The 57671-nt window shown below is 74.2% G+C and carries 47 protein-coding genes, 1 pseudogene and 1 riboswitch (1 of these 49 running past the window's edge); of the genes and pseudogenes, 17 read left to right on the plus strand and 31 right to left on the minus strand.

Annotation, left to right across the window (positions count from 1 at the left end; translation table 11 throughout):
* The first annotated feature begins 265 nt into the window (after window positions 1-265).
* Window positions 266-1528, plus strand: a complete 1263-nt coding sequence (locus C5N14_RS17445) for a nucleotide sugar dehydrogenase (RefSeq protein WP_117669167.1) — start codon at window positions 266-268, stop codon at window positions 1526-1528.
* Window positions 1529-1576: 48 nt separating this feature from the next.
* Here C5N14_RS17445 and C5N14_RS17450 read toward each other — a convergent pair whose 3' ends face one another.
* The 4 genes from C5N14_RS17450 to C5N14_RS17465 all read right to left on the minus strand — a co-directional run bounded on the left by C5N14_RS17450 (window position 1577) and on the right by C5N14_RS17465 (window position 6899).
* Window positions 1577-4060 (minus strand): ABC transporter permease, encoded by a 2484-nt coding sequence (locus tag C5N14_RS17450; RefSeq protein ID WP_117669168.1) that lies wholly within the window; start codon window positions 4058-4060, stop codon window positions 1577-1579.
* Window positions 4057-4845: an ABC transporter ATP-binding protein gene (locus C5N14_RS17455; RefSeq protein ID WP_117669169.1), complete on the minus strand. Its 789-nt coding sequence runs from the start codon at window positions 4843-4845 to the stop codon at window positions 4057-4059. The genes C5N14_RS17450 and C5N14_RS17455 overlap by 4 nt, the downstream gene beginning before the upstream one ends.
* Before the next feature lie 147 nt (window positions 4846-4992).
* Window positions 4993-5655: a response regulator transcription factor gene (locus C5N14_RS17460; RefSeq protein WP_117669170.1), complete on the minus strand. Its 663-nt coding sequence runs from the start codon at window positions 5653-5655 to the stop codon at window positions 4993-4995.
* Window positions 5652-6899: a sensor histidine kinase gene (locus tag C5N14_RS17465; RefSeq protein WP_117669171.1), complete on the minus strand. Its 1248-nt coding sequence runs from the start codon at window positions 6897-6899 to the stop codon at window positions 5652-5654. The genes C5N14_RS17460 and C5N14_RS17465 overlap by 4 nt, the downstream gene beginning before the upstream one ends.
* A gap of 302 nt (window positions 6900-7201) precedes the next feature.
* Here C5N14_RS17465 and C5N14_RS17470 point away from each other — a divergent pair, with 302 nt between their 5' ends.
* Window positions 7202-8233 carry a hypothetical protein gene (locus C5N14_RS17470; RefSeq protein WP_128763598.1) on the plus strand — a complete coding sequence of 344 codons (1032 nt, stop codon included), beginning with the start codon at window positions 7202-7204 and terminating at the stop codon, window positions 8231-8233.
* Window positions 8234-8373: 140 nt separating this feature from the next.
* Here C5N14_RS17470 and C5N14_RS17475 read toward each other — a convergent pair whose 3' ends face one another.
* From C5N14_RS17475 to C5N14_RS17485, 3 genes are all read right to left on the minus strand, one after another.
* Window positions 8374-9384 (minus strand): linear amide C-N hydrolase, encoded by a 1011-nt coding sequence (locus tag C5N14_RS17475; protein WP_117669173.1) that lies wholly within the window; start codon window positions 9382-9384, stop codon window positions 8374-8376.
* A gap of 184 nt (window positions 9385-9568) precedes the next feature.
* The gene (locus C5N14_RS17480; protein ID WP_117669174.1) at window positions 9569-11170 is read right to left on the minus strand and encodes an asparagine synthetase B; all 1602 of its coding nucleotides are present in this window, start codon (window positions 11168-11170) and stop codon (window positions 9569-9571) included.
* Window positions 11171-11173: 3 nt separating this feature from the next.
* Window positions 11174-12142 (minus strand): hypothetical protein, encoded by a 969-nt coding sequence (locus C5N14_RS17485; RefSeq protein WP_117669175.1) that lies wholly within the window; start codon window positions 12140-12142, stop codon window positions 11174-11176.
* A gap of 665 nt (window positions 12143-12807) precedes the next feature.
* Between C5N14_RS17485 and C5N14_RS17490 the strand changes: the two genes are divergently transcribed.
* Entirely contained in the window at window positions 12808-14517 is a 1710-nt protein-coding gene (locus tag C5N14_RS17490; protein WP_117669176.1) for a DEAD/DEAH box helicase, read from the plus strand.
* A gap of 139 nt (window positions 14518-14656) precedes the next feature.
* Here C5N14_RS17490 and lon read toward each other — a convergent pair whose 3' ends face one another.
* Window positions 14657-16987 carry an endopeptidase La gene (gene lon, locus C5N14_RS17495; RefSeq protein ID WP_117669177.1) on the minus strand — a complete coding sequence of 777 codons (2331 nt, stop codon included), beginning with the start codon at window positions 16985-16987 and terminating at the stop codon, window positions 14657-14659.
* 366 nt (window positions 16988-17353) lie between these two features.
* On the opposite strand from lon, the gene C5N14_RS17500 reads away from it, so the two are divergent.
* Entirely contained in the window at window positions 17354-17701 is a 348-nt protein-coding gene (locus C5N14_RS17500) for an Lsr2 family protein (RefSeq protein WP_117669178.1), read from the plus strand.
* A gap of 808 nt (window positions 17702-18509) precedes the next feature.
* Here the strand turns inward: C5N14_RS17500 and C5N14_RS17505 are convergent.
* Window positions 18510-19403, minus strand: coding sequence for a DUF2726 domain-containing protein (locus tag C5N14_RS17505; RefSeq protein WP_117669304.1), 894 nt, complete (start codon window positions 19401-19403; stop codon window positions 18510-18512).
* A gap of 105 nt (window positions 19404-19508) precedes the next feature.
* Here C5N14_RS17505 and C5N14_RS17510 point away from each other — a divergent pair, with 105 nt between their 5' ends.
* Window positions 19509-20651 carry a DICT sensory domain-containing protein gene (locus tag C5N14_RS17510; RefSeq protein ID WP_117669179.1) on the plus strand — a complete coding sequence of 381 codons (1143 nt, stop codon included), beginning with the start codon at window positions 19509-19511 and terminating at the stop codon, window positions 20649-20651.
* 51 nt (window positions 20652-20702) lie between these two features.
* Here the strand turns inward: C5N14_RS17510 and C5N14_RS17515 are convergent, their stop codons facing one another.
* The gene (locus C5N14_RS17515) at window positions 20703-21341 is read right to left on the minus strand and encodes a nitroreductase family protein (protein WP_117669180.1); all 639 of its coding nucleotides are present in this window, start codon (window positions 21339-21341) and stop codon (window positions 20703-20705) included.
* 145 nt (window positions 21342-21486) lie between these two features.
* Here C5N14_RS17515 and C5N14_RS17520 point away from each other — a divergent pair, with 145 nt between their 5' ends.
* From C5N14_RS17520 to C5N14_RS17530, 3 genes are all read left to right on the plus strand, one after another.
* Window positions 21487-22212, plus strand: coding sequence for a helical backbone metal receptor (locus C5N14_RS17520; RefSeq protein ID WP_117669181.1), 726 nt, complete (start codon window positions 21487-21489; stop codon window positions 22210-22212).
* Between the two features lie 156 nt (window positions 22213-22368).
* A complete protein-coding gene (locus C5N14_RS17525; protein WP_243639709.1) occupies window positions 22369-22944 on the plus strand; it encodes a DoxX family membrane protein in 576 nt (191 codons plus the stop codon).
* Between the two features lie 156 nt (window positions 22945-23100).
* Entirely contained in the window at window positions 23101-23469 is a 369-nt protein-coding gene (locus C5N14_RS17530; RefSeq protein WP_117669182.1) for an FKBP-type peptidyl-prolyl cis-trans isomerase, read from the plus strand.
* A gap of 462 nt (window positions 23470-23931) precedes the next feature.
* On the opposite strand, the pseudogene C5N14_RS34215 reads toward C5N14_RS17530, so the two are convergent.
* Window positions 23932-24291: pseudogene (locus C5N14_RS34215) on the minus strand (STAS domain-containing protein); the annotation flags it as partial.
* A gap of 270 nt (window positions 24292-24561) precedes the next feature.
* Here C5N14_RS34215 and C5N14_RS17540 point away from each other — a divergent pair.
* The gene (locus C5N14_RS17540; protein WP_117669306.1) at window positions 24562-25581 is read left to right on the plus strand and encodes an SMP-30/gluconolactonase/LRE family protein; all 1020 of its coding nucleotides are present in this window, start codon (window positions 24562-24564) and stop codon (window positions 25579-25581) included.
* Between the two features lie 232 nt (window positions 25582-25813).
* On the opposite strand, the gene C5N14_RS17545 is transcribed toward C5N14_RS17540, so the two are convergent.
* From C5N14_RS17545 to pdhA, 5 genes are all read right to left on the minus strand, one after another.
* Window positions 25814-27076 carry an Ig-like domain-containing protein gene (locus tag C5N14_RS17545; protein WP_117669184.1) on the minus strand — a complete coding sequence of 421 codons (1263 nt, stop codon included), beginning with the start codon at window positions 27074-27076 and terminating at the stop codon, window positions 25814-25816.
* Window positions 27077-27303: 227 nt separating this feature from the next.
* A complete protein-coding gene (locus C5N14_RS17550) occupies window positions 27304-28986 on the minus strand; it encodes a right-handed parallel beta-helix repeat-containing protein (protein ID WP_117669185.1) in 1683 nt (560 codons plus the stop codon).
* Between the two features lie 458 nt (window positions 28987-29444).
* On the minus strand, window positions 29445-30857 hold the full coding sequence (locus C5N14_RS17555) for a dihydrolipoamide acetyltransferase family protein (protein ID WP_117669186.1): 1413 nt from the start codon (window positions 30855-30857) through the stop codon (window positions 29445-29447).
* Window positions 30854-31870, minus strand: a complete 1017-nt coding sequence (locus C5N14_RS17560) for an alpha-ketoacid dehydrogenase subunit beta (RefSeq protein ID WP_117669187.1) — start codon at window positions 31868-31870, stop codon at window positions 30854-30856. Before C5N14_RS17560 ends, C5N14_RS17555 begins: the two co-directional genes overlap by 4 nt.
* Window positions 31870-33105: a pyruvate dehydrogenase (acetyl-transferring) E1 component subunit alpha gene (pdhA, locus tag C5N14_RS17565; protein WP_117669307.1), complete on the minus strand. Its 1236-nt coding sequence runs from the start codon at window positions 33103-33105 to the stop codon at window positions 31870-31872. The genes C5N14_RS17560 and pdhA overlap by 1 nt, the downstream gene beginning before the upstream one ends.
* A 72-nt stretch (window positions 33106-33177) precedes the next feature.
* Between pdhA and C5N14_RS17570 the strand changes: the two genes are divergently transcribed.
* The gene (locus C5N14_RS17570; protein WP_117669188.1) at window positions 33178-33684 is read left to right on the plus strand and encodes an Lrp/AsnC family transcriptional regulator; all 507 of its coding nucleotides are present in this window, start codon (window positions 33178-33180) and stop codon (window positions 33682-33684) included.
* A gap of 78 nt (window positions 33685-33762) precedes the next feature.
* Here the strand turns inward: C5N14_RS17570 and C5N14_RS17575 are convergent, their stop codons facing one another.
* The 3 genes from C5N14_RS17575 to C5N14_RS17585 form a co-directional block, all read right to left on the minus strand.
* Entirely contained in the window at window positions 33763-34734 is a 972-nt protein-coding gene (locus tag C5N14_RS17575) for a DNA polymerase domain-containing protein (protein WP_117669189.1), read from the minus strand.
* Window positions 34735-34810: 76 nt separating this feature from the next.
* The gene (locus C5N14_RS17580; RefSeq protein ID WP_117669190.1) at window positions 34811-35632 is read right to left on the minus strand and encodes an SAM-dependent methyltransferase; all 822 of its coding nucleotides are present in this window, start codon (window positions 35630-35632) and stop codon (window positions 34811-34813) included.
* A gap of 204 nt (window positions 35633-35836) precedes the next feature.
* On the minus strand, window positions 35837-36163 hold the full coding sequence (locus C5N14_RS17585) for a hypothetical protein (RefSeq protein ID WP_117669191.1): 327 nt from the start codon (window positions 36161-36163) through the stop codon (window positions 35837-35839).
* A gap of 332 nt (window positions 36164-36495) precedes the next feature.
* Here C5N14_RS17585 and C5N14_RS17590 point away from each other — a divergent pair, with 332 nt between their 5' ends.
* Window positions 36496-37986 carry a S8 family serine peptidase gene (locus C5N14_RS17590; RefSeq protein ID WP_117669192.1) on the plus strand — a complete coding sequence of 497 codons (1491 nt, stop codon included), beginning with the start codon at window positions 36496-36498 and terminating at the stop codon, window positions 37984-37986.
* A gap of 62 nt (window positions 37987-38048) precedes the next feature.
* Here the strand turns inward: C5N14_RS17590 and C5N14_RS17595 are convergent, their stop codons facing one another.
* The 3 genes from C5N14_RS17595 to C5N14_RS17600 all read right to left on the minus strand — a co-directional run bounded on the left by C5N14_RS17595 (window position 38049) and on the right by C5N14_RS17600 (window position 40852).
* On the minus strand, window positions 38049-39185 hold the full coding sequence (locus tag C5N14_RS17595) for a helix-turn-helix domain-containing protein (protein WP_243639736.1): 1137 nt from the start codon (window positions 39183-39185) through the stop codon (window positions 38049-38051).
* 46 nt (window positions 39186-39231) lie between these two features.
* Window positions 39232-39402: a hypothetical protein gene (locus tag C5N14_RS32240; RefSeq protein ID WP_165878145.1), complete on the minus strand. Its 171-nt coding sequence runs from the start codon at window positions 39400-39402 to the stop codon at window positions 39232-39234.
* 217 nt (window positions 39403-39619) lie between these two features.
* Complete coding sequence (locus tag C5N14_RS17600; protein WP_117669194.1) at window positions 39620-40852, minus strand: helix-turn-helix domain-containing protein; 1233 nt, start codon at window positions 40850-40852, stop codon at window positions 39620-39622.
* Window positions 40853-41107: 255 nt separating this feature from the next.
* On the opposite strand from C5N14_RS17600, the gene C5N14_RS17605 reads away from it, so the two are divergent.
* Both C5N14_RS17605 and C5N14_RS17610 read left to right on the plus strand, forming a co-directional pair.
* Window positions 41108-41593, plus strand: a complete 486-nt coding sequence (locus C5N14_RS17605; RefSeq protein WP_117669195.1) for a GNAT family N-acetyltransferase — start codon at window positions 41108-41110, stop codon at window positions 41591-41593.
* Window positions 41594-41674: 81 nt separating this feature from the next.
* On the plus strand, window positions 41675-42442 hold the full coding sequence (locus C5N14_RS17610; RefSeq protein WP_117669196.1) for an HAD family hydrolase: 768 nt from the start codon (window positions 41675-41677) through the stop codon (window positions 42440-42442).
* Between the two features lie 48 nt (window positions 42443-42490).
* On the opposite strand, the gene C5N14_RS17615 is transcribed toward C5N14_RS17610, so the two are convergent.
* The gene (locus C5N14_RS17615) at window positions 42491-43339 is read right to left on the minus strand and encodes a metallophosphoesterase (RefSeq protein ID WP_117669197.1); all 849 of its coding nucleotides are present in this window, start codon (window positions 43337-43339) and stop codon (window positions 42491-42493) included.
* A 117-nt stretch (window positions 43340-43456) separates the two neighbouring features.
* Window positions 43457-43546: riboswitch (ZMP/ZTP riboswitch) on the plus strand.
* A gap of 18 nt (window positions 43547-43564) precedes the next feature.
* Here C5N14_RS17615 and C5N14_RS17620 point away from each other — a divergent pair.
* Entirely contained in the window at window positions 43565-45004 is a 1440-nt protein-coding gene (locus C5N14_RS17620; protein WP_117669198.1) for a glycine hydroxymethyltransferase, read from the plus strand.
* A 105-nt stretch (window positions 45005-45109) separates the two neighbouring features.
* Here C5N14_RS17620 and C5N14_RS17625 read toward each other — a convergent pair whose 3' ends face one another.
* The 6 genes from C5N14_RS17625 to C5N14_RS17650 form a co-directional block, all read right to left on the minus strand.
* The gene (locus C5N14_RS17625) at window positions 45110-45370 is read right to left on the minus strand and encodes a hypothetical protein (RefSeq protein ID WP_117669199.1); all 261 of its coding nucleotides are present in this window, start codon (window positions 45368-45370) and stop codon (window positions 45110-45112) included.
* A 61-nt stretch (window positions 45371-45431) separates the two neighbouring features.
* Window positions 45432-46790, minus strand: coding sequence for a PLP-dependent aminotransferase family protein (locus C5N14_RS17630; protein WP_117669308.1), 1359 nt, complete (start codon window positions 46788-46790; stop codon window positions 45432-45434).
* Window positions 46787-47941: an alpha-hydroxy acid oxidase gene (locus tag C5N14_RS17635; RefSeq protein ID WP_243639711.1), complete on the minus strand. Its 1155-nt coding sequence runs from the start codon at window positions 47939-47941 to the stop codon at window positions 46787-46789. The genes C5N14_RS17630 and C5N14_RS17635 overlap by 4 nt, the downstream gene beginning before the upstream one ends.
* The gene (locus C5N14_RS17640; RefSeq protein ID WP_117669200.1) at window positions 47934-48905 is read right to left on the minus strand and encodes an alpha/beta hydrolase; all 972 of its coding nucleotides are present in this window, start codon (window positions 48903-48905) and stop codon (window positions 47934-47936) included. Before C5N14_RS17640 ends, C5N14_RS17635 begins: the two co-directional genes overlap by 8 nt.
* Before the next feature lie 9 nt (window positions 48906-48914).
* Window positions 48915-50132, minus strand: coding sequence for a cytochrome P450 (locus C5N14_RS17645; RefSeq protein ID WP_117669201.1), 1218 nt, complete (start codon window positions 50130-50132; stop codon window positions 48915-48917).
* Between the two features lie 70 nt (window positions 50133-50202).
* Window positions 50203-51474, minus strand: coding sequence for an SGNH/GDSL hydrolase family protein (locus tag C5N14_RS17650; protein ID WP_117669310.1), 1272 nt, complete (start codon window positions 51472-51474; stop codon window positions 50203-50205).
* A gap of 378 nt (window positions 51475-51852) precedes the next feature.
* Between C5N14_RS17650 and C5N14_RS17655 the strand changes: the two genes are divergently transcribed.
* The 3 genes from C5N14_RS17655 to C5N14_RS17665 all read left to right on the plus strand — a co-directional run bounded on the left by C5N14_RS17655 (window position 51853) and on the right by C5N14_RS17665 (window position 55560).
* The gene (locus C5N14_RS17655; protein WP_117669202.1) at window positions 51853-53427 is read left to right on the plus strand and encodes an AMP-binding protein; all 1575 of its coding nucleotides are present in this window, start codon (window positions 51853-51855) and stop codon (window positions 53425-53427) included.
* Window positions 53428-53537: 110 nt separating this feature from the next.
* Window positions 53538-54761, plus strand: a complete 1224-nt coding sequence (locus C5N14_RS17660) for an MFS transporter (protein WP_117669311.1) — start codon at window positions 53538-53540, stop codon at window positions 54759-54761.
* 109 nt (window positions 54762-54870) lie between these two features.
* Window positions 54871-55560, plus strand: a complete 690-nt coding sequence (locus tag C5N14_RS17665) for an SGNH/GDSL hydrolase family protein (protein WP_117669312.1) — start codon at window positions 54871-54873, stop codon at window positions 55558-55560.
* Between the two features lie 88 nt (window positions 55561-55648).
* On the opposite strand, the gene C5N14_RS17670 is transcribed toward C5N14_RS17665, so the two are convergent.
* Window positions 55649-57007, minus strand: a complete 1359-nt coding sequence (locus tag C5N14_RS17670) for a hypothetical protein (protein ID WP_165878146.1) — start codon at window positions 57005-57007, stop codon at window positions 55649-55651.
* A protein-coding gene (locus C5N14_RS17675; protein ID WP_117669203.1) for an alpha-ketoacid dehydrogenase subunit beta crosses the window boundary here: on the minus strand, window positions 57007-57671 show its 3' portion. 307 nt of this gene lie beyond the right edge of the window; 665 of the gene's 972 nt are visible here — the last part of the coding sequence; the start codon falls outside the window, past its right edge; it ends in the stop codon at window positions 57007-57009. The genes C5N14_RS17670 and C5N14_RS17675 overlap by 1 nt, the downstream gene beginning before the upstream one ends.

Genomic DNA, 57671 nt, shown 5'->3' on the forward strand with positions numbered 1-57671 from the left:
ACGGCGAGCACGCCGACCGGCCCACCGCCGACCACGGCGAACACGCCGACCGACCCACCGCCGACCACGGCGAGCACGCCGGCGGAGCCGCCCGCCGGGAACGGGAACGGCTGACCCCACGCACCGACCGACCCCGGTCCGGATCGCCCGATCCGGCCGGGGTCGCGGCTTTCCCACTGGCCCCGTCATCCCCAAATCGGACTTTAAACGCAGATGCTCCCTTACGCTGACGAGGAGGCACGTTCCGTCGTCTACGGGAGCACGGGTGAGCGTTGAGAAGTTGGTCGTCATCGGCCAGGGGTACGTCGGCCTGCCGCTGGCCGTGCGGGCGGTCGAGGCGGGGCTGGACGTCGTCGGCCTCGACGTCGACGCCGACCGGGTCAAGCGGCTCGCCGCCGGCGAGTCCTTCGTCGAGGACATCCCGACGGACCGGCTCGGCCGGGCGCTGGGCAGCGGCCGGTACCGGCCGAGCACGGAGTACACCGAGGCCGAGGGCTTCGACGTCTGCGTGATCACCGTGCCCACCCCGCTGCGCGACGGCGTCCCCGACCTGAGCTTCGTCGAGCAGGCCGGGGTCGGCATCGGCCCGTACGTGCGGCCGGGCTGCGTGGTGGTCCTGGAGTCGACCACCTACCCGGGCACCACGGAGGAGCTGCTCCGGCCGCTGCTGGAGTCGGCCAGCGGGCTGACCAGCCCCGGCGACTTCCACCTCGGCTACAGCCCCGAGCGGATCGACCCCGGCAACCCCACCTGGAAGCTGGAGAACACCCCGAAGGTGGTCTCCGGGGTGGACGCGGCGTCCCGCGACCGGGTCGACGCGTTCTACCAGCGGCTGGTCGAGCGGACCGTGCCGGTGGACTCCACCCGGGTCGCCGAGCTGACCAAGCTGATCGAGAACACCTTCCGCCAGGTGAACATCGCGCTGATCAACGAGCTGACGATGCTCAGCCACCACCTCGACATCGACGTCTGGCAGGCGATCGAGGCGGCCGAGACCAAACCGTTCGGGTTCATGCCGTTCCGCCCCGGGCCGGGGGTCGGCGGGCACTGCCTGCCGATCGACCCGTGCTACCTGTCCTGGCAGGTCAAGCGGCGGCTGGGGCGGCAGTTCCGGTTCATCGAGCTGGCCAACGACGTCAACCACGAGATGCCCGAACACGTCACCCAACGGATCATGGGCGGGCTGAACCGGGCCGGCCGGGCGGTCAGCGGGGCCCGGCTGCTGCTGCTCGGGCTGGCGTACAAGCCGAACACCGGGGACATGCGGGACTCCCCCGCCGTCGACGTCGCGCGCCGCCTCCAGGCCCTCGGCGCCGACGTGCGCGCCGTCGAGCCGTACGCCGAGCCGCACCACGTCCCCGCCGGGGTGACCGTGGTCGGGCTGACCGAGCACGAGCTCCGCGCGGCCGACGCGGTGGTCGTGGTCACCGACCACGACTGCCTCGACTACGACCTGGTGGTGCGGCACGCCCGGTACGTCTTCGACACCCGCAACCGGTGCCACGGCCCGACCGTCGAGCGGCTCTGAGCAACGGACCGCGAGTGGTCCCCGCCCGCAGGCGGGGACCACTCGTCGTCACTCCGCGCCGAGGGACTCCACGACCGGGCGGGCCAGGGCCCGGCGGGCCGGCAGCACGGACGCGGCCAGCGCGGCGAGCACCGCCACCGCGAGGATCAACCCGAGCTGCCCCCACGGCAGCACCAGGGTGAAGTCGCCGCCGACGCGGGCGAACACCGCCATCGCCCCGGCGCTGACCCCGGTGCCGAGGAGCACCCCGAGCACCGCGCCGACCAGCGCCATCAGCACCGCCTCGACGGCGAGCATGGCCCGCATCCGACCCCGGGTCAGCCCGACCGCGCGCAGCACGGCGTTCTCCCGGGTCCGCTCCACCACCGACAGGCTCAGCGTGTTCGCGACCCCGACCAGCGCGATCACCACGGCCAGGCCGAGCAGCGCCGTGACGAACGCCAGCAGCATGTCGATCGTTCCGGTGAGCATCTTCTTGTACGCCGCCTGGTCCATCAGGTTGACCGTCGGGTAGCGGGTCACCACCGACTCGACGGCCTCCCGAGCCCGCTCGGCGGACACCCCGGAGGCCGGTTCGATCTCGACGAGGTAGCCGCGCTCGGCCGGGAACAGCCGGGCGAAGTCGGCGTCGGCCACGTCGACCACGTGGCCGACCGGGACCGGGCTGCCGGCCAGCGCCGGCCCGTCGGCGTCGACGACGGCGGCCACGGTGAACGGCCGCCCGGCCAGGGTGACGGTGTCGCCGACCGCCCAGCCCTTTGCCCGGGCCAGCTCCCGGTGCACCAGCACCCGGCCCGGCCCGAGCCGGCCCACGTCGCCGGCGTCGACCGCGCTCAGGGTGCGCCCGACCAGCGCCGGGTGGGCGGCGCGCAGCTCGATGCCGCCGGTGACCCGGCTGCGCTGCTCGTGCACGACGCCCAGCTCGGAGCGGGCGGCCAGCTCGCCGGCCAGCGTCGATGGCAGGTCCCCGCCGATGCCGGTGACCAGGAAGTCCACCCCGATCTGCTGGTCCACGGCCCGCTCGATCCCGGTCTTGACGCTGCGCGCGCCGACCACGAACGCGGACACCAGGCCGATGCCGATGACCAGGGCGGTGGCGGTGGCGGCGATCCGGCGCGGGTTGCGCACGGCGTTCGCCACCGCCAGCCCGGCGGTCGCCCCGAGCAGCAGGCGCGCCGGCACGCCGAGCACCCGCACCAGCGCCGGGACCAGCACCGGGCCGAACAGCACGATGCCGAAGAAGGTGAACACCCCGCCGGCCGCGACCAGCGGCACCTGGCCGACCATCCCGGCCGCCACCAGCGCCGCCACCCCCGCGCCGAAGACGAGGGCGCCGGCGGCCAGCCGGACCCGGCCGGCCCGGCGGGTGGTCTGCACCGCCGCGTCGGTGAGCGCGGCCACCGGGGCGACCCGGGTACCCTGCCAGGCCGGCACGGCGGCGGCCCCGACGGTGAGCGCCGTGCCGAGCAGCAGGCAGGTCAGCACGGCCTGCGCGGTGACCGCGAGCCCGCCACCGGAGACGGGCACGTCGAACGCGGACATCAACGCGTCCATCCCGACGGCGAGGCCGGTGCCGGCCGCCACCCCGAGGGCCGAGGCGGCCACCCCGGTCACCGCCGCCTCCAGCAGCGTCGCCCGGAACACCTGCCCCCGGGTCGCGCCGACCAGCCGCAGCAGGGCGGTGCGCCGGGTGCGCTGGGCGAGCACGATGGCGAAGGTGTTGGCGATGACGAACCCCGCCACCACCACGGCCACCGCGGCGAAGGTGAGCAGGCCCAGGTTGAACTGCTCCAGGTCGTGCACGGCGTCGTCGACGGCGACGTCGAGGATCTCCTGCCGGTCCCGCACGGTCACGCCGGGACCGGTCACCGCCGCCACCCGGTCGACCAGCTCCGCAGCCGGCACGCCGGGCTCGGCGGCCACCATGATCCGCCCGTAGCCCTGCATCGCCGTGACGGCGAGGGCGTCGGAACCGGCGAGGCCGATGAACGGCCCGCCGACGTCCCGGGAGGTGCCGGCCACGTCGACCGTGCCGACCAGGGTGTACGGGCGGGCCGAGCCCCCGCTGCCGCCCACGCCGACCGGCCCGCCGAGGGTGAATCCCTCCTCGGCCACCGTCGGCGCGTCGAGGACCAGCTCGCCGGGTCGCTGCGGCAGCCGCCCGGCCACCACGTCGTACGACTGGAGGGCCGCCTCGGCGGGGATCGCGGCGAGGACGGCGAAGCCGAGCACGGGCCGGCCGTCCGAGCCGACCACTCCGGCGGTGCCGGTCAGCTCCCCGGCGGCGGCGCGCACCCCGTCGACCGCGCGCACCTTCTCCACCAGGGCGGGCGGGATCGGGTCCCGGTCGGCGTACACGGCGAGGTCGGTGTGCCGGTCGAAGACGCCGGCCCGGTCGTACGCGCCCTGCTTCATCCCGTCGGTGAAGATCAGGGTGCCGGCGACGAACGCGACGCCGAGCACCACGGCCAGCGCGGAGAGCAGCAGCCGCAGGGCGTCGGCGCGCATGGTGCGCAGGGTCAGCCGGATCACCGCCGCCCCACCGCCCCGGCGCCGGCCGGGGCCGGGTCGAGGTGGGCAAGGGCGTCGAGGACCGCCTCGGCGGTCGGCGCGGCCAGCTCGCGGACCAGCCGGCCGTCGGCGAGGAACACCACCCGGTCGGCGTGGCTGGCCGCGACGGGGTCGTGGGTCACCATCACCACGGTCTGGCCGAGGGTGTCCACGGCCTCGCGGAGCAGCCGCAGCACCTCCGCGCCCGAGCGGGAGTCGAGGTTGCCGGTGGGCTCGTCGGCGAAGACCACCCACGGCTTGGTGATCAGGGCGCGGGCGACGGCGACGCGCTGCTGCTGGCCGCCGGACAGCTCGGCGGGCCGGTGCCGCAGCCGGTCGGTCAGCCCGACGGCGGCGACCACCTGGCGCAGCCAGCCCGGGTCGGGGCGGCGGCCGGCGATGGCCAGCGGCAGCACGATGTTCTCCTCGGCCGTCAGGGCGGGCAGCAGGTTGAACTTCTGGAACACGAAGCCGATCCGGTCCCGACGCAGCAGGGTGAGCCGCTTGTCGTCGAGCCGGCCGGTGTCGGCGTCGCCGATGCGCACCGTCCCCGCGCTGGGCCGGTCGAGGCCGGCGAGGCAGTGCATCAGGGTGGACTTTCCGGAGCCGGACGGGCCCATGATGGCGGTGAACCGGCCGGCGGCGAAGTCGACGTCGACGCCGTCGAGGGCGACGACCCGGGCCTGGCCGGAGCCATACTCCTTGCGCAGGCCCCGGGCGGTGACCGCGACGCCGGCGGCGGCGAAGGCGGGAGGTGGTACGGACACGTGATGCTCCCCGTGCGGACGGTGGCTGGGACGCCTCCGACGCTATGGGCGGCGGGCACCCGCCCGCGTCCACCCGCGCGCTCGACCTGCGTGCCCCCGGAGGTGCCCGAAGTCCGGTGGCCCGTACGACCTGGGTCGTACCCGCTGTCAGCCGCCGGGGGTGACCAGGCCGCTCTCGTAGGCCAGGACCACGGCCTGCACCCGGTCGCGGAGCTGGAGCTTGGCCAGGATCCGCCCGACGTGGGTCTTCACGGTCGCCTCGGCGACGTGCACCCGGCCGGCGATCTCCGCGTTGGACAGGCCCTGTGCGACCAGCAGCAGGATCTCCCGCTCCCGCTCGGTGAGCTGGGCCAGCCGGGGGTCCCCGGCCGGGCCGGGCCCGAGCTGGCCGGCGAACCGGTCCAGCAGCCGACGGGTGATCGACGGGGCGACGACCGAGTCGCCCTCGGCCACCACCCGGATCGCGGCCAGCAGTTCCTCCGGCGGGACGTTCTTCAGCAGGAAGCCGCTGGCCCCGGCCTGGAGGGCGGCGAACGCGTCGGCCTCGGTGTCGAAGGTGGTCAGCACCAGCACCCGGGGGCCGCCGGGGCGGCCGGCGCAGATCCGCCGGGTGGCCTCCACGCCGTCCATGGTCGGCATCCGGATGTCCATCACCACCACGTCGGCCTCGACCCGGCCGAGCACCCGCAGCGCGTCGGCGCCGTCGATCGCCTCGCCGACCACGGTCAGGTCGGGCTGGGAGTCCAGCACCATCCGGAACCCCGCCCGCACCAGGGCCTGGTCGTCCACGACCACCACGCGTACCGTCATGCCGCCACCTCCGTCCCGGTGCTCGACGGTAGCGGCAGCCGAACCTCGACCTGCCACCCCCCGGCCAGCCTCGGCCCGGCGGTGAGGCTGCCGTCGTACACCGTCACCCGCTCGCGCATGCCGACCAGGCCGTGGCCGCCGGAGGGCGCGGGCCGGACCGGCGGACGGCCGCGCCCGTCGTCGACGGCCCGGACCGCGACGGCGTCGGGGGTGTGGTCGAGGCTCAGCGCGACCGTCGCGCCGACCCCGGCGTGCTTGAGGGCGTTGGTCAGGGCCTCCTGCACCACCCGGTACACGGTCAGCTCCAGGCCGGGCGGCAGCGCCGGGGGCTCGCCGGTGACCCGCCAGTCGATGCGCAGCCCGGCGGCCCGGAACCGGTCCAGCAGTTCGGGCAGCTCCACCAGCGCCGGCCGCCGGTGGGTCGGCTCCCCCGACAGGCCCGAGGCCCCGACGCCGTCCGGCCCGGCCGCCACGGCGGGAGCCGCCGCCGGCTCGGGCGCGCTCGTCTCCCGCAGTACGCCCACCAGGCGCCGCATCTCCTCCAGCGCCTGCCGGCCGGTGTCGGCGACCACCCGGACCGCCTCCCGGGCGGTCTCCGGGTCCCGGTCGAACATGTACCGCGCCCCGTCGGCCTGCACGATCATCACGGCCATGCTGTGCGCCACCACGTCGTGCAGCTCGCGGGCGATCCTGGTGCGCTCCTCGGCCACCGCGGCCCGCGCCTCGGCCTCCCGCTCGCGTTCCAGGGTGGTGGCCCGCTCCTCCAGGCTGACCACGTAGAGCCGGCGGGTACGCACGTTCAGCCCCATCAGCCAGACCGCGCCGGTGACCAGGGCGAACCAGATCGCCGTGGCCCACCAGGCGACGGTGCCCTCGATCTGGAGGGCGCCCAGCACCACCCCGACGGCGGCGACGATCCCGGCGACGATGCCGTCGCGCAGCTTCTCCGCGTACTTGACCACGCTGTAGAGGGCGATCAGCACGGCGACGTCGAAGGCCAGCGGCCCCCAGCCGGCGACCACCTGGACCAGGGCGAGCACCGCGACCACCGCCGTCACCGCCGACGGGTGGGTACGCCGGAACAGCAGCACCACGGCCATCGCCGCGCCGACTCCGGTGGCCCACCAGCCGCCCCGCTGGTTGACCGCGCCGGCGAGACCGAAGAGCACCACGAAGCCGGAGACCGCCACGTCGAAGGCCACGCTGCGCAGCGGCCGGCCGAACAGTGTCCGTTTCACGGTCACCCAGCGTACGGGCCGGCGCGGGGTCGGCCGGGCCCGACCGGCCGGGGCGCGGTGGGCGCAGACGTGTGGGTGTACAGGAGCCGCGTCCGCCGCCGTTGATACGAACCCGCGCATGATTCTTCGATTCGTGTTCCCCCGTATCCGGGAATTACCACCTCCCCGGCAAATGCGGACGCCTTTTGAGCAATCGACATTCTTGAGTGTTCCGCTGTTTGTGGCCGCTGCCCTACAGTAATCGAGCGGGGCAGCCGGGAACATCAGGAACTGCCCGGACCCCACCGACCCGTCGAAAGGGAATCAGCATGAAGATCGCACGCACACGTCCGCGTCCGCGCGTGGCGCGGGTGCTGTTCGGCGCCGTACTGACCGCCATCATGGCGTTCTCCGTGGGCGGGACCGCTGCGGGCGCCGTGGAGCGCAGCGGAGACTTCGGCACTATGGCCCGCACCGACGTCTACATGAAGGACATCGCGAGCGACACCGGATACGAGCCGCACGGTGCCATCTACTCGTCGTTCTTCAACAGCCCCGACATCAAGCTCTGCCCCTACGGGATCGAGTGCGCGGCGCACACCAATCCGGTCGTCGGGTCGACCAGTTACATTTTCGTGAACCTGCGGAACAACGGCCCGTACGGTTCCGGAATCAGCAACGGCACGCTGCGCGCGTACTACACCACCTCTGGCGGCGGCGCGAACTGGCCGGCCCACTGGACGCCGATCGGCTCGAAGACCCTGCCGGTCGCCCCGGGGGTCACCACGACGTCGATCGCGTGGGACAACGTGCCCTCCCTCGGGCACTTCTGCCTCCTGCTGCGCTGGGAGTCGGCGACCGACCCGATGCTGTTCGAGGGCACCTCGTCGTCCATCAACACGCAGTACAACAACAACATCGCCTGGAAGAACGCCAACACCGTCCCGGCGTTCAGCCCCGGCTCGGTCTCGGTCCGGCCGTACGCCCTGGCGAACGCCCTGGCCGTGCCGGCCAAGTACGACCTCGCGTTCCGGCCGCTGGGCGAGCCGGTGCCGGGTGCCAAGATCGTGGCCGACCTCGGTCCCGAAATGTTCGCGCGGTGGCGGGCGGCGGGTGCGCCCGGTGAGGGCATCCAGGTGGTCGGCAACACCTCGGTACAGATCGTCGACCCGTACAAGGCGCAGATCAGGGACCTGCTGATTAACCCGAACGAGCGGCCGGTGCTGTCGCTGAGCTTCTCGACGGGCCAGACGCTGCAGAAGCCCTACACCCTCCAGGTCGTCCAGGTCGGGCCGGCCCAGGAGATCGGTGAGAAGTACGACGTCGGCGGGGTGGACTACACCTTCGATCCCAAGCGCTGACGAGAGAGACGATGGGCCGGGCGCCGGGAATCGCATCCCACGGCACCCGGCCCACCGGCATGCCGGCGTCGGTGGGCCCCAGCCCCGACTCCGCCGGTGCGCCGGAGACCCAGGGCGCGCGGGCCGAGATCCTCCAGGGTCTACGGCAGGGTGACCGGGAGGCGGTACTGGCGCTCCGTTCCCATGGCCGTGCGCAGGTGGACCTCACCGGTGCGCAGGCCGTAGGTGACCGACCAGCGGGTGTGACCCTGCCGGACGTCGTTGAGCAGTTCCAGCGCCGCCCGGGCGTCGACCACCCCGCCGGCCTTGGTCAGCCCGGCGGCGAGCACCCCGTAGCGGTGGTCGGTGCGCCGGCGCTCCTCGGGTACGCCGACCACCGGCACGTTGGTCAGCACCTGCCAGTTCCCCTGCCCCTTGCCGACCCGCATCGCGCCGTCGACGAACTCGACCACGGCGGAGGCCCCGGTGGCGTCGGCGAGCAGGTAGTGCAACGGCGGCCCGCCCTCGAAGTCGAGGTTGTGCCGCTTGAAGACGGCGACGGCCTCGTCGACCGTGGCGGCCTGGTCGAGCACCAGCCGCAGGATGCGTACCGAGCCGACGGTGGACCTGCCCGCCGCTGGCCGGGCGGTGGCGGCGTCGTCGGCGGCCAGCCCGACGGCGAGCCCGCGCTCGTTCATCCCGTCGAAGGGCAGCAGGGGCGCGTCGAGCAGCCGGCGGTCCCCCGTCGGGTCGGCGCCGACGCCGAGGTAGGACATGTCGACCAGGGAGACCGTGGCGTACCCGTCCGGTGGGTCGGTGCGCAGCACCAGGGCCGGGTTGGCGGTCCAGTCGAAGTTGCGGGCGAACAGCGGCCGGCTCCGGTCGCCCCAGGCGGCGAAGAGCGAGCAGCCGAACGGGCTGGGCGGCGCGGCGTCGGTGCCCACGGTCGGGTCGTAGTCGCCGACGAAGGTCATCTCCCACATCGGCAGGTCGTCGACCTTGCGCAGGCTGGCCAGGGTCTGCTCGGCCTCGGCCGCGCTCTGCCGGGACCCGGACGGTGGGCCGGTCGACGGGCCGGCGGGCGTCGGCCCGGCGGCGGTGGGCTCGGGGCCGGAGCAGGCGGTGACGGCGAGCAGCAGGGCCAGGCTGGCGCCGAAGAAGGTCCTACGCATGATGCCTGAACGCTAGGTCAGCCATCGACCGTTGTCCACCATGCCGGCGGGAGCCCGCCGGACGGCGGCGGAAGTGCCTGGTCACAGGGCTGCGCCGAGCCGCCGGCGGGGCGCTGTGCGAGGATCGGCCGCCGTGGACCCTGCGGCGGGGTACGGGGCGGGCCCGGCGGGCGACCAGCAGCGGTCAGCCGACCGGCGTGTGGCGCGTGGCGCGCGGGCCGACCAACCGGCGGACCACCGGCGCGGCGTTCCACTTCGCCGCCCCGACCAGGTCCCGGGCGTGCTCCAGCATCGTGTAGTCCGGCCTGGCCAGCCCAGCGGCGACGGCCCGGTCCAGGTCGTTGCCGCACCTGCTGAGCACGCTGTCGAAGTCCCGCCGGACGGGTTCGAGCAGGTGGTAGCCGAACGAGCGGTGCAGCCGGGCGAACAGCGGCTTGTAGAGCCGGGCCCGCTCGTGCAGGCCCGACGAGTACGACATCGGGTTCTTCGGTCGACGCAGCACGTAGTCGGGCAGCACGTCGGCGAACGCCCGCCGCACGATCCACTTCTCCCGCCCCTCGCGCAGCTTCAGCTCCAGCGGCAGCCGCATCGCCAGCTCCACCACGCGCAGGTCGAGGAACGGCACCCGCGCCTCCACCCCGTGGCCCATGCTGGCCCGGTCCACCCGCTGCAACTCCGTACGGCAGAGGTTGCGGATCCGGTGCAGGAAGAGCCGGCGGGCCCGCTCGGGGCCGACCTGGTGGTACATCGGGTAGCCGCCGAACAGCTCGTCGGAGCCGTCCCCGGTGAGCACCACCTTCACCCCGAGGTCGCGGAGCCGACGGAAGATCGGCACCGAGACCACCGCGTTGATGATGTCCCCGTACTCGGTCAGCTCCGAGATCCGGATGGCCTCCCGCACCTCGGCGAGCCGGACGTCGCGGGGGCGCAGCTCGACCACCTCGTGCGGCACCCCAAGGTCGGCGGCGAGCCGCCGGGCGTACGCCACGTCCGGGCTCTCCGGAACGCCGATGGTGACCGCCACGCAGTCCGGGTGCATCTGGTGGGCGTGCACCAGGGCCAGGGAGCTGTCCAGCCCGCCGGAGAGCACCACGCCGAGGGGCAGGTCGGTGTCCACCCGCATCCGGATGCTGTCGGTGAGGGCGGCCCGGACGAGCAGGGCGGCCTCGTCCGGGTCGTCCACCACCGGCAGCCCCTCGCCCAGGGTCAGCAGGTCCACGTACGGGCGCAGCCGGACGTCGTCGCCCGGTTCGACCCAGCCGTGGTGCCCGGGGGGCACCTCGCCCACCGGCGCGCCGTGCCCCACGAGGGCCTTGACCTCGCTGGCCAGGTGCAGGCAGCCGGGCACCCGGGACCAGTACAGCGGCTTGACCCCGAGCGGGTCACGGGCCAGGTAGGCCCGCCCGGTGGCCCGCTCGACGACGACGAACGCGTACTCGCCGCGCAGCCGCCGCACCGCCTCCTCACCCCAGGCCAGGAACGCGGCGAGCAGCACCTCGGTGTCGCTCTCGGTGTCCATCGGGTGGCCGAGTCGCGTCAGCTCCGCCCGCAACTCGTGGTGGTTGAAGACCTCGCCGTTGTAGCAGAGCAGGAACCGCCCGTCGGCGGAGAGCCGGGGCTGCACGGCCCGGTCCCGGTCGACGATCCGCAGCCGGCGGGTGCCGGCGAGCAGTCCGGCCTCCCGGTGGGTCTCGGTCACCTCGCCGCGCGGGGCGAGGACGGCCAGCATCCGGCGGAAGGTGGCCGGGTCGGCCTGCGGGCCGATGCTCAACGCGATGCCGCACACGGCTCAGACCCCCATCTCGGCCTCGTACACCCGGCGGAACCGCAGCCGGGCGGCGGGCGCGAGGCACAGGTGCCAGGCCTGTCCCTCGTCGACCACGTTGAGCTCGCCGGCCTGTTGCCGGGCGAGCAGCAGGCCGGCGAGTGCGTCCCGGGCGCCGAACCGCTCGAACCAGGCCAGCTCCACGTCGGCGGCGTAGCCGAGGCAGTGCCCGCTGGGCACCATCGCGGCGTAGCCGAGGCGGCGTAGCTGGTGCTGGTGCGCGGCGCTGCGGACCAGGCTGGTCACCCACAGCGGCGGGGTGCCGGGCGGGGCGGTTCGGGCGAACTCGCGGCCGATGTCGTTGAGCAGGCCGACCACCTCGCGCCGGGCCCGGCGGAACTTCAGCCCGGCGGTGCGCGGCCGGGCGTCCGGCAGCAGCCGCCGGCACACCGCCCGCACGCCCCGGCCGACGACGGTGGCGGGCTGCTCCTGGTACCGGAAGCGGAGCAGGTCGCGGCGGCGCAGCCACTCCAGGTCGACCAGGTCGGCGCTGGCGTTCACCTCCGCGTCGGTCATGAAGGTGGGCGCGTCGCGCCACCACAGCACGTCGATGCGGGAGAGCAGGTAGATCCGGACCAGGGTGGTCAGGTCGGTGGCGGAGCTGCGCCGGTTGGGCTGGTAGCGGGCCATCTCCAGCAGCAGCGTCTCCCGGGCGCCGATGAGACCCTGCGGGGTGGCGTCGAGCACCGCGGCGATCGCCGGCTCGCGCAGGCGCTCGTCGAGCAGCACCTGTCGGGCCCCCGCCGACTCGGGTTCGGCCAGGGCACCGACCTCGATCAGCAGCTCCGCCACGGCCGCCCGGTAGGCGGCGAGGTCGGGGGCGGTGGGCGGGGCCGGCCGGCGAGCCACCCCCCGGGGCACCCGCCGGGCCGGCGTGGCGGACGCGACGGGCGGGCCGGGCTGGGGGCCGGGGCTTCGGCTGGGCACTCGCATGGTCGGGTCCTCTCTCCCGGCACGACACCGTGTCAGTTGACCTAAAAACACCGTAATCGTGAAAACTAGGGTAGGCCCGAACAATCCTCTTATATCCCCCCGAAGGGCGAGGATCGCCACCTAACGGCGAGCACGGCTTACGGGCCGGCTCCAGCCGGGACAGGGGAACCGGTCCTGCGGGCGGCGAGGGTGGACGCTCCCGCCCGCGGCTGCCGCGCGACCAGCCCGGCCGCCACCCCCCGGATCGGGCTGGTGGCGCAGGGTCCGCGCCGCACCGCCCCACCATCGCCGAGTTCGACCACCTGCGCGGCTACCGCTGACCGGGTGGAGCAGGACGGCCGGGGTGGGTGCGGCACCCCGGCCGTCCGCCCGGGCCTCGATTCCCAGCGGAAGAGGCCCTTGTCCCAGTTTCGCCGAACGCAGCCGTTCGCGCAGCCCCCTCCGGGGACTACAGAGCCGAACGGTTACGGATCGTTGCCCGGTAGGCAGGCGTCGACGGCGAGACCGAGCGCCGCGCGCCAACCAGCACCGCGCCCCCTCCGGCGCTCTCCCCGTCGCCGGCGAGCCGGTGGCGGCGACCGGACGGACCGCCTCGCGGGGTGGTGCGACCGACGGTTGTGCCGGTCGCCGGAGCGGGCCGCGAGGGGTGATGAAAAGCTTGTGGCATGACCGCCGCACCGACACCGATCGACCCCACCACCCCCGGCAGCACCGACGAGGCGAACGCCTTCGCGGATCTCGGGTTGCGCGCCGAACTGCTCGGCGCCCTCTCCGCGCTCGGCTACGAGGAGCCGACGCCGATCCAGCGGGAGGCCATCCCTCCCCTGCTGGCCGGCCAGGATCTGCTGGGCCAGGCGGCCACCGGCACAGGCAAGACCGCCGCCTTCGCCCTGCCGCTGTTGCAGCGCATGCCGGACGACCGCTCCGGCGGAGACCCGGTGGCGCTGGTGCTGGTGCCCACCCGGGAGCTGGCGGTGCAGGTCTCCGAGGCGTTCCACCGGTACGGCAAGGACCTCGGCACCCGGGTGCTGCCGATCTACGGCGGGCAGCCGATCGGCCGGCAGCTTCGCGCCCTGGACCTGGGCGTGGACGTGGTGGTGGCCACCCCGGGGCGGGCGCTGGACCACATCGCCCGGGGCACCCTGCGGCTGGGCGAGCTGGCCACGGTGGTCCTCGACGAGGCCGACGAGATGCTCGACATGGGCTTCGCCGAGGACATCGAGGCGATCCTGGAGCACGCCCCGGCACAGCGGCAGACGGTGCTGTTCTCGGCGACCATGCCGTCGCGCATCGACGGGATGGCCCGCCAGCACCTGACCGACCCGGTGCGCATCCAGATCGGCCGGGAGCAGCCGGTGGCCGGCGAGGCGCCCCTGGTGCGGCAGAGCGCGTACATCGTGGCGCGGGCGCACAAGCCGGCGGCGCTGGGCCGGGTGCTGGACGTGGAGTCGCCGACCGCGGCGATCGTGTTCTGCCGCAGCCGCGAGGAGGTGGACCGACTCACCGAGACGATGAACGGCCGGGGCTACCGGGCCGAGGCGCTGCACGGCGGGATGAGCCAGGAGCAGCGGGACCGGGTGATGGGGCGGCTGCGCGCCGGCACCGCCGACCTGCTGGTGGCCACCGACGTGGCCGCCCGGGGTCTGGACGTCGAGCAGCTCACCCACGTGGTCAACTACGACGTGCCGTCGGCCCCGGAGTCGTACGTGCACCGGATCGGCCGGGTGGGCCGGGCCGGCCGCGAGGGCGTGGCGATCACCCTCGCCGAGCCGCGCGAGCACCGGATGCTCAAGACCATCGAGCGGGTGACCGGGCAACGGATCGCGATCGACAAGATCCCCACGGCGGCCGACCTGCGCACCCGGCGGCTGGAGCTGACCCAGGCGGCGCTGCGGGAGTCGCTGCTGGAGGACGACCTGGACCCGTTCCGGGTGATCGTGGAGTCGCTGTCGGACGAGTTCGACCTGGTGGAGGTCGCCCTCGCCGCGGTGAAGCTCGCCCACGAGGCCGCCTCACCGGGCTCGGACGACGAGGAGGAGATCCCCCAGGTCGCGGTCCGTCCGCAGCGGGAGAGCCGCCCGGGGTACGAGGGTCGGGGCGGCGACCGCCGGCCGGCCCGGCCCCGGACGGGGGGCACCACGCAGGTGTTCATCGGGCTGGGCCGGCGCGCCGGGGTGCGCCCGCAGGACCTGGTGGGGGCGATCACCGGGGAGACCCGGATCAGCGGCCGGGACATCGGCTCGATCGAGATCGCCGACCGGTTCTCGCTGGTGGAGGTCCCGAACGGGGTGGCCGACGAGGTGATCGCCGGGCTGCGCGGCAGCACCATCAAGGGCCGCAAGACGACCGTACGCCGCGACCGCGACCGCCCCTGACCTCCTGACCGACTCGACGTCGATGGCCTCGCGGTTGTCCCGGTCCGGGATCCCGCACGGCCACCGACGTCGAGTCGCCCCCGGGCGACGCGGTCGCCCGGGGCAGCTCGGCACGCGTACGGGTCAGCACGCGTAGTTCTCAGGCGGCCGACAGGGTGGGACCGGTGAGGGTGTCGGCGTCGGCCGGGCGCAGTGCCAGGGCGAGCACGTCGGCGACGTCGGCGAGGGTGTGCACGGTCAGCGCCTTCCGTACCTCGGTGGGCAGGTCGTCCAGGTCCGGCTCGTTGCGGGCCGGAATGATCACCTCGGTCAGGCCGGCCCGGTGGGCGGCGAGCAACTTCTGCTTCACCCCGCCGATGGGCAGCACCCGACCGGAGAGCGTCACCTCGCCGGTCATCCCGAACTCGGGCCGCACCGGCCGGCCGGTCACCAGCGAGGCCAGCGCCGTCACCATCGTGATGCCGGCGCTCGGCCCGTCCTTGGGCACCGCGCCCGCCGGGACGTGCAGGTGGATCCGCCGCCCGGCGAGGGCGTTCGGATCGATGCCGAGCCGGCGTCCGTTGGAGCGCAGGTACGACAGCGCGATGTGCGCGGACTCCTTCATCACGTCGCCGAGCTGGCCGGTCAGCGTCAGCCCGGGCTCGCCCTGCATGCTGGTGGCCTCGATGAAGAGCACGTCCCCGCCCGCGCCGGTGACCGCGAGGCCGGTGGCCACGCCGGGCACCGCCGTCCGCTCCGCCGACTCCGGGGTGAACCTGGGCCGGCCCAGGTAGCGGGCCAGGTTGTCGGTCTCCACCCGCACCGGCGCCGGGTCGGTCGCCAGGGCGACCGCGACCTTGCGCAGGATCTTGGCCAGGGCCCGCTCCAACTGCCGGACACCGGCCTCCCGGGTGTACTCCCCCGCGATCCGCGCGAGGGCGTCGTCGGTGACGGTGGCCTCCTCGGCGGTCAGTCCGGCCCGCTCCCGCTGCCGGGGCAGCAGGTGGTCCCGGGCGATGGCGACCTTCTCGTCCTCGGTGTAGCCGTCCAGGGTGACCAGCTCCATCCGGTCCAGCAGCGGGCCGGGGATGCTCTCCACCACGTTGGCGGTGGCCAGGAACAGCACGTCGGACAGGTCGAGGTCGACCTCCAGGTAGTGGTCGCGGAAGGTGTGGTTCTGCGCCGGGTCGAGCACCTCCAACAGGGCGGCGGCCGGGTCGCCGGCGTAGCCGACGGCCAGCTTGTCGACCTCGTCGAGGAGCACCACCGGGTTCATCGAGCCGGCCTCGCGCAGCGCGCGGACGATCCGGCCGGGCAGCGCGCCGACGTACGTGCGGCGGTGGCCGCGGATCTCCGCCTCGTCGCGGACGCCGCCGAGGGAGACCCGGACGAAGCTGCGGCCGAGCGCCCGGGCCACGGACTCGCCGAGGCTGGTCTTGCCGACGCCGGGAGGGCCGGCGAGGGCGAGCACGGCTCCGGAGCCGCGCCCGCCGACCACGCCGAGGTTTCGCTCGGCCCGGCGGTTGCGCACCGCGAGGTACTCCAGGATGCGGTCCTTCACGTCGGCCAGGCCGGCGTGGTCGGCGTCGAGCACGGCGCGGGCCGCGGCCAGGTCGGTGTTGTCCTCGGTACGCGTGGCCCACGGCATCTCCAGCACCGTGTCCAGCCAGGTACGGATCCAGCCCGCCTCCGGGGATGCGTCGCTGGCCCGCTCCAGCTTGCCGACCTCGCGCAGCGCCGCCTCGCGGACCTTCTCGGGCAGTTCGGCGGACTCGACCCGGGCCCGGTAGTCGGCGGAGCCGTCCGGCTCGTCCTCGCCGAGCTCCTTGCGGATGGCGGCGAGCTGCTGGCGGAGCAGGAACTCCCGCTGGGACCTCTCCAGTCCCTCGCGGACGTCGCTGTTGATCTGCTCGGTGACCTCCTGCTCGGCCAGGTGCTCCTTCACCCAGCCGACGAGCAGCTCCAGCCGGGCGACGACGTCCGGCGCGGCGAGCAGCTCGGTCTTCTGCGCCAGCGTGAGCCAGGGCGCGTAGCCGGCCGCGTCGGCCAGCTCGGAGAGGTCGGTCATCCGCTCCATGGCGTCGATGACCTGCCACGCCCCGCGCTGTTGGAGCACGGACGTCATCAGTGCGCGGTACTCGCGGGCGAGTTCCCGGGCCCGGCCGGCGGGGACGGGTTCGTGTAGTTCGGTCGCCTCGACCCAGAGGGCGGCACCGGGTCCGGGGACGCCGGAGCCGATCCGGGCGCGGGACAGGCCCCGGACCACGGCGGCCGGCTCGCCGCTGGGCAGCCGGCCCACCTTCTCGATGGTGGCGACCGTGCCGACGGGGCCGTACTCGCCGTCGATGCGAGGCACGGCGAGGAGCTGCTTGTCGCCGGTGGCGCGGGCCGCGTCCACGGCGGCCTGGGTGGTCGGGTCGAGGGTCACGGGGATGACCATGCCGGGCAGCAGGACGGCGTCGGTCAGCGGAAGTACCGGAAGAGTTGCCATCGAACACCTGCTATCGCGTTGAGTTGAGCCTGACTCACTCAAGTAACAAAGCGTGCCCCTTGTTCCGGGGTGTGATCCAGGCCACCCTTCACGGTCGCTCCGACGCCGTGGAGATCGCGGGGAACCACCCGGCCCCACGGGTCGGCGCACCGGATGACGGGTGGCGGACCGAATCAGACGGCCACCCGCGCGGGCCCCGGACCTGCCCAACCACGCGAGCGGCACTGGCAAATTCCACCGGTCGAGCGGGATTCCATCCCGCAGAACTCGACTCGCCGAATGCGGAACGGGGCATATTCTTGCGGAATTGCCAGTTGATAGGTCAAACTCTTAGCACACCCCGCCCCACACAAGGAGTAATTGGCGATGGCTCGGAAAGTAATCACCGTTCTGACTGACGACCTCGACGGCGGGAAGGCGGATCGCACCGTCGAGTTCAGCCTGGACGGCGTGGCGTACACCATCGATGTCTCCGACGAGAACGCCGGCACCCTGCGCAAAGCACTCGACCCCTACATCAACGCCGGCCGGCGCATCGGTCGGGGGCCGGTCGAGACCGGCCGGGCCCCCCGCCGCCCCGGCAGGGCCCAGGTCTCCGGAATGGACCGCGAGCAGAACCGGGCCATCCGGGAATGGGCCACCAACAACGGCTACGAGATTTCCGACCGCGGGCGCATCCCGGTGTCGGTCGTCGAGGCCTACAAGAACCGCTGAGCCTGCGGCGGGCCGCGATCCGGGGATCCCGGGTCGCGCGGTGGAGGCCGGCGCCCGCCGGCCCCTTTCCGGTCGCATTTCCCACGACACCGCCAGCCGGTGCCGGACCGCACCCCGACTCGGCCGAACCGCGACTCGGCCGGGTCAGCGCACCCGGCGCACCAACGGGCGGCCTGGGCCGGGCACATCCGGCCCTACGGGGGCCGCCGGTCGACGCCCGCCCCGCCGAACCGCCTCCGGGTTCGGCGGCTGGCGGGTGCTGCCGAGCATCCGGCAGGCCGCTGGACGGCACGCACGAGGCGGCGGCGCGGGTGGTCGTCCGCCGGTCCCGGGCGGACGAGATCTGCGTCACGGCGACTATTCCGCCGAAGACCGCGAGCGGGCCGACAACGGCCGGCAGCCGCTTGCTCCGCGCGATACCGGATGACCCGCCCGCCCGTGTGGACCTGCGCATCGAATTGCTCTCCTTCTCGATCCGGTAGCAGACAGGCGAGCCCACCGGACCGACGAATTCGGGTGGAACGCCTCGGCGACGATCACTGCGACGTCCGGTCGCATGGCGATGGTCGACGGCGCCCTTTCCGCACCGCCGTCCGCGCCGGCGGCGCGGTGGGGGAAGATTCCCGTCCATTCCCGCTGGAGTACGGAGCCGGGACGGCGAGGGTTCCACCCGGATATGGGAATTCTGCGGCGACGGCCGCCCCGTGAACGGTGATCGGCAGGGGCGGGCGGTCGCGCTGCCGGCGGCCGGGCCAAAGGGTGTCGGTCCACCCGGAGGAGGCCGGTGGACGGCCCGTTCCAAGATGCGTCAGTCCACGCAGAGGTGGTCGAATCCGAAGCCATTCCGCATTTCGTCGCGGCGCGCCCCCAGCCGACGGATGTCCCCGTCGAGCTGCTCGCGGGCCACCAGTTCCGGCTCGCCGCCGTCGAGGCCGCGCAGCCGCTCACCCACCGCCACGGCCGCGAGGTCCTCGGCGAGCCGCCCCGGGTCCACGCCGCAGGAGATGCGGTGTTCCCACACCCGCACCCGTTCCACCAGACACCGGCCGGGACGCACCTCGACCCAGCTCCAGCCCTCGGCCGGGCCGTCCGCCCAGCGTACGTGCAGGCCCCGGACGATCGGGTCGACCAGCCGCCGGGAGACGTACGCCTCGACGGCTGCCGCCCGGGCCAGGGCGCCCAGGTCGTTCACGTGCCCGCTGCGCCCGTCGGGCAGCCGGCCGACGATGTCCCGGAAGGCGACCGGCGTGACGTCGTTCGGTTCGGTGTGCCCCGGGTCCGGCCGGACGGCGTCGGCGTAGGCGCGCGCGTCGATGACGTACTCGACGATCCGCCGGCCGTGGTCGGCGGCGCGCAGGGTGGGCGAGGCGATCCGCAGCACCGCCAGGCCGACCGCCGCGCACACCGCGTCCTTCATCCGCTCGGCGCGCTGGGCCGCCGACCCGGGCGGCACCGGCGGCCCGACCTCGACGGCGAACAGCGGGCGGCCGGTGGAGGCGGCGCACACCACGTGGTCGAAGCCCTCCCGGCCGGCCGAGCTCCACTGGTGGCCGGTGACACCCGGCGGGCGACCGTACAGCAGCTCACCGAGCCGCCGGGCGGCGTACACCGCCTGATCGCCCCGGACGAGGACCGGGCCACGGCCGGTCGACGCCGCGACGGGGCGCAGCAGGGAGCCGTCGTCACTACCGGTGCTCGTCATCCGCCTGTCCATCCGTCGGGCCGTCGACCGGGCCGAGTCTAGGCCGTCGATCATGGTTCCCACCTCGCCGGTGCGGCCGATGATCGTGTTCTCTAGGCTCATCGGGTGCCGCACAGTGGACGGGCCCCGGAGATTCTGACCAAGCGCAGCCTCGTCGCCGTCTCCCACGCCATCGAAAGCGCCGCCCTGGCCACCACCGAGGACAGGCCGCTGGTGCTGGTCGCGCTCTTCCAGCGGATGCCGTACTTCGACCGGGAACGGGCGGTCTACGAGCAGATCGCCGCCTCGGGCGCGGTGACGGTGGTGGGCGTGGTCGGTCAGCGCCCCACGGGGCTCCCCGACGGCGTGCACGGGGTGGCCCTGGAGGAGACCGAGGACCTGGCCCGGGAGTGGAGCGTGGTCGCGTTGACCCCCCGGTTCGGCGCGGCGCTGGTCGCGTACGACCGGGCGGAGGTGGAGCCGGCGGCCACGCTGGAGTCCGGCCGGCTCTTCGACGGCCGGTGGGGGTTCCGCCGCGACGAGGCCCTGCACGAGGTCCTGCGGCTACGCGACCGGCTCGCCGACCGGCTTCCCGGCGCGGCCCGCGCGGCGGTGGACGACGTGCTGGCCCGGGTCCGCGATCTGCCCGCGACGCCCGGCGAGGCGCGCGGCGAGGCGGCGCTGCGGCTGATGTTCTCCCGCGCCGGGCGGCCGGCCCGGGCCCGCTGGACGGCCGGGTCGGGGCCGGGCGACCGCAGCCGGGGCACCGGGGTGGGAGCCGCCGAGGGCGTCGCCCCGCTGCTGGACGAGTCGGGGATGCGGCGGTGGACGGGTGCGGACGGGATCACCGCGTCGGGCACGCTGCCGGTGGCGCTGATCGGCGTCCGGGTGGACGAGCCGGCCGGCGCGCCGGAGCGCTTCGGCCGGCGCAGCGCGGCCCGCGAGGCGCAGGCGGTGATCGGGGCGGTCACCGCGCCGCTGCGCCCGGTGGACCGGGCCGTACGCCTGTCGGACCAGGAGTACCTGCTGATCCTGCCGGCGCTGACCGAGGAGCAGGCGGTGACGGTGGCCGGTCAGCTACACGAGGCGGTCGGCGGCCTGGCCCGGTCGTACCCGTTCGTCGCGTTCGCGGTGCACGCGGCGGTCACCGTGACGGCCCGGCGGCCGCTGCCCGTGGCCGACGTCCGGCACGCCGTCGGGTGGGCCGCCCGGGAGGGCGTGCCGGTGGCCCGGCTGGCCCCCGAGACGGCCGAGGCGCCGGTCGGGTGACCGCGGGCCGGCGCCCGACCCGCGATCCCCGCGCGGCGGCGGGTCGCCCGCTCAGCGCCAGACCACCACCTCGGAGAGGGGTTTGCGCGTCACGGCGGGCACCGTCGCCCGCTGCGCCGGATAGCCGACGGGGACGATCAGGTTGCCCCGCTCCTCGGGCGGGCGGTCGAGCAGCTCGTTGAGGAAGCGCATCGGGCTGGGGGTGTGGGTCAGGGTGGCCAGGCCCGCCTGGTGCAGGGCGGCGAGGAGGAAGCCGACCGCGATGCCCACCGACTCCTTGACGTAGTACGGCCGAGGCGTCCCCGGGCCGCGGTGCACCTCGAACACGACGATCACCGCCGGCGCGACCTCCAGGAAGGGCTTGCTCGCGTCGGTGCCGAGCGGGGCGAGCGCGGCCAGCCACTCCTCCGACGCGCGCCGCTCGTAGAAGAGCTGCTCCTCGGCCTCGGCGGCGACCCGCAGCCGCCGCTTCACCGCCGGGTCGGTGACCACCACGAACCGCCAGGGTTGCCGGTTCGCCCCGCTGGGCGCGGACGCGGCGGCCCGCAGGGCCTGCTCCAGCACCCCGGCCGGAATCGGCCGGTCGCTGAACTCGCGCACGGTCCGTCGGGAGATCATCGTCTGCGCGAAGTCGCGGACCCGGGGCAATGCCGCCTCGGGCGGCACGCCGTACTCGGGCGCCGGACGCATGGGAGGTGTTCCAAGGTCGTTGGGCACCGATCCATTGTGGTTCCCGACGGCGAAACCGGCTACCGGGAGAATTAGCGGACCGCGCCGTCGGGCATGATCGGCGGGGGCGCCCAATCGGTCGCCCGGGGCGAAGGGGGTACGGGGCGTGCGGGTGGTGTCCCTGGTGCCGTCGCTGACCGAGGCGGTGGCGTTGACCGCGCCACGGCTGCTGGTCGGCGCAACGGACTACTGCACCCATCCGGCCGGGCTGGACGTGGCCCGGGTCGGCGGCAGCAAGTACCCCGACCTCGACCGGGTGCGCGCGCTGCGGCCGGACCTCGTGCTGCTCAACGTCGAGGAGAACCGGAAGGCCGACGCGGAGGCGCTGCGCGCGGCCGGGGTGCCGGTGCGGGTCACCTACCCCCGTACGGTGCCCGAGGCACTGCGGGAGCTGGCGGACCTGCTCGCCGCGCTCGGCGTACCCGACGATCCGGGCTGGTTGCGGGCGGCCCGGCGGGCCTGGGCGGCGTCCGAGCCGGCACCCACCCGGCGGGCGGTCGTGCCGGTGTGGCGCCGGCCGTGGGTGGTGGTCGGTTCCGACACCTTCGCCGGCGACGTGCTGCGCCGCCTCGGGGTCGCCAACGCCTACGCCGCGCACCCCGAGCGTTACCCCCGCCCGGAGCTGGCCGAGCTGCGGAGCCGGGAACCGGACCTGGTGGTGCTGCCGGACGAGCCGTACCGGTTCACGGCCGACGACGGCCCGGAGGCGTTCCCCGGCACCCCCTGCGCGCTGCTCTCCGGCCGGCACCTCACCTGGTACGGCCCGTCACTGGCCGAGGCGCCCGCGCTGCTGGCCGGGCAGCTCGACCGGTCGGTGGTCCACCCCGGCTGACCCGCCGCGGACCGGCCGCCGGGGTGACCGCCGCCCGGGTGAATCGGGGCCGAAGGTCCCGGTCGGAAGCGGACCCATCGGCCCTGACCGGGACGCCGGTGCCGATGTCCAATGGAATTGCCACCGGGAAGCGCGGTGCGAGGCACAGGAAGGGACGTGGAGACCATGGCCGCGACGATCGAACGGACCACCGCCGGCACCGCCGCTCCGGCGGGCGGGACCACCCGGACGACCGAGACCACCCGAGAGCGGGCCACCCGGTACGTCCTGGCCGGAATCCGGATCGCCCTGGGTTGGACCTTCCTCTGGGCCTTTTTGGACAAGATGTTCGGCCTCGGCCACGGGACCGCGGCGAAGGACGCCTGGATCAACGGGGGCAGCCCCACCAAGGGCTTCCTGGCCTTCGGCACGGCCGGCCCGTTCAAGGGGTTCTACACCGGGATCGCCGGCGCGGCCTGGGCGGACTGGCTGTTCATGGCCGGCTTGGCCGCCATCGGCGTGGCCCTGCTGCTCGGCATCGGGATGCGGATCGCCGCCGTCGCCGGTGGCCTGCTGCTGGTGATGATGTGGACGGCCGTCCTGCCCCCCGCGAACAACCCCTTCATGGACGACCACCTCATCTACGCCGCGGTCCTGGTGGTCCTCGCCCTGGTCGGCGCGGGCGACACCCTCGGCCTCGGCCGGACCTGGAAGCGGCTGCCCCTCGTCGAGCAGTACGCCTGGCTGAGGTAGTCGAGCGAGCACCGGCCCCAGCGGGCGCCACCCTCCCCGGTGGCGCCCGCCGCCGTGTGCGCACGGCAGGCCCGGGACCGCCGGGCATCGGCAGATCACGATCCGGCAGGATCGACGGCGACCGCAGTAGCCCGCACCGAGCAGGAGGCGTACGCCATGGACAAGCCCGAGGTTGGCCCGATCGAGGGCGCGCCGCCCGCCGATCTCGTCATCGAGGACCTCACGGTCGGCGAGGGCCCGGAAGCCCAGCCCGGTCAGCGGGCCACCGTGCACTACGTGGGGGTGGCCCACTCGACGGGGCGCGAGTTCGACGCGTCCTGGAACCACGGCGAGCCGTTCGAGTTCCCGGTGGGCGGCGGGAGGGTCATCGCTGGCTGGGACCGGGGCGTGGTCGGCATGCGCGTCGGCGGCCGGCGCAAGCTCACGATTCCGCCGCACCTCGGATACGGCAACCAGGGCGCCGGCGGCCTCATCAAGCCGGGCGAGACCCTGGTGTTCGTCGTCGACCTGCTCGGCGTGCGCTGACCCGGGCGGGGCCGTCGGCCGGTGCCGGCGGCCCCGCCCGGCGGCAGGTCGTCAGACAGGGGCAGGTCGTCAGACACAGGCCAGCATGGGCGCGGAGGACGCCGCCGCCACGGGCACGAGCGACCCCAGGGCGCGGGCCAACGACCCCGGCACGGCCGGCTCCGGTGGGGTCACCGTCGACTCCGCAACGGCCGGCGGCTGCGGCGCGGCGGGCAGGTCGGAACCGGCCTGCGACGGCACCAGCGAGGCGGCACTCGGCGGCACCAGTGCGGCGGCGAACGGCCGCACTGGGCCGACCGGCGCGACCCCGGATGCGCCGGGCCGAGGGGCCTGCGGCACCAGCCCGACCGACGGGATCACGGGTGCGCCGCGCCGACGGGCGCGCGGCCCCGGCAGGGCCGCGGCGGCGACTCGCTCGACGATGGACGAATCATCCCCCGCCGGGGCGGGGACGAGCGGCGCCAGCACGCGCGGCGCCCTCGAGGGCGGGGCCGCAGCGGTGCCGGACCGGACCGGGATGACGCGGTCCAGGCCGGTGACGTGCAGCACCCGGGCGACCATCGGGGCCGGGTCGACGAGCACCAGCTCCCCACCGCGGGCGCGGACCCGTCGGTGTGCGGCGACCAGCGCCCGGACCCCGGCCGCGGAGAGCAGCCGGACGCCCGAGAGGTCGAGCCGCAGCAGCGGCCGGGCCGGGGCGGCCCACAGCGCGGCGCGCAGCAGACCGACGGTGGCGATGTCGACCTCGCCGGTCGCCCGCATCTCCACCGCGTGGTCTCCCACGCTGACCTGCACGTGGAACCGATCGCTGCGCTGCTCCATGCCCACGAATCTAGCCCCACCCCCCGACAATTCCGCCCTGCCGAGGAGTGAGTCCGGGTACACCCAGGGTCGGACCCCGAGTCGCTCGGGGTCCACCCTGAGCAGGAGCTGCGGCAACGCCGGGCACGCCCGGCGGACCCGGGCCGACCCGGTACGGCCGGCGCCGACCCGGGCGTGGTCCCGGCGACCGCCGGGGGCGCGGGCGGGGGCCTGCGCGACACGCGCTGCGGCGGGGGGCGGGCCGGCGGCGCGGGGGGTGACAATGACCCGATGGCCGTACCCCGCCCGCGCGCGCCCCGACCCATCCGGCCCGTCCGGGAGCCGGCCACCGTGCCGCCTCCGCTGACCGGGCCGTGGGCGGCCACCGACCTGCGGCTCGACGACGCGGAGCTGCTGCCGCTGGCCGAGGGCGCGCACGGCCCCGAGGACGTCGTGGTCGACCCGGACGGCCGGGTGGTCAGCGGCGACGAGGACGGCCGGCTCTGGTGGTGGCCGGCGGACGCGCCCGCGGGCACCCGTTCCCAACTGCTGACCGAGACCGGCGGCCGGCCGCTCGGCATCGAACTCGACCCGCGCGACGGCAGCCTCGTCGTCTGCGACGCCTACCGGGGGCTGCTGCGGGTCACCCCGGACGGAGCGGTACGGGAGCTGACGGGCACCGCGCCGCCGGTGCACCTGGCCAACAACGCCACCGTCGCCCGGGACGGCACGATCTACTTCACCGACTCCTCCGACCGGTTCCCGCTCTCGCACTGGAAGCACGACCTGCTCGAACACCGACCCAACGGGCGGGTGCTGGCGTACGCCCCGGGCACCGGGCGCACCGAGGTGGTGGCGAGCGGGCTCTACTTCCCCAACGGGGTCGCACTCACCCCGGACGAGTCCGCGCTGATCCTGGTGGAGACGACCACCCACCGGTTGCTGCGGGTCGACCTGCCCGGCGGGACGGCCACCGTCCTGGCGGACCTGCCGGCGTACCCGGACAACCTGTCCGCGGTCGGCGACGGGACGTACTGGGTCGCCCTGCCCAGCCCTCGGCTGCCCGCCGTGGAGCGGCTGCTGCCGCACCCGCGCCTGCGGCAGTTCGTGGCGCTGCTGCCCGACGCGGTCCGGCCGCAGCCGCGCCGCTACGGGCTGGTCGCGCTGGTCGACGGCGCGGGCACGGTGCTGCGTACCCTGCACGGTCCGCGCGGCGACTACTGGATGATCACCGGCGTACGTCAGCACGGCGACCGGCTCTGGCTCGGCAGCCTGACCGGCTCGGGCGTGGCCCGGGTGCCGCTCGGCTAGGACCGGGGCGGTGGCGCCCCGCGATGTGCGGGGTGTTGCGGGTTTTCGGCGCTCCGATGCCACAACATCCCGCACATCGTGATGATCTTGGGCGTGCTCTGCGGCCTGCGCCGCGTCCCCCGCGGTCCACGCCGGGGTCAGAGCCAGCCGGAGCGGCAGGTACCCGGTGAGGACGGCGACCGGTCCGCCACCGTGCGGTGGCGGACCGGTCCGGCGGTCGTTCCTCCCGTGGTCAGCCGCCGCTGGCGGAGGGGGCCGGCGCGGGTGAGCTGCCGCCGGCCACCGCGCCGGGGTGCGGCGCCGTGTGCGGGCTGGGCTTCAGCCCGGCCGGTACGGGCAGCGCGCTGCCCTTGGCGAACTCGTCCCAGTCGACGTTCCAGGCCGTCCAGCCGTTGCCGGCCTGTAGCGGCACCTCGGTGCCCTTGACGGTCACCAGGTCGCCGACCTGGGTGATCCCCATCAGCCAGTCGGCCGCCGTGGCGGAGACGTTGGCGCAGCCGTGGGAGACGTTGGTGTAGCCCTGGTCACCCTCGGACCACGGCGCCGAGTGGATGAACTCGCCGCCCCAGGTGAGTCGCTGCGCGTCGTCGACGTCGACCACGTACCCGCCGTCGGGCTCGCCGCGGGTGTCGAACGTCGTCCGCTCGTGCTTCTCCATGATCACCATCTTGCCGCTGGAGCTGGGCGTGCTCGGCTTGCCGAGGCTTACCGGGATCCGGCGGACCAGCTTGCCGTCCTGGAACACCGACATCTGCTTGGTGGCGTTGTCGATGTCCACCGCGACCTGCCGCCCGATCTTCGAGGTGGCCTTGCGGTCGGCGTCACCCACCAGCGCCTTGCCGATCGGCATCCCCTCCAGCGCCGCCCGGACGCTGATCGCGGTGCCCGGCCGCCAGAAGTCGGGCGCCCGGTAGTACACCTGGCTGCCGTCCTCCAGCCACGACCAGGTGCCCGGCTGCGGCGGGTCGGTCCTGACGAACAGCCGTTTCTGCACCTCCGCCCGCGCCTCCTTCGGCACGCCCGGCTCGAAGGCCACCGTCACCGGCATCGCCGTGCCGTACGTCTGGTTGCCCGCGAAGTAGAGAGTGCTGGTGATCGCCGGCTTCGTCGGCTTCGCCGCCGTGGTGAAGGTGGTCTTGCGGGTGGCGGTCCGGCCCCGGTCTCCGGTCACCGTCACCTCGGCGGTGTACGTCCGCCCCTTCGCCAGGGTCTCGCCGGGCACCCAGCTCGACCCGTCCTCCCGGGGCTCGCCGCCCACCTGCCGGCCCTTGTCGTCGGTCAGCCGGACGGCACTGACCTTCCCGTTCGTCACGCTGGTGCCGACCTCGGCGCTGACCGGGACGTCCCGGGCCCGGTCGGCTGGCGTCAGCTCGACCGCGGGTGGTGGCGCCCCTCCCCCGGCCTCCCCGCCGCGTTCGGCGGTGCACCCGCCCAGGACCAGCGGTGTGGCTGCGACGGTCACCGCCAATAGCTTCAATCGCCGCCTCGTGTTCATATTCCGCACCCCATTCCCATTTCCCCCTTGGCCACATTCTGTACGGCGCAACGGGAGGCGCGGCGCAGCTTTCCAGGAATTACGTGAAGCAATTGTCGGCAGTTTCGGCGGAACCGGGGCGAAAGTGTTCCAGCCACCCCGGAAAGGCCCGGTGTCACGGTTCGGCCGATCCACCCCGGACGACCGTTTCGCCCCGGCCTGCACCCGGCCGGAACCGTCCATCGCGGTCAGCGGTCCCAGTCCTGGTCGCCGTGGTTACGGTCCCACCGGCCGCCGACCGGCGGGGTGTCCAGCCGGGTGGCCGCCACGGCGTTGCCGGCCAGGTCGTTGTCCTCCACCCGGCAGGCGACGAAACTGCCCCGCTCGGTGATCCACAGACCGTGGGTCTGGGTCCGCCTGTCGTGGTTGTCCCAGACCCGGTTGCCCCGGACGGTGGCGGAGTCGAACGCCGCGTTGACCGTGATCCCGGCTCGGCACTGCGGCGCCACCGCCAGCTCGTACGCGGTGCCGGGCAGGGGGGTGTCGCCGCTCCACGCGCTGTGGGCGTCGGGGCGGACCGGGGCGAGGGTGAGTTCGTTGCCGTCGTTCGCGGCGACCACGGCGACCCGCCGGCCCACCCGGAGCACCTTGCCCCGGTGCCCGTCGTGCGGCCAGTCCGCCGTCCGGTCGACCAGCGACCGGTCGCTGTAGCGGACGGACTCCCCACTGCCCCGGTACTCGTCGGCGCACTGCCGGCCGTTGTTGCGGATCCGGTTGTTGAGCAGCACGGCGTCGGTCATCGGGCGGTCGATCCGGATGCCGTCCAGGCCGTTGCCCCAGAAGTCGTTGCTGTCGATGACCACGTCCATGGCCGTTCCCCGGTAGCCGTGTCCCAGGTCGTGCTCGTGGTACCCGTACGCCCCGTTCCCGCTGATCCGGTTGCCCCGGATCGTGTACGGCCCGGGGGTGTTGCCCATGCTGATGCCGTCGCGGATGTTGCCGTCGATGACGCAGTCGGTCAGCAGGCCGCCCCGCCCGGCGATGCCGGACGTCCCCTGCGCGGAGACGTCGTAGCCGGCCTCCAGGTTGCCGATCATGGTGCAGGCGGAGACGACCAGCCCGTCGGCGCCCCAGTCGGAGATGCCGAACCGGTTGCCCTGGCTGTGGCAGCCGATGATCCGGTAGCCGCGCGGCGTCGGCCAGTAGGGCTTCTGCAACTCCAGGAAGATGCCGTTGGTGCCGTTGCCCAGGGTGGTGCAGTTGGCGATGGTGAGCCGCTCCACGGTGCCCCAGCCGCCGATGCCGACGCCGATCCCGGCGCCGCCCATCTCCTCGCCGTTGTCCAGTCGGCCGCAGCCGACCACCACCACCCCCTCGATCAGGCTGTCCTGGAGGAAGTCGCAGCCGAGCCCCGTCGCGGCGGTGTGGTGGATGTAGAGGTTGCGGAACGTCCCGCGCACCACGTACTGGAGGCCGAGCCCCTTGGCCAGGTAGTTGTACTCGGCCATGCCCACCCCGGAGCCGTCGATCTCGAAGTCGGCGAAGGTGCAGTCGGCGATGTGCCGGTCGCGGTCGGCGCCGTGCTGGACCGTGGTCCAGTAGGCCAGCGGCGTCGGCTCGGCGCGGTTGCCCTCGTTGCTCAGCAGGAAGCGGGTCGCGCTCGGACCGGCCCCGATCAGCGACACCCCGCTGCGCCACACCGTGCCCGCGTCCCGGATGGAGTAGATACCGGGCGGGCAGTAGATCACCCGGGCCCGCCCGTCGGCGGCGTACCCGTCACCGAGGCGGTCCACCAGCGCGGACAGCGCGGGTTGGTCGTTGGTCACCCCGTCACCGCGCAGCCCGTACTCGGTGGCGTCACAGTGCAGCGGCGCTCCGGCGACGGCGGGACGGCGGTCCCGGACGGCGACGGGCAGTCCCTGGAACGGCACTCCACTCTCCTCTCGGACGGCGAACGGCGGGCGGTGGACGGCGCGGCTCGCACGCGGACCGCCACGGACGACCGGGGACGGCCATCGGCAGCGCCGATTTCCCGGCCACTGCTCCGGAAAACGGAATGGCGCTGCTGCCGCCTTGGCGCCCCGGTCGAATCGTGCTCGATTCGGGAAACAGTTCCCTCAGTGCGTCCGAGCGGCCATTCTTGCCCCGATCGAGCACGATCTTCCGCGCCGGGACAGATTGGCGGAATTGTCGGGGCAATGCGCCGACGGGGGCTCGACACCCGTTTTCGCCGGAAAGGACGTCCTCGAACCGGGCGAGGCAGTTCGCGACGGGCGCGCCGAATGCGGTGACCGACGGCATCGGGTGCGTCCCGGCCGCCAGGGCGGCCGGAGACGCACCCGATGGGCGCGGACGCGGACCCCGTCCGGTTCGGGCGGGGTCGGCGCGGTCAGACGTTCGCCACCAGCAGGGCGGGCTGCTCGACGCAGTCGGCGACGTGCCGCAGGAATCCGCCGGCCACCCCGCCGTCGCAGACCCGGTGGTCGAAGGTGAGGCTGAGCTGGGTCACCTTCCGCACCGCGAGCTGCCCGTCGACCACCCACGGCTTGTCCACGATCCGCCCCACGCCGAGCAGCGCCGCCTCGGGATGGTTGATGATCGGGGTGGAGCCGTCGACGCCGAACACCCCGTAGTTGTTGAGGGTGAAGGTGCCGCCGGTGAGGCGGGCCGGGGGCAGGGCGCCGGCCCGGGCCGCCGCGGTGGTCTCGGCGAGGGCCACGGACAGCTCCCTGGTGGTGAGCCGCTGGGCGTCGCGCAGGACCGGGACGAGCAGGCCCCGGTCGGTCTGCGCGGCGATGCCCAGGTGCACCCCGCGGGACTGGACGATCCGCTGCCCCTCGGTGTCCACCTGCGCGTTGAGCTGTGGGAACCGGCGCAGGCCGGTGAGGCAGATCCGGGCCAGCAGGGCCAGGATGCTCACCGGCTGGTCCGGCGTCGCGGCGTTGATCGCCCGCCGGGTCTCGACCAGCGCGGTGGCGTCCGCGTCGACCCAGATGGTCACCTCGGGGATCTCCCGCCGGCTGCGGGAGAGCTTGTCGGCGATCGCCCTGCGGATGCCGGTGAGCGGGATGACCAGGTCCTCGTCGGCCGGCCGGGGGGGCTCGGGCCGGTCCGGCACCGGGGCGAGCCGGGGGGCCGGGGCGGCGAGCGCCGCCTCGACGTCGGCCCGGCGGACCACCCCGCCGGGGCCGGTGCCGCGCAGGGAGGCCGGGTCGATACCGTGCTCGCGGGCCAGCCTCCGGACGATCGGCGAGATGACCAGCGCCGGCCGCGGCCCGATGCCCGCCGCCGGGGCGAGCGCGGGAGCCACGGCCGGGTGGGCCCGCACGGGGGGCGACGCCGGGGCGACGGCTACGGGGTCCGGGGCGGGCGCCGGGGCCTCGGCGGGGGTGGCCGCCGACGGTTCCGGGGCGACCGCGAGGCGGGGGCGGCGTCGCCGCCGGCCCGTCCCGCCGTGCCCCGTGCCGTACCCGATGAGGACGTTGCCGGAGCCGGCGCGCTCCTCCTCCCGGTAGGTGGCGTGCCCGGCCGGCTCGCCGCCGTCGCCGTCGGGCGGCGCGATGGTGATCAGTGGCTGGCCGACCGGGCGCGTCTCGCCGGCCGCGCCGTGCAGGGCCACGACCCGACCGGCGTACGGGCAGGGCACGTCCACGACCGCCTTGGCGGTCTCCACCTCGACGACGGTCTGGTCCACGGTCACGGTGTCGCCCACGGCGACCCGCCACTCGACGATCTCCGCCTCGGCCAGTCCCTCGCCCAGGTCCGGCAGGAGGAAGACCTGAGTACGGTCGACGGTGGTCATGCCGCGCTGCCCTGGGCCAGCCAGCGCGGGTCGGGCTGGTCGTCCCACTGGAGCCGGGCCACCGTGTCGAGCACCCGGTCCACCCCGGGCAGGTGGGTGTGTTCCAGCATCGGCGCCGGGTACGGGATGTCCAGCCCGCTGACCCGTAGCACCGGGGCGTGCAGGGCGTGGAAGCAGCGTTCCTGCACCCGGGCGGCGATCTCGGCGCCGACGCCGGCGAAGCCCTGCGCCTCCTGGATCACCACGCACCGGCCGGTCCGGCGCACCGAGGCGGTGATGGTGGCGTCGTCGAGCGGGACGATGGTGCGCACGTCCACCACCTCCAGGTCCCAGCCCTCCTCGCGGGCGGCCTCGGCGGCCTCCAGGGCGACCGGCACCGCCGGCCCGTACGCCACCAGGGTGGCGTCGCGGCCGGGGCGGCGCACGACGGCCCGGCCGAACGGCTCGGTGCGGGTGGGCAGCTCGGCCTCCGCGCTGGAGAAGTAGAGCTTCTTCGGCTCCATGAAGACCACCGGGTCGGGGTCGGCGATCGCCTCGCGCAGCAGCGAGTACGCGTCGTCGACGGTCGCCGGGGTGACCACCTTCAGGCCCGGGGTGTGCGCGTAGTACGCCTCGGACGAGTCGCAGTGGTGCTCGACCCCGCCGATACCGCCCGCGTACGGCACCCGGATGACCATGGGAACGCTGAGCGCGCCCCGGGTGCGATTGCGCAGCTTGGCCACGTGCGAGGCGATCTGCTCGAACGCCGGGTACGCGAACGCGTCGAACTGCATCTCCACCACCGGCCGCATCCCGGACATCGCCAGGCCGACGGCGAAGCCGACGATGCCGGCCTCGGCGAGCGGGGTGTCGAAGCAGCGCTTGTCGCCGAACCGGGCCTGGAGCCCGTCGGTGATCCGGAAGACGCCGCCGAGCTTGCCGACGTCCTCGCCGAAGACGAGCACCCGGTCGTCGGAGGCCAGCGCGTCGGCGAGCGCCGCGTTGAGCGCCTTCGCCATGGTGGTGGCGGCCATCAGCGCCCGTCCTCGGGCTCGGCGGCGGCGGCCAGCTCGGTGCGGACCAGCTCGCGCTGCTCGACGAGCTGCGGGGTCGGCTCGGCGTAGACGTGGTCGAAGAGGCTGAGCGGGTCGACCGCCGGCTGGGCGTTCATCCGCGCGCGCAGGTCGGCGGCGTACGCCTCGGCCTCGTCGGCGATCGCGGCGACGGCGGCGTCGTCGAGCGCCCCCCGGGTACGCAGGTACGCCTCCAGCCGGGCGACCGGGTCGCGGTCGCGCCAGGTGTCGACCTCGGCGGCGTCGCGGTAGCGGGTGGCGTCGTCGGCGTTGGTGTGCGGCTCCATCCGGTAGGTGTGCGCCTCGACCAGGAACGGCCCCTGGCCGGAGCGGGCGTGCTCGACCGCGCGGGTCAGCACGGCGAGCACGGCCACCGGGTCGTTGCCGTCGACCTGCTCGCTGGGCACGCCGTACCCGACCCCCTTGTACGCCAGCGACGGCGCGGCGGTCTGCCGGGACAGCGGGACGCTGATGGCGTACTTGTTGTTCTGCACGAAGAACACGACGGGGGCCTTGAACACGGCGGCGAAGTTGACGCCCTCGTGGAAGTCGCCCTCGCTGGTGGCGCCGTCGCCGACGAAGGCCAGCGCGACGGTGTCCCGCCCCTGGTGGGCCTCCCCGTAGGCGAGCCCGGCGGCGTGCACGCACTGGGTCGCGAGGGGGGTGCACTGCGGGGCGGTGTGCCGCTGCGCGGGGTCGTACCCGCAGTGCCAGTCGCCGCGCAGCAGGGTGAGCACCTCGACGGGGTCGATGCCCCGGGAGACCAGCGCCATCGACTCGCGGTAGGTGGGGAAGACCCAGTCGGTGTCGCGGACGGCGAGCACGGCGCCGACCTGGCAGGCCTCCTGGCCCCGCGCGGACGGGTAGACGGCGAGCCGGCCCTGCTTGGTCAGGGCGGTGGCCTGGGTGTCGAACCGGCGGCCGACCACCATCCGGCGGTACAGCTCGCGCAGCGCCTCGACGGGCGGCTCGGGGTAGTCGGCGCGGGCCGGCAGCGGGGTGCCGTCGGGGTCGAGCAGCCGCACCGGCTCGGGCTGCGGCAGCAGGGCGGCGGCCGGGTCGGTCGTCGCCTGTTCGCCGGCGGGGGCCTTGGTGGGCTTCTTCTTGGCCGGCGGGCGGGTGCGCGGGGATGCCCTGCGGACCGCCTGGGGTGTGGTCGTCACGGCGGGGACCTCCTGGACGTGTGGTGGCCCTATGCTCCTGCTGTTGGATGATTGACTCAAGATCCATGATGAACGTGGGACGAACGGCACCGGGAAGGGCGGGAAGTGAGCCAGGAGACAAATCCGGAGCTGGGCGGGGCGCGCGGGGCGGGACGTTCGGCCGGGCCGTTGGACGAGGTCGACCGGCGCATCCTCGACGAGCTGGTCCGCGACGGCCGGATCTCCATCCGCACCCTCGCCGAGCGGGTGCACGTCTCCCGCACCAACGCGTACGCGCGGGTGGAGCGGCTGCTGCGCGACGGCGTGATCACCGGGTTCCGGGCCCGGGTCGCGCCGGAGCCAGCCGGGCTGGGCACCTCGGCGTACATCGCGCTGACCATCCAGCAGAACACCTGGCGGGAGGTGTCGGCGGAGCTGGCCCGGGTGCGCTACATCGAGCACGCGGCCCTGCTCGGCGGCGAGCACGACGTCCTCGCGCTGGTCCGGGCACCGGACAACGCCACCCTGCGGGACGTGGTGCTGGGCCGGGTGCAGAGCATCTCCGGGGTGCTGTCGACCCGGACCTGGCTGGTCTTCGAGGAGTTCGACGGCGCGCAGAGCCCCTGGGAGTGAGCCGCGCCCACCGGTTCCGCCACGCAGAGCCCGCCCCGGCGGTGGCTCGCTGGGCGGCCGGCCCGGCCGGGCGGTGGCTCAGCGTTCCGGCGGGGCCTCCAGGCCCTCCCGGTCGGCCAGCTCCAGCAGCGGCTCCAGGGAGAACCGTTGCCCGTCCAGCCCGGCGTGCGGGTCGCCGCGCTCGGCGAACCGGGCCGGCACACCGACCACGTCGAAGTCCTCCGGGCGGGCGTCGTCCAGCTCCGACCAGTCCAGCGGCGCGGAGACCAGGGCCTGCGGGGTGGGCCGGATCGAGTACGCCGAGGCCATGGTGTGGTCCCGGGACATCTGGTTGTAGTCGACGAAGACCGGTCGGTCCCGCTGGTCGCGCCACCAGGTGGTGGTGACCAGTTCCGGCAGCCGGCGCTGCATCTCGCGGCCGAGCGCCAGCACCGCCCGGCGGCAGTCGGCGAAGCTCCACCGCGGCTCGATCGACAGGTAGACGTGCAGGCCGCGCCCGCCGGTGGTCTTCGGGTACCCGGTCAGGCCCAGCTCGGCGAGGAAGGCCCGGACCTCGTGGGCGACCGGCACCACCTGGTCGAAACCGACCCCGGGCATCGGGTCGAGGTCGATGCGGAGCTGGTCGGGGCGCTCCACGTCGGCGGCGGTGACCGGCCACGGGTGGAACCGAAGGGTGCCCAGGTTGGCCGCCCAGACCACCACGGCCAGCTCGCTCGGCGCGACCTCGTCGGCCGTCCGCCCGCTGGGGAAGGTGAGGTGCGCGGTGCGGACCCAGTCGGGCGCGCCGGCCGGCAGCCGCTTCTGGTAGAACGCGTCACCCCGGTTGTCCTGCCGGGTGCCGATCCGCGCGCCCTCGAAGACGCCCTTCGGCCAGCGTTCCAGCATGGTCGGGCGGTCGCGCAGCGCGCGCAGGATCCCGTCGCCCACGGCGAGGAAGTAACGCACCACGTCCAGCTTGGTCAGGCCGCGCTCCGGAAAATACGGCTTGTCGGGGCTGGAGACGCGCACGACCCGCTCCCCGACCCGGATTTCCTGCGCCGCCGCCGCCATGCCTGACACCGTACGACGTGGCACCGACACGCGAGGGCGGGTCGGTGCCACCCGACCCCGGCGGGTCGGCCCACGATCAGGGCTTGCGGGCCACGCAGCCGTACTGCGGGACGGTGACCGGCTCCTCCCCGTCGGCCGGCCGCCATCGCGCGCAGGACACCAGGCCCGGGTCGAGCAGCTCCAGGCCGTCGAGGAACCGGGCGATCTCCGCTGCGGTGCGGGACCGGATCGGCGGGGCGGCGTTCTCGTTCCAGAACTTCATGGCCGGCACGTTCGCCTCGCCGCCCAGCTCGACGGTGGGGTGGGTGAGCGCCAGGAAGCTACCCCGCGGCATCACGTCCATCAGCCGGTGGACTATCGCCACGGCCTCCTCGGTGTCGAGCACGAAGTTGAGGATGCCCAGCATCATCACCGCCACCGGCCGGTCGAGGTCCAGCGTCCGGGCGGCGCCGGCCAGGACCGACGCCGGGTCGTGGACGTCGGCCTCCAGGTAGTCGGTGGCCCCCTCGGCGGAGCTGGTCAGCAGGGCCCGGGCGTGCACCAGCACCATCGGGTCGTTGTCGACGTAGACGATCCGGGAGTCCGGCGCGACGGCCTGCGCGACCTGGTGGGTGTTGTCGGCGCTCGGCAGGCCGGTGCCGATGTCGAGGAACTGCCGCACGCCCGCCTCGCCCGCCAGGTGCCGCACCGCGCGGGCGAGGAAGCGCCGATCCGCCCGGGCGACCTCCTGGATGACCGGGAACATGGTGCGGACGTGCTCGCCGACCCGGCGGTCCGGCTCGAAGTTGTCCTTGCCGCCGAGCCAGTAGTTCCACACCCGGGCGTTGTGCGCCACCGACGTGTCGATGCGCTCGGCCCGTTCCCCGTCGCGGACCCCGACGTCGCCGGTCTCTGACACGAAAACTCCTCGGCTGTCGCTGATGTCCGGTCAGCGTAGCCGAGCCCGTCGCCGCGCCGCGCCGCGGCCGGACGCCCCTGACCACCCGCGTGGCGGCCACGCACCACCCGACCGCAGGTCCGAACAGGACGGTGAACAGGCAGGGCTTCCCAGCGGTCGGCCGGGGGGATCCGGACGGTCAGGCAGGCAGGCAGGTGTGGACGGTCAGGACAGCAGCAGCACGCCGACGGCCATCAGCGGCAGCGAGACGAACAGGAAGATGCCGACCCCGGTGAGCACCCGGCCGCCGCCCGCGTCCTCGCGCTCCGGGGCGAGCCCGAACGTCGCCCGGGCCGGCAGCATGCCGATCCGGCTCAGGGTCAGGTCGCCGGTCAGCCCGAGCAGGGTGCCGACCACGATGAGCGCGATGCCGAACCGGAAGACGAAGGCGCCCCCGCTGACCGCCGTCCACACGCCCGCCACCGCGCTGACCGCCACGAGCGCGATGACGAACAGCACGAGTGCCTCCCGCAGGCCCCTGACCACCGTCATCGCTCGCTGCCCCCTCCGGACGGCCGGTCGCCGGCCTCGCATCGTCACCCCGCGCCGCCGGGCCCGCCGGCGACGCCGGTGACATTCTGCCGGTCCGGCGCCCCTCGCGCTGCCCCTGTCCTGTCCACCCTGGCCCGGGAGCGCCGGCTACGGTCCCCGCCGGCGGGGACCGGCCCGCCTGACAGTCTTTGTCTGGCCGGACGGAGGTTTGTCACGCCGCGACGAAATTCCTACGCTGGTGCTTCGGAAAGCGGGCGCCCCGTCCGCCCCCCGCCGGGACGCGCCTCCACCAGTGGCGCGGAGCCGGCTGGAACAGCCCCCTGGGAGTCTGTGTGAAGAACCTCCGTCGCAAGACCCTGGCCGCCGCGTCCACCATGACGCTCGGCGTCGGTCTCGCCCTCACCGGCGGATCGGCCCCGGCGGTGGCCGCCGGCCCGGACACCACCTACCTGGTCATCGCCCCGCAGGGAAGCAAGGCCGACCGGGCTGCCGCCCGGGTGGCCGCCGCCAACGGCACCGTGGTGGTCCGCTACGACCAGATCGGCGTGCTCGTCGCCCGATCCGCCAACCCGAACTTCGCCACGGACGTGAAGGGCGCCGGCGTCGAGGCGGCGGCCTCCACCGCCGGGCTCGGCACCGCCCTCGAAGAGGGCGAGACCGTGGAGGTGCCGGCGGCCGAGGTCGTCAACGCCACGGGCGACCCGACCGCCGAGCCGATGTACGGCCAGCAGTGGGACATGCCGATGATCGGCGTCCCGCAGGCCCACGCGGTCAACAACGGCCGACCGAACGTCGTCGTCGGCGTGCTGGACAGCGGCATCTCCAGCAGCCACCCCGACCTGGCCGGCCAGATCGCCAAGGACAAGAGCGCGTCCTGCGTCGGCGGTGTCGCCGACACCACCGAGGCGGCCTGGAACCCGACCTCCTCCGACCACGGCACCCACGTGGCCGGCACCATCGCCGCCGCCGTCAACGGTGTCGGCGTCACCGGTGTCGCCCCGGGCGTCAAGGTCGCCGCCGTCAAGGTGGTGAACAACGACGGCTTCATCTACCCGGAGGCCGCGGTCTGCGGGTTCATCTGGGCCGCCGAGCACGGCATGCAGCTCACCAACAACAGCTACTTCGTCGACCCGTGGGAGCTGAACTGCCGCAACGACCCGCGTCAGCGTCCGGCGTGGACCGCGATCCACCGGGCCATCCGCTACTCGCAGAGCAAGGGCGTGCTGAACGTGTCGTCCGCGGGTAACTCGAACTACAACCTCGCGGGCAAGGTCACCGACGACGGCAGCCCGAACAACGGGACGCCCGAGACTCGCCCGGACCTGGGCAACGAGTGCCGCGTCCTGCCGGCCGAGGTGCCGGGCGTGGTGACGGTGTCGGCGGTCGGCCCGACCGGGCAGAAGAGCTACTACTCGTCGTACGGCAGGGGCGTCGTCGAGGTGACGGCCCCGGGCGGCGACACCCGGTTCCGCACCCAGGGCGCCCAGTCGACCATCGCCGACGCCATCCTGTCCACCACCTTCAACACGGCGACCAAGACCAACGGTTGGGGTTACAAGCAGGGCACCTCGATGTCCTCCCCGCACGCGACCGGCGTCGCCGCCCTGGCGCTGTCGGCCCACCCGAGGATGGGGCCGGTGCAGCTGACGTTGTTCCTCCAGCTCACGGCGGTGGCACAGGCGTGTCCGGCGGGTGCGGTGTACAACCCGGTGCCGCTGATGGCGGCCGGCCCGCACGCGTACGACGCGACCTGCTCCGGCGGGAAGTCCTACAACGCGTTCTACGGTTCGGGCATGGTCAACGCGTACAACGTGGTGAAGTGACCGCCTGACCGCACGACCAGTGGTGGGGCCCGGCGCGCACGCGCCGGGCCCCACCCGTACGGTCACCGGGTCAGGCCGACCACCGTCGCCAGGTACGCCACCCCGGCCGGCGCCGGGCCGCCGCGCGCCACGTCGGCGATCACCGTACGCGCCACCGGCCGGCACCGGACCTCGGCCGGCGCGGTCCGGTCGGCGTCGACCAGGGCCCGGCCGGCCCGCAGCAGGTCACCGACGTGCAGGTACGCCCGCGCGGCGTCCACCAGGTGCGCGGCCCGGTGCTCGACCGGCAGCCGCCCCCAGGTGCTCCGGCCGGTGACCCGCTCGTGCCGGGTGACCGCCTCGCCGCCGTCGCCCAGGGCGACCGCCGCCGCCACCCGGGCCAACTCGACCGACGTGGGCCCGAAGCTGGTCCGGTGGTGGTCGTGGCCGTCGCCGACCCGCTCGGCGATCTCGGCCGCCCGGTCGGCCAACTCCCCCACGCTCCGCGCGTCGCCGCAGGAGGCGGCGGCAAGGGCGGCCTCCACCAGCAGCGTCCCGCACAGGGCGAGTTCCTGCGGCGGGGCGTCGGACGGCACCGGGGACGCGAACCGGTGTGCGGCGGCAAGTGTCGCCGTCATCGCCAACCCGCCCCGCCCCGACGCGCGCAACGCCTGCCCGAGCGGGATGGCGGCGACCGCCGCCAGCAGCGGGTCATCGCCCGCCACCGCCATCGCCCGGTCGGCGGCCAGCCACGCCACGTCGGCCTCTCCGAGCTTCACCAGCACCGACGCGGTGAGCCGGTACGCCTGCACCAGCAGATCCGCCCCGTCGTCGGCCGGGGCGGCAGCGCGGGCGCGCTGGGCGTCGCCGAGCAGGCCCGGAAGCGCCCGCACCAACTGTGGATAGCCCGCGTGCTGGTACGTCAACCAGGCGTGCTCCACCCGGCGGCGCAGCTCACCCCTCGGCGGCCGTGTTCCGGGGCCGGTCCGGCAGGTGTCGTAGCGGGCCAGCGCCGCCCGAAGCCCGTCCAGCCCCTCGACGGCACCGGCCGCCCCTGCCGGCCGGGCACCCCCGTCGACCAGGACCGACGTGTCCACCCGGAGGACCTCGGCGACATCCTGGACGACGGAGAACCGGTCGAGCGTGCGGACGCCCCGCTCGACCTTGTCCACCCAACTCTTCGACTTGCCCAGCCGGTCGGCGAGCATCTGCTGGGTCATTCCGCGCCGGGCCCGCCACCGCGCGACCCGCCGACCTATCGGCAGGTCATCGCTGGTCACGACGCCACCGCCGGTCCGGCACCGCCCTGGTGGTGTCGTCCACCGGCACCCGGTCCGCCTCGGCCTGCTCCAACAGCCGCCGCTTCGCCGCCTCCCGCTCGGCGGCCTCGGCCTGCTCACTCCGGCTCGGCACCGGATCGTCACCGCGCACCTGCATCCCCACCTCCGTTGGTAGGGGCGCGGCGGCAAGCTCGTGGAAGGACCGTCACCGCCGCGCCCGGACAATGGGCACGACGGCGACCAACCCGCTGCCGCTGTAACTTCCCACTGATCGCGCCCAGTAGTCCAATGCTCACGATCAGGCGATCGGTGGGCCAGGTGCGGACAGGGCTACAGACAGTAGTGACTGATCCAACTGACACGGCTTGTACTAGCTACACGCCGACAAGCGATGCAAGATCCGCCAATTCCTGCGACATTGCTCGACGGCGCTGCTCGGCGATGGACCGCACGATGTCCCGTGCGTACCGCTGCTGCCGTAACCATGCCGGGGCGTTCTTCCGCAGATCGAGTAGTACGTCGGTCGCCTGCCCGTACTGGCGCATCTCCGCGTACGCCCAGGCCACGTCCAGGCGGTGCCGCTGCCAACTCGACGCCACCACCATCGGCCCTGGGGGCACGAGCGCTGACAGTTCCAGCACCCGGCCCGGGTTGCCGGCCACCGCCGCCGCCTCGACCCGCTGCATCTGCACCCGTCCAGGATCGAAGCCCTTGACCATCATCAGGTGCCCCGGCTCCGGGTTCCGCTCACCGATCCTGACCGCCGCCGCCGCTGCGGCCTCGGTCAGATCAGACGCCAGATCGGGCTGGTTGTCCCGGGCGTAAGCGGCAGCAGCGCCCATCAGCAGCCATCCCCACGCGGCCAACTCCCCCGGGGTCGCCCGACTGAACTTCGGCTCGATCGCATCGGCGGTCGAAACGGTCAACTCGGCAGCCTCAGCCAGGCGACCCTGACGCAGCAGCAACCAGCACATGCCCTGGATGACAGTCGCCCCTACCACCTGGTCACCGGCCTTGTGGGCGGCGTCGAGTGCGCCCGCGAGCGCGGTCTGCGCCAGGTCTCCGGCACGGAGTTGGATCAACAGGTTGCCGGTGAGGTGTTGAACACGGGCGAGCAGCCGGTACAGGCTCGTCCGGGTGACGCCGTCCGCCGCCGCTGCCGCAAGCCGAGCGTCAAGCAGCAGAGAGGGCAGCATCGCCAGCGCCGAAGCGAAGTCGTTGGCGTGGTATACCCGGTCGCAGACTCGCAGCCTGCTCTCAAGCGCATCAAGCGTGGGCGGCTCGGCAACCATCGGCTTCACCAGCTCGGCACCAGCAAGCCCGCGCACCGGCGCGACCGCGCGACGGATTTCCGCCAGCGAGAGTGGACGGCTGTCGGGCTCACCACGTGCCGCCGCCCGGGACGCGTCACCCATGAGAGCGGTGGTTGGTACGCCAAGCGCATGCGCGAGCTTCCGGAGAGTGGGAATACGGGCACTCTGCCGCGTGCCCTGTTCGAGCTTCCTGATGACCCCGACATCGACACCCGCCGCCTCCGCAAGCTGCTCCTGCGTCAGGGTCGACTGGCGACGAATGCGGGCCAGGTGCTCACCGATGGTCGGCTCCATGTGAATCCCTCCCAGGTAGCGGTCTGGGCGGCAGTTTCGTCGGCCGCTACAACAAGCGGAGCCGCCACTTCGGACGGTACACCTCGCTGAATGCCGGAGAGTAACGCCACACGTTCAAGAAGTAAGTGGATGAGGGTCGTGTGACGGCGATTCCCGACAACCTCAGCCGCCTCGCCGACGATCGACTCCCCGCTTCCAGATGAGGGTTGCCATCTCGACGGCGACACGTGCCCGACGGTTGCTAGGGTCGCGCGGGTGACCGGTCTCCAGCGGCTCGACATCCACCACGCCGCCGCGCTGCTCCGCTTCGAGCGGGAGAACCGGGCGTACTTCGCCCGGTCCGTGCCAGACCGGGGCGACGACTACTTCGCCGGCTTCGCCGCGCGGCACGCGGAGCTGCTCGCGGAGCAGGCCGCCGGGCTGCACCACATCCACGTCCTGCTCGACGGCGACGGGGTCGTGCTGGGCCGGTTCAACCTGGTCGACGTCGCCGACGGCGGCGCGGAGCTGGGCTTCCGGGTGGCCGAGCGGGCGGCCGGGCGGGGCGTGGCGACGGACGGCGTGCGCCGCGTGGTCGAGCTGGCCCGTGCCGGGTACGGGCTGCGCCGGCTGGTCGCGTCGGCCGCGCTGGACAACGCCGGTTCGCTCGGGGTGCTGCGGCGCACCGGTTTCGTCCCGGCCGGCACGGTGCTGCTCGACGGGCGGCCCGGGCTTCGGCACGTCCGGGAGCTGGGGGCCTGACGCGGGGCCGACGCGCCCGCGTCGCCCGCCCGGGGCCGGTTCGCCCTTCACGTCCTCGCGTCGGTGCGACAGGATGCGGAGATGCTTCCGATGCCGCGCGCACTCCTGCTCGACTTCGGCGGCGTCCTCGCGGACGCCCCGCTCGGCTTCACGATCCCACCCGAACTGGTCCGGCGGCTGGTCGAGCTGGCCGGGGGCGCACGGTCGGCGGAGGAGGTCACCCGGGACCTGAGCGCCGCGTCCAGGGCGTACGCGCGGTGGCGGGACGACGTGGGCAACCGCGAACGGTCGATGGAGTTGCCCCACGCGCGGGTGTGGGCCGAGTTCCTGACCCCCGACTGGCCGGCCCCGGCGCGGGAGGCCGTCGAGCGGGAGGCCACCCCGCTGGCGTACCTGTGGACGTGGCGCCCGGAGTGGGCCGTTCGTCCCGGCATCCCCGAGGTGCTGGCCGCTGCCGCGCGCGCCGGCCTGCCGATGGCGATCGTCAGCAACACCCTCTGTGGCGCCGCGCACCGGGACTTCCTACGCGGGGTCGGCCTCGACGGGCGGTTCGCGGCGCAGTTCTACAGCGACGAGGCCGGGCCGCGCAAGCCGAACCCGGAGCTGGCCCGCCTCGCCGCGCGGGCCGTCGCCGTGCCGGTCGGCGACTGTTGGTTCGTCGGCGACAGCGTGCACCGGGACATCGTGTGCGCCCGTCGAGCCGGGGCGGGCGTGGCGGTGCTGATGCGCTCGCCGCGCACCGACCGGGAGCCCCCGCTACCGGGGTTCGCCCCGGACGCCGTGGTCGACGACGGTCACGGTCTGCTCGCGCTGCTGCGGGACGCCGGGGCGGTCGCCCCGGCCGGGTGACGGCGTTTCCGTAGCTCATGTCGTTGCCGGACCAGCCGGCCGAGGAGGTCAGCCGGGCGGGGGCGGGGGGAGGATCTGGCGGAGCTGGCCGGGTGGGGTGGCGCGGGGGCGCCACTCCCGGGGGTAGCCCACCGACACCTCCTCGAAGCGCACCCCGTCGTGCCAGGTGGTACGGGGGATGTGCAGGTGGCCGTAGACGGCCGCGACGGCGTCGTAGCGCAGGTGCCAGTCGGCGGTGGCGTCGGTGCCGCACCACTGGGCGAAGATCGGATAGCGCAGGACCCGGGTCGGCTCGCGCACCAGCGGCCAGTGGCTGACCAGCACCGTCGGCAACGCCGGGTCGCGGGCGTCGAGCCGCCGGGCGGTCTCGGCGACCCGGGCCGCGCACCACGCCTGCCGGCTCGGGTACGGGTCGGGGTGCAGCAGGAACTCGTCGGTGCAGACGATCCCGGTGGCGTACGCCTCGGCGAGCGCCTCCTCGCGGGTGTCCAGCCCCTCGGGCCGCCAGCCGTAGTCGTACAGCAGGAACAGCGGCGCGACCAGCGCCGGCCCGCCGGGGCCCCGCCACACCGGGTACGGGTCCTCCGGGGTGAGCACGCCCAGGTCGCGGCAGACCCGGACGAGGTGCCGGTAGCGGGCCTCACCGCGCAGGGTGACCGGGTCGGCCGGGGGCGTCCACAGCTCGTGGTTGCCGGGCACCCAGACCACCCTGGCGAAGCGGCGGGCGAGCACGCCGAGGGCCCATTCGACGTCGGCCACGCTGTCGCCCACGTCGCCCGCGACCAGCAGCCAGTCGGCCGGCGAGCCGGGCCGCAGGCCCTCGACGATGGCGCGATTCTCCGCGTACCCCACGTGCAGGTCACTGATGGCGAGCAGCGCGCCGTCGTCCTCCCCCACCCGTCGATCCTACGGGAGGCCACCCCGCCCCGGCAGGCGCGGCGACGACGAGGGCGGGTGCTCGGCGCAGGGGTCACGGAGGTCGACCGGGGCGGCGGGGGCGGACCGGGTACGATCAGCACGGGCCGTGACTGGCGCGTGGGGATGGACAACCATCGGGAAGCGGTCCCGTCATGAGGACGTCTGCCGAGCGCCTGGGCCTTCCGCACGTCACCAGGAGGTCTCATGCCGTCGCCGAATGCCGAGTCCACCGCCTTCCGCAGCGCCCTTGAGGTGATCCGCGCCGTCGAGCCCCGGGTCGCCGACGCGATCGGGGCGGAGCTGGCCGACCAGCGCGAGTCGCTCAAGCTGATCGCCAGCGAGAACTACGCCTCCCCCGCCACGCTGCTGGCGATGGGCAACTGGTTCAGCGACAAGTACGCCGAGGGCACCGTCGGCCGCCGGTTCTACGCCGGCTGCCAGAACGTCGACACGGTCGAGGCGCTCGCCGCCGAGCACGCCAAGGAGCTGTTCGGCGCCGCGCACGCGTACGTGCAGCCGCACTCCGGCATCGACGCCAACCTGGTGGCGTTCTGGGCGGTGCTGGCCGACCGGGTCGAGGCGCCGGCGCTGAAGAAGGCCCAGGTACGGCAGGTCAACGACCTGACCGAGCAGGACTGGTTCACGCTGCGCCGGGAGCTGGGCAACCAGCGGATGCTCGGCATGTCCCTGGACGCGGGCGGGCACCTCACCCACGGCTTCCGGCCGAACATCTCCGGCAAGATGTTCGACCAGCGCAGCTACGGCACCGACCCGGTGACCGGGCTGGTCGACTACGACAAGGTCGCCGAGGCGGCCCGCGAGTTCAAGCCGATGATCCTGGTCGCCGGTTACTCCGCGTACCCGCGCAAGGTGAACTTCCGGATCATGCGGGAAATCGCCGACTCGGTCGGCGCGACGTTCATGGTCGACATGGCGCACTTCGCCGGCCTGGTGGCGGGCAAGGTCTTCACCGGGGACTTCGACCCGGTGCCGCACGCGCACATCGTCACCACCACCACCCACAAGTCGCTGCGCGGCCCGCGCGGCGGCATGGTGCTCTGCGGCCCGGAGCTGGCCGACCAGGTGGACCGGGGCTGCCCGATGGTGCTCGGCGGCCCGCTGCCGCACGTGATGGCCGCCAAGGCCGTCGCGCTGGCCGAGGCCCGCCGCCCCGACTTCGCCGGCTATGCCCAGCGGGTCGTCGACAACGCCCAGGCCCTCGCCGAGGGGCTGCTGCGCCGGGGCGCGAAGCTGGTCACCGGCGGCACCGACAACCACCTGGTGCTGATCGACGTCGCCGGGTACGGGCTGACCGGCCGGCAGGCCGAGCAGGCGCTGCTCGACTCGGGCATCGTCACCAACCGGAACTCCGTCCCGCAGGACCCGAACGGCGCCTGGTACACCTCGGGCATCCGGATCGGCACCCCGGCGCTGACCACCCGGGGCCTGGGCGTCGCCGAGATGGACGCCACCGCCGAGCTGATCCACACCGTGCTCGGCCGGACCACCCCCGGCTCGAACACCGACGGCACCCCCTCGAAGGCCAAGTACGTCCTCGACCCGGCGCTGGCCGACAAGGTCAGCCGCCAGGCCACCGACCTCCTGTCGGCCTTCCCCCTCTACCCCTCGATCACCCTGGCCTGACCCACCCGACTGGTTGGTGATCAAGAGGTTTGCGTCAGCGGCAGGGGCCGATCCTGACGCAAACCTCTTGATCATCGGGGCGGGACGCCGGGGGGCGGGGGGTGTTTAGGGCAGGGGGCGCTTGAGGTGGTAGCGGTGCACCTCGGTGCTGCCCTGGATGTTGTTCACGTCCTCGGCGGCGGAGACCAACTCCCAGCCGTCCCGGCCGGCCCGGTTGAGGTGGGCGATCGCTGTGTCGCCGTACGCGGTGATGTCGGAGCGGGACCCGTCCGGGCCGTACCAGACGAACGAGACGTGGAAATTGCGTCCCTGCCCCTGGTAGCGGCGGACCAACAGCGCGTACTCCCATGCGACCATGTGGTCCATTATGGCCGGTGCGCCCGGATGACGGACGCACGGGGGGTGGCGGAACGACGACAGTACGGGGTCAGGCCAACCCCGCCCCGGCCGGCGTCCGCACCAACTCGTCGGCGATCAGCGCGGCGAGACGGTCCAGGCCGACGTCGATCTGCGCGCAGGTGACGGCGCTGATCGACAGCCGCAGCGCGGCCACCGGGGCGGTGTCGTCGTAGAAGTGCGCCATCGGGGTCCACAGCACGCCGTACTCCTGCGCCGAGCGGCGCAGCAGCGCGTCGTCGACGGGGAACGGGACCGTCAGCACCGCGAAGAACCCGCCGGCCGGGACGTTCCAGGACACCGGGGAGGGCGCCGGAAAGCGCCGCGCCAGGCCCGCCACCAGGTGACGCAGGTTGCGGGCGTACGCGGCGCGCTCCCGGGCGTTCGCCGCGACCAGGCTGCCCCCGTGGGCGAGCAGCGCGCCCCCGACCACTGCCTGGGCGATCGCCGAGGTGTTCACCGTGACCATGCTCTTGATCTTCGCGAGCTGGTCGGCGAACGGCCCGACCGTTCCGTCGGAGTCCCGGACCCGCTGGTCGGCCACCAGGTAGCCGACGCGGGCCCCGGGCAGCACGGTCTTGGCGAACGAGCCGAGGTAGACCACCCGCCGGCCGGTGTCCAGGGCCTTGAGCGTCGGCACCCGCTGCGCGCCGTCGGCGTGGAACAGCCCGTACGGGTTGTCCTCGATCAGCAGCAGGTCCTCCTCCGCGGCGAGGTCGAGCAGCCGCCGCCGGTCGGCCAGGTCGATGCTGGTCCCCGACGGGTTGGCGAAGTCCGGCATCACGTAGCAGGCGCGCGGGCGCAGCCCTTCGGCGCGGGCCCGGCGCACCTGCGCGCGCAGGTCGGTCAGGTCGATCCCGGTCGGGCCGCCGACGACCGGGCGCACCGGCAGGTCCACCAGCCGGGCCGCACCGGTGAGGCCCACGTACGTCGGGGCGACCGCGAGCAGCACGTCCCGGGGGCCGGCGCGCAGCGCCCGCAGCACCAGCAGCATCGCCTCCTGGCAGCCGACGGTCACCACGATCGACTCCGGGTCGACGGTGATCCGCTCGTCGACGGCGAGGTTGCGGGCCACCAGGTCGTGGATGATCCCCTTGGTCCGGCCGTACTGGAACAGGGTGCGGTGCACCTGCTCCGGGCCGTACCCGAGGTCGTCGACCAGGTGCGCCCGGAAGGTCTCCAGGTGCCGGTGCAGGTCGGCGACGTCGAAGAACTCCTCGTACGGCCGGCCGGCGGCCAGCGACACCGCCGCCGGGTAGCGGTGGGCCACCTCGTTGAGGAAGTTCATCGAGTTCAGCGCCGGATCGTCCACCGCCGGGTGCAGGTCCGCGACGTCCAGGTCCACATCCAGGGCCGGGTCCACCGGTCGTCCACCGTCCACGTCTCTCAGCCTCCCGTGATCGTCCGCAGGTCGCGGGCCTCGGCCGGGTCGGCACACCCGGCGAGGGTGAGCGCGTCGCGCAGCTCGGCGGCGAGCAGCGCGAACGCGGCGTCGGCGCCGGCCCGCCCGGCGACGGCCAGCGCCCACAGCAGCGGCCGGCCGACCAGCACCCCCGACGCGCCGAGCGCCAGTGCGCGCAGCACGTCGACGCCGCCGCTGATCCCGCTGTCGACGAGCACCTCGCACCGGTCGCCCACTGCGGTCAGCACCTCCGGCAGCATGGTGACGGCGGCCGGGGCCGCGTCGAGCTGCCGCCCGCCGTGGTTGGACACCACCACCGCGTCCGCGCCCGCGTCGGCGGCGAGCACCGCGTCGCGGGGGTCGAGGATGCCCTTGACCACCAGCGGCAGGTCGGTCTGCCCCCGCAGCCAGCCGATGTCGGACCAGGTCAGGGCGGTGGCGAAGGCGGCGCTGGTGTGCCGGGCGACGGCGGAGGCGCCGGGGGTGCCGGCGTGCGCGAGGTCGTCGCGGCTGCCGGGGAGGTTGGCCGCGGCCACCTCCGGCGGCAGGGCGAAGCCGTTGCGCACGTCGCGCAGCCGGGGGCCGAGGATCGGCACGTCGACAGTGACCATGAGGGCGGTGCAGCCGGCCCGGTGCGCCCGGTCCACCAGTTCCCGCACCATCCCCCGGTCGCGCAGCCAGTAGAGCTGGAACCAGACCGGGCCGCCGGCCGCCGCGATCTGCTCGATGGTGGCGCTGCTCAGCGTGCTGGCCACGTAGGGCACCCCGGCCGCGTGCGCCGCCGCCGCGAGCGCCGGCTCGCCGTCGGGGTGCACCAGCCGCTGGTACGCCATCGGCGCCACCGCCACCGGCAGGGCCTGCGGCCGGCCGAGCAGCGGGGCGTCGGTGCGGGGCCGGTCGACGCCGCGCAGCATCCGGGGCAGCACGGCGATCCGGTCCAGCGCGGCCCGGTTCGCCGCGAGGGCGGTCTCGCTGCCGCTGCCGCCGGCCACGAAGTCGTACACCTCGGGCGGGAGGACGTCGCGGGCCAGGGCGGCGAAGTCGGCGAGGCTCGCCGCGAACGGCGCTCCGCCCGGCCCGGGGGCGACCGGCTCCCCCGGGCCGGCGGGCGCGGGGCGGGGCGGGGCCAGGTCAGCCATCGACGGCACCCGCGTCGGCGGGGACCGCCGGGGCGGTCCCGAGCCGCCCGCGCAGGAACGCGGCGGCCCGGTCCTGGGCCCGCCGGCCCGCGTCGAACACGCCCGGCATGGCGAAGAACCCGTGGATCATCCCGTCGTAGCGGGCCAGCTCGACCGGCACCCCGGCGTCGCGCAGCCGGGACGCGTACCGCTCCCCCTCGTCGCGCAGCGGGTCGTACTCGGCGGTCACGACCAGGGCCGGCGGCAGGCCGGTCAGGTCCTCGGCGAGCAGCGGCGAGGCGAGCGGGTCCTCGGCGGTGGCGGGGTCGGGCAGGTAGTGCCCCCGGTACCAGGCCACCGAGTGCCGGTTGAACAGCAGCGGGTCCTGCTCGCCGGCCGGCTCGTCCCGCCCGCGCTGGTCGGTGTTCGGGTAGACCAGCAGTTGGGCGGCGAGCGTCGGCCCGCCCGCGTCCCGGGCCAGCAGGGTGACGGCGGCGGCGAGGTTGCCGCCGGCGCTGTCCCCGCCGACGGCCAGCCGGTCCGGGTCGACCCCGAACTCGTCGGCGTGCCCGGCGAGCCAGCGCACGGCGGCGTGGCAGTCGTGCACGGCCGCCGGGAACGGGTGCTCGGGGGCCAGCCGGTAGCCGACGGTCACCACCTGGCAGCCGGCGGCGTTGGCCAGCCGGCGGCAGATCCCGTCGGCGGTGTCGACGCTGCCCAGCGTCCAGCCACCGCCGAAAAAGTAGACCAGCGTGGGCAGCCGGCCCGACCCGGCCGGCCGGTGGACGCGGACCGGGAGGTCCCCGGCGGGGCCGGGGACGACCGAGTCGCGCACCTCGTGCACCGGCTCGACGTCGCCGCCACCGGCCCGGATCGCGGCCAGGTCGGCGGCGCGGGCCTCGGCGAGGGACTGGGTGTACAACGGCGCGACGCCGGCCGCCGCGCGGGCGGCCCGGTACGCGATCACCTGCGGGTCCAGGGGCATGCCGGTCTCCTAACCGCCGGTCGTGACGAACAGTTTGTCGATGCCGCGCAGGAACAGACTGCCGCTGTAGACGGGCGTCTGGGTGATCCGCAGCTCGGGGAGGCGGGAGAAGAGCCGGGGCAGGGCCAGCCGGCCCTCCAGGCGGGACACCGCCGCGCCGAGGCAGAAGTGCAGGCCGACGCCGAAGGCCAGCGACGGTGGTCCGGCCCGGCGCGGGTCGAAGCGGTCGGGGTCGGGGAAGCGGGACGGGTCCCGGTTCGCGGCGGCGATCAGCAGCATCACGTTCTCGCCCTCGGCCACCGGGACGCCGTGCAGGACCGTGTCCCGGGGCGCGGCCCGGGCCAGGAAGTGCACGGGGCTCTGCATCCGCAGCACCTCGTCGACGCAGCCCCGGGTCAGCTCGTCGTCGCCGGGCAGGGCGGCGGTCACCTCGGGGTGGTCGAGCAGCAGCGGCAGTCCGTTGCTGAACATGTAGACGGTGGTGACGAAGCTGGCGTTGAAGAGCACGATCAGGTTGCTGATCAGCTCCTCCTCGGTGAGGTCCACGTCGCCGGAGTCGAGCGCCTCGACCAGGCCGCTGATCAGGTCCTCGCTGGGGGTGCGGCGGCGGTCGGCGATCAGCTCGCGGTAGTAGGCGCGCAGCTCGGCGGCGGCGGTGTTGGCCCTGGCCAGCCGCTCCGGGGTCGCCCCGGCCACGTCCAGGAAATCGTCGATCCAGTCCACCCGCTCTCGGTACCAGGCCAGGTCGGCCTCGGGCAGGCCGATGAACTCGGCCATCACCAGCGCGGGCATCGGGTACGCGAAGTCGGCCACGAAGTCGACCTCGGCCCCGCCGGCGCCGGCCTCGGCCATCCGGTCCAGCAGCGTGTCGGTCACCCGGGCGATCACCGGTTCCAGGGCACCCAGCCGGCGCGGGGTGAACGTCTTGGCGAACACCGCCCGCATCCGGGTGTGGTCCGGCGGGTTGATGAACATCATGGAGGACTCGAAGGTGCGCAGGATCTCGTGCTGCTCCCAGCCCGGCGGGGACTGCTTGCTCCACTCCGGATCGCGCAGCACCTGGTCGACCAGGTCGTACCCGCCGGCGACCGCGGTGACGCTGCTGTGCTCGGCGCGGTTCGGGATCTCATGGATGGGGCCCAGCTCGTGCAGGGCCGCGTAGAAGGGGTACGGGTCTTGCCGGCCCTGGTCGCTGTACAGGCCGGCGAGCAGCTCTTGGACGTCCATGGTGGTGCTTCCTCCCCAGGAATCAGCTGACGGGGCGGCGGGAGGATCACCCCCCGCCGCCCCGCCGGTGTCACAGACCGAGCAGGCGCAGCGGCACCGCGTCGGCGATCGCCTGGTTGCCCAGGTCGTTCGGGTGGATGTGGTCACCCGAGTCGTACGCCGGGAGCAGGCGGCTCGGCTGGGCCGGGTCGCGCAGCACCCGGTCGAAGTCGAGGACCCCGTCGAACTCCCGGCTGCCGCGCAGGTACGCGTTGACGGCCTGGCGGGTGGCCTCCTTCTCCGGCGTCCACACCCCCGCGACGCCATGCCCCTCGTACGGGGTCAGCGTGGCCACCAGGCTGGTCAGGCCGCGGGCCTTGACCTGCTGGTTGATCTGCCGCAGCGAGGCGATGATGCTCTCGGCGGAGTCGCCGGACATCCAGATGTCGTTGATGCCCAGGTGGGTGACGACGGTCTGGACGCCGGTCTGCGGGAAGACGTCCTCGTTGAGCCGGGCCAGGCCGTTGGGGCCCAGCTCGTAGTAGCCGGGGAAGCCGCCCGTGCCGGGCTCGGTGCCCTCGTGGTTGAGCCGGTTGCCGGCCAGGCTGAGGTTGAGCACGCCCGGGGTGCGCACCTCGGGACGGCCGTCGATCAGCCGGTCGGCGAGCAGGTCCGGCCAGCGCTTGTTGGCGTTGACCGAGCTGCCGTTGCCGTCGGCGATCGAGTCGCCGAGCACCACCACCGAGCCGGGGCTCTGCCGCCGCTGCACGTCCACCCCGGACAGGAACATCCAGCAGCAGTCGGGGCGGGTGGTGAAGCCGGCGCCCCCGGCGGCACCGGTGAGGTCGGTGGCGCCGATGAAGGTGGTCTGCCGGGACTGGCCGTGGAAGGTGACCGGCCCGGTCAGCACCGGGAAGTACAGCGTGACGACCAGGTCCTCCTGGTCACCGACCGGGAAGTCGATCGGGTCGCTGAGCAGCTCGGCGCCCCGGTTCATGGTGACCGACGCGGAACCGTTGAACTTCAGCTCCCGCACGCTGGCGGCGGTGACGTCCGACAGGTCCGTCGGGGTCGAGGTGTCCGGCCGGGCGACCGTGGCCCGGCCGACCTTCACGGCCTGCTCGCCGTAGACGTTGCTGAGTCGGATGCGCAGCCGCGGACCGCCCACGGTGGTGTGCACGATCATCCGGATGCTGTGGTTGTTCAGGCCGGTGTTGGTCAGGCCGGCCGAGTTGCCCCGGGTCACCGCGGCGGCCCAGCTACCCGCCCACACGGGGTCGCCGCGGCGCTCCCCGTTGTCCGGGCCGGCGGTGGCCACCACGGCCGGCGCTCCCACGACCAGTGCCGTGGCCACGGCGGCGATCATCTGCCACCTCTTCGGGGACCTTGTCAAGTGCCATCTCTTCGGGGTCGCCATTGAACCTCCATGTTGGCCCAGGGTCGTCCACTGACGACAGCCGCCTGGACGATGGTCCAGAAACCTAGCCGCGCCCCTGACAGGCGTCAATCAACCTGATCGACAAGATCAAATGACATCGAGGTGCGGCGGGACACCGATCGGCCCTGTGCCGGGCGGGTCCGCGCGGCCTAGGCTCGAAGTCGGCGGCGGCGCGGTCGCCGATGCGTCCCACCGTCGCCGCGTCCTGGCCCTGAGCTGCCCGGACGCCGCTCGCGGCCGGTCGTCGCGGGTGCCCCGCCGGGTCGCCACCGACCGCCGCCCAGAAGCTGATGGGGGCTGGCGATGACTGACGGTTCCGACCGACCGTCCACCTACGTGCACGAGGCGCTGGAGCTGTTCGCCGGCTTCGGTGACCGGGAGGCACTGGTGGGCGGCGGACGCCGATACTCCTATGTGGACGTCGCTGCCGAGGTCCGCGGCATGGCCGGCGCGCTCGCCCGGGGCGGGGTCCGGCCCGGCGGCGCGGTGCTGGTGATGCTCGGCAACGCGGTGGAGGGTCCGCTGCTTCAACTCGCCCTGCACCTGCTGGGCTGCCGGACGATGTGGATCGCCCCGGTCACCTCCCGCCGCGAGGTCGACGACTTCGTCCGGCTGTCGCGCCCCGAGGCGTTCGTCTACGACGCCCGCACCGGCGGCGGGTTGGGCGCGGAGATCGCCGCTGGGCTGGCCGGCGTACCGGTGCTCTGCCTCGGCCCGGGCGGCGCGGGCCCGGACCTGACCGCCGCCGACCGGGACGCGGCGGCCGGGCTGCCCGGCGACGTGCCGGAGCCGGAGTCGTTCCTCCAGACCAGCGGCACCACCGGCACCCCGAAGCTGGTGCACCACCGGGAGAGCTTCTACCGGCAGATCCTCGCCCTGGCCGCGGGCTTCCGCGCCGCCGGGGTCCCCCTGCTGCGGCACCTGTCCCACTCGCCGATGTGGCTGGCCAGCGGGCAGATCACCACGCTGGTCAACCTCTTCAGCGGGGGCGTGCTGTTCCTGCGCGAACAGTGGGACCCGGCGGCGTTCATCGCCACCGTCGGCCGGGAGCGGATCAACTCGACGTTCGTCACCCCGCCGATGCTCTACGAGGTGCTCGACCATCCCGACTGCGACGGCGCGGACTTCTCCGCGATGTTCATGTTCAACGTGGGCGCCGGGCCCGCCGCGCCCGCCCGGCTGCGGCAGGCGATCGCGCGCTTCGGCCCGTGCCTGCGCATCGTGTACGGCCTCAGCGAGGCCGTCGTGATCACCGCCCAGCCGGGGCTGACCGAGGACCCGGAGCACCCGGAGCGGCTGCGCTCCTGCGGGAAGCCGTACGGTGACGTGGCCGTGGAGATCCGGGACGCCGACGGAGCGGTGCTGCCGCCGGGCACCGACGGCGAGGTGTGGGTACGCACGAAACTGAGCTTCGTCGGCTACCACGGCCAGCCCGAGCTGACCGCCGACACCCTGGTCGACGGCTGGGTGCGTACCCGCGACATCGGCCACCTGGACGCCGACGGGTACCTCTACCTCGTCGACCGGCTCCAGGATCGGATCCTCACCCGGCAGCGGAGCTGGCCGATCTACTCCCGGCCGATCGAGGACGTGCTGGCCGGTCACCCGCAGGTGCGCGCCGCCGCCGTGATCGGGGTGCCCGACGAGGTGGCCGGCGAGCTGCCGCACGCGTACGTGGTGCCGGCGCCCGGGGCGACGGTGACCGGGGCGGAGCTGATCGAGCTGGTCACCGCCGAGCTGAGCGAGACGTGGGCGCCGGGTGCGGTGGAGTTCGTCGACGCGCTGCCGCTCAACCGCTCGGCGAAGGTGGACAAGCGGGCGCTGCGCGCCCGGTACGCCGCCGGCAGCCCCGCCGATCCCGTCGGCAGCCCCGCGTGACGACCGACGCCGCGCCCGAGCCCACGGTACGGGCCGACGCCGCACGGGAGGCGGACGTGCCGGACGACGCCGGACGACGGCCCGGGGTGAAGGGTCCCCGACCGCCCGAGGTGGTCGCCGCCCGGCGAGAGCTGATCACCCTGGTCGCCGCCGACCTGATCTCCAACCTGGGCAGCCGCATCTCGGTCATCGCCATCCCCTGGCTGGTGCTGACCACCACCGGCAGCCCGGCGAAGATGGGCATCGTCGCGGCGGCGGAGTTCCTGCCGTACATGCTCTCCAGCTCCCTGGCCACGCCGTGGGCGGACCGGTTCGGGGTACGACGTACCTCCATCTTCGTGGACGCCGCGAGCGCGGCGGCCATGGCGGTGGTGGCGATGACCCCGTTCCTCGGCTTCTGGGCGCTGGTCGCCCTGGTCGCGGTGGCCGGCGGGCTGCGGGGCATCGGCGACCGGGTCAAGCACGTGATGTTCCGGCCGGCGGCGCAGCGCGCCGGGGTGGAGCTGATCCGGCTCACCTCCGCCTACGACGGGCTGGCCCGGGGGGTCACCCTGTTCGGGGCGGTGATCGGCGGCCTGCTCATCGACTGGGTCGGGGTGACCCGGGCCATCTGGATCGACGCGGGCAGCTTCGCGCTCTGCGCGCTGCTGGTCGGGGTGCTCGTGCGCCCGCCGGCCGCCGACGCGCCGGCCGCGCCCCGGGAGAGCTACTTCCGGGCGCTGCGCACCGGCTTCGCCTACCTGCGCACCGACCGGGTGCTGCTGGCCATGCTGCTGGTGGTCTCCGCGCTGAACATGATGGCCGCCGCCAACACCGCCGTGTGGATCCCGGTCTGGATCCGCGACGTGCTCGGCGACCCGGCCGGCTTCGGCCTGGTGCTGGGCGTGTTCGGCGCCGGGGCGCTGCTGGGCAACGTGGCGTTCACGATGTTCGGCCCCCGGCTGCCCCGGACGCTCGTCTTCGCCGTCGGCGCGGCGCTCAGCGGCGCGCCCCGGCTGTTGACCATGGCGGTCACCGACCACCTGGTGGTGGTGCTGGTGGTGACGTTCCTGTCCGGGATCGGGATCGCCGCGGTCAACCCGCTGCTCGGCGCGGCGCTCTACGAACGGGTGCCGGACGCGTTGCAGACCCGGGTGCTCGGCATCGCCGGCTCGCTGGCGTTCGTCGGGCTGCCGGTCGGGGCGCTGCTGGGCGGCTGGTCGGTGGCCGCGCTGGGGCTCAAACCGGCGCTGCTGGTGATGGCGGTGGTGTGCGCCGCGTTGACCGTGGGGCCGCTGCTCGCCGGCCCGCTGCGGGCGGGCCGGTCACGGCCCCGGTCGGCCCCGGCGGTCTGACCGCCGGCTCCCGGGTCGGCTCGCCCCCGTCGGCTCGCCCCGGCCGGCGACGTGATCCTCGACGGTCGTAGTGTCGACGCCCGCCCGGGGGTCGGCTAGCGTGCCGATCATGCCGTCGAGCCTGACCGAAGCGACCGATCCACACTGTCTGCGCGCCGGGGAGAGCGCGCGGCTGTTGGCCGACCACCCGTGGCGGCGGTTCGTGGTGCTCGGCGACAGCGTCGCCGAGGGGCTGTGCGAGCCGGTCCACGGGTACCCGGACGTGCAGTGGGCCGACCGGATCGCCGCCGAGCTGGACGCGGTCCGGCCCGGGCTGGCGTACCGGAACCTGGGGCTGCGCGGGCTGCGGGCGCACGAGGTCCGCGCGGCGCAACTCGGCCCGGCGGTGGAGTTCGGCCCGGACCTGGCGCTCGTGGTGTGCGGGGGCAACGACGCGTTCCGCCAGGGGTACGACGCGGACGCCGTCGACGCCGAGCTGGCCGCGATCGTCGCCGGCCTCCGGGCGGCCGGGGCGGACGTGGTCACGGTGGGCATGTTCGACGTGTCGCACAGCCCGGCGGTGCCCGCGCGGCTGCGGGAGAGCCTGGGCGAGCGGATGCGCCGGCTGTCGGCGCACACCCGTGCGCTGGGCGAGCGGCTGGGCACCCTGCACGTGCACCTGACCGACCACCCGGCGGTGGCCGACCCGGGCCTGTACAGCGGCGACGGCCGGCACGGCAGCGCCCGCAGCGACGCCATCGCCGCCGCCGAGACCATCCGCCGCCTCGGCGCCCACCTGGCCGCGACCGCCCCGCGCTGAGGACGGCGCGACCGGTCCCCGCGCGGCACTCCGGGTGCGGTTGTTGTCTCGGGGCCGCAACAACCGCACCCGGAGCCGGTGGCGGTCCTCAGTCGGTGAGCAGGATGCCCGTGAGCAGCACGCCGCGGGCGAGGTTGAGCACGCTCTCGCAGCCGGGGAAGCCGACCCGGGCCAGGGCGCCGGAGCCCTGCCGGCCGAACAGGTACGGGGCGAGGCTGTACGGGACGTCGGTGGTGACCGTCTCCCCCGTCTCCATCCGGACGAAGTCCATCGCCACCCGGTCGGCCGGCATGTACTCCTGGAGGATGTAGCCGCCCTCGTCGATGGCGGCGCGCAGTCCCTCCTCCCAGGCCTGCGCGTCGGTCTCCCGGCCGAGGAGCACCCCGATGCCGGCGGAGCCGTCGGCGGGCTTGGCGACCAGGTCGTGCTGGTCGGCCAGGGCCCGGGGCAGCTCGGCGGCGGTGAGCGCGCTGGTGCGCGGGACGTACCGGCGGATCAGCGCCTGGTCGGCCTCGGGCAGGGTGTCGACATCCTCCCAGAGCCAGGCGAAGTTGATCTTGTTGCCGAGCAGCCAGGCGGCGGAGCTGACGAACATCGGCAGGGTGCCGGCCGCGAGGGCGCCGGCCACCGCGTCCAGGCCGGCGCTGGGGTGGACCCGGTTGGGCACGAAGAGCCGGAACAGGCCGTCCACCGGGGCTCCGTCGACGACGAGCCGGCCGTCCTCGTCCAGGGTCGACAACTTGAGCTGCGCGATGACCAGGTCGATGCCGAAGTGCCGGGCCCGGTCGGCCAGCGGGGAGAGGATCCTGATGAAGTCGTCCGGGGTCTCCAGGCCGGGGTAGTCGGCGTCGAAGTCCAGCAGCAGCGCCACCCGGGCCCCGTCGGCCAGGGCCAGCTCGTCCCGGATCGCCACGAACCGCTGGTCCAGCAGGGACGGGGCGGGCCGCACCGGCAGCCCGTCGAGGATGCCCTGGTCCTGGTAGATCTTCGCGTACCGGTAGACCACCGTGTCGGCGTCGAAGCCGCCGCCGAGGCTGCTGTCGATGTTGTACTCGACGAACTTCGGCACCCCGCCGGAGATCAGCACGTCCGGCCGGTACGCGGCCAGCAGCGCCTCGGACAGCTCCTCGTCCTCGTCGAGCAGCTTCGTCTCCTCCGCCGGCACGCCGAGCAGCCGGGTCAGCTCCCCGGCGGTGCGGGCGCGCCGCTGGCACGCCTCCAGGATGAGCTGGGCGAGCCGGTCGCAGACCTCGTTCAGCTCGCGGAAGGCGTCCGCCGGCATGACCGGCGGGCGGGCCAGCCGCCACGTCTGGTTGTACGTCGCGCAGCCGTAGAAGACCTCCTTCCAGGCGGCGGCACCGGCGGTCACCATCGCCGCGCGGGTCGACTCCGGCAGGTCGTTCCACGCCTGGTCCAGCCGGGGCCAGGGGTAGTTCGGATCGATCATCATCCGTCCTTCATGGTGAGTTGGATGGCGGCGGTGAGCTGCTCGCGGCCGGGTTGCACGGCCCGGTCCAGCGCCGGGGCGAAGGGCAGCACCGCGCCGTCGGGGCGGGTGACCCGCCGGGGCGGCGCGAGCAGCCGCACCCGTTCGACCACGGTCGCGATGATCTCCCCGGCGATGCCGCAGGACCGGTTGGAGTCGTCGACCACGACCAGCCGGCCGGTGCGGGCGACGGATTCGGTGAGCCCGTCCCAGTCGAACGGGTAGAGCGTGCGGGGGTCGAAGACCTCCACGGACACCTGGCCGGCCAGCTCGTCGGCGACCGCGAGCGCGTCGTGCACCAGGTGCCCCACCGCGACCACGGTGACGTCGGCACCGGGGCGGTGCACCCGCCCCTTGCCGATCGGCACCGGGGCCAGGGCGGCGAAGTCCACGTCGGCCCGCACGTCCATCGCCCCGGCCGGGGCGAACAGCACCACCGGGTCGACGTGCCGGATCGCCGAGACCAGCAGCCCGTACGCGTCGGCCGGGGTGGCCGGGACGAGGGTGGTCACCCCGACGTGGGCGAACAGGCTGTACGGGTGGTCGGAGTGCTGCCCCGCCCACCCCGTCCGCGAGCCGGAGCCCGGGACCAGGTAGGTCACCGGCACCGCGCACTGCCCACCGG

It is taken from the genome of Micromonospora sp. MW-13 (genome assembly GCF_003434305.1).
In the GTDB taxonomy this organism is placed as follows: Bacteria; Actinomycetota; Actinomycetes; order Mycobacteriales; family Micromonosporaceae; genus Micromonospora.

Excerpts from the sequence above, each read along its gene's own strand:
- C5N14_RS17460 (WP_117669170.1), bottom strand. The coding sequence starts at position 5,655 with ATGACGGTACGCGTGGTGGTCGTGGACGACCAGGCCCTGGTGCGGGCG.
- C5N14_RS17470 (WP_128763598.1), top strand. The coding sequence starts at position 7,202 with ATGAAGATCGCACGCACACGTCCGCGTCCGCGCGTGGCGCGGGTGCTG.
- C5N14_RS17475 (WP_117669173.1), bottom strand. The coding sequence starts at position 9,384 with ATGCGTAGGACCTTCTTCGGCGCCAGCCTGGCCCTGCTGCTCGCCGTC.
- C5N14_RS17485 (WP_117669175.1), bottom strand. The coding sequence starts at position 12,142 with ATGCGAGTGCCCAGCCGAAGCCCCGGCCCCCAGCCCGGCCCGCCCGTC.
- C5N14_RS17490 (WP_117669176.1), top strand. The coding sequence starts at position 12,808 with ATGACCGCCGCACCGACACCGATCGACCCCACCACCCCCGGCAGCACC.
- lon (WP_117669177.1), bottom strand. The coding sequence starts at position 16,987 with ATGGCAACTCTTCCGGTACTTCCGCTGACCGACGCCGTCCTGCTGCCC.
- C5N14_RS17500 (WP_117669178.1), top strand. The coding sequence starts at position 17,354 with ATGGCTCGGAAAGTAATCACCGTTCTGACTGACGACCTCGACGGCGGG.
- C5N14_RS17505 (WP_117669304.1), bottom strand. The coding sequence starts at position 19,403 with ATGACGAGCACCGGTAGTGACGACGGCTCCCTGCTGCGCCCCGTCGCG.
- C5N14_RS17515 (WP_117669180.1), bottom strand. The coding sequence starts at position 21,341 with ATGCGTCCGGCGCCCGAGTACGGCGTGCCGCCCGAGGCGGCATTGCCC.
- C5N14_RS17530 (WP_117669182.1), top strand. The coding sequence starts at position 23,101 with ATGGACAAGCCCGAGGTTGGCCCGATCGAGGGCGCGCCGCCCGCCGAT.
- C5N14_RS17540 (WP_117669306.1), top strand. The coding sequence starts at position 24,562 with ATGGCCGTACCCCGCCCGCGCGCGCCCCGACCCATCCGGCCCGTCCGG.
- C5N14_RS17545 (WP_117669184.1), bottom strand. The coding sequence starts at position 27,076 with ATGAACACGAGGCGGCGATTGAAGCTATTGGCGGTGACCGTCGCAGCC.
- C5N14_RS17555 (WP_117669186.1), bottom strand. The coding sequence starts at position 30,857 with ATGACCACCGTCGACCGTACTCAGGTCTTCCTCCTGCCGGACCTGGGC.
- C5N14_RS17560 (WP_117669187.1), bottom strand. The coding sequence starts at position 31,870 with ATGGCCGCCACCACCATGGCGAAGGCGCTCAACGCGGCGCTCGCCGAC.
- C5N14_RS17575 (WP_117669189.1), bottom strand. The coding sequence starts at position 34,734 with ATGGCGGCGGCGGCGCAGGAAATCCGGGTCGGGGAGCGGGTCGTGCGC.
- C5N14_RS17585 (WP_117669191.1), bottom strand. The coding sequence starts at position 36,163 with ATGACGGTGGTCAGGGGCCTGCGGGAGGCACTCGTGCTGTTCGTCATC.
- C5N14_RS17595 (WP_243639736.1), bottom strand. The coding sequence starts at position 39,185 with ATGACCCAGCAGATGCTCGCCGACCGGCTGGGCAAGTCGAAGAGTTGG.
- C5N14_RS32240 (WP_165878145.1), bottom strand. The coding sequence starts at position 39,402 with ATGCAGGTGCGCGGTGACGATCCGGTGCCGAGCCGGAGTGAGCAGGCC.
- C5N14_RS17600 (WP_117669194.1), bottom strand. The coding sequence starts at position 40,852 with ATGGAGCCGACCATCGGTGAGCACCTGGCCCGCATTCGTCGCCAGTCG.
- C5N14_RS17610 (WP_117669196.1), top strand. The coding sequence starts at position 41,675 with ATGCTTCCGATGCCGCGCGCACTCCTGCTCGACTTCGGCGGCGTCCTC.
- C5N14_RS17620 (WP_117669198.1), top strand. The coding sequence starts at position 43,565 with ATGCCGTCGCCGAATGCCGAGTCCACCGCCTTCCGCAGCGCCCTTGAG.
- C5N14_RS17625 (WP_117669199.1), bottom strand. The coding sequence starts at position 45,370 with ATGGACCACATGGTCGCATGGGAGTACGCGCTGTTGGTCCGCCGCTAC.
- C5N14_RS17635 (WP_243639711.1), bottom strand. The coding sequence starts at position 47,941 with ATGGCTGACCTGGCCCCGCCCCGCCCCGCGCCCGCCGGCCCGGGGGAG.
- C5N14_RS17640 (WP_117669200.1), bottom strand. The coding sequence starts at position 48,905 with ATGCCCCTGGACCCGCAGGTGATCGCGTACCGGGCCGCCCGCGCGGCG.
- C5N14_RS17645 (WP_117669201.1), bottom strand. The coding sequence starts at position 50,132 with ATGGACGTCCAAGAGCTGCTCGCCGGCCTGTACAGCGACCAGGGCCGG.
- C5N14_RS17655 (WP_117669202.1), top strand. The coding sequence starts at position 51,853 with ATGACTGACGGTTCCGACCGACCGTCCACCTACGTGCACGAGGCGCTG.
- C5N14_RS17665 (WP_117669312.1), top strand. The coding sequence starts at position 54,871 with ATGCCGTCGAGCCTGACCGAAGCGACCGATCCACACTGTCTGCGCGCC.
- C5N14_RS17670 (WP_165878146.1), bottom strand. The coding sequence starts at position 57,007 with ATGATCGATCCGAACTACCCCTGGCCCCGGCTGGACCAGGCGTGGAAC.